The sequence below is a fragment of the Bacteroides sp. MSK.20.82 genome (assembly GCF_019052485.1).
Lineage (GTDB): Bacteria > Bacteroidota > Bacteroidia > Bacteroidales > Bacteroidaceae > Bacteroides > Bacteroides thetaiotaomicron.
The window spans coordinates 1-57,671 of record NZ_JAHQUN010000017.1 but is presented as its reverse complement, the minus strand read 5'-3'; the positions used below and the strand labels follow the sequence as shown (position 1 = coordinate 57,671).

At 42.0% G+C, this 57,671-nt stretch carries 36 protein-coding genes (1 of these 36 running past the window's edge); 4 read left to right on the top strand and 32 right to left on the bottom strand.

What is annotated here, in order from left to right:
* The 3 genes from KTR07_RS15175 to KTR07_RS15165 form a co-directional block, all read right to left on the bottom strand.
* On the bottom strand, positions 1–1,435 hold the start of the coding sequence (locus tag KTR07_RS15175) for a TonB-dependent receptor (protein ID WP_117978542.1). Its footprint begins 1,754 nt before the window's first position; the window shows 1,435 of its 3,189 coding nt (coding positions 1–1,435); the start codon lies at positions 1,433–1,435; the stop codon falls past the left edge of the window.
* A gap of 312 nt (positions 1,436–1,747) precedes the next feature.
* Positions 1,748–3,352 carry an OmpP1/FadL family transporter gene (locus KTR07_RS15170; RefSeq protein WP_008760612.1) on the bottom strand — a complete coding sequence of 535 codons (1,605 nt, stop codon included), beginning with the start codon at positions 3,350–3,352 and terminating at the stop codon, positions 1,748–1,750.
* Positions 3,353–3,385: 33 nt separating this feature from the next.
* Positions 3,386–4,729, bottom strand: coding sequence for a hypothetical protein (locus KTR07_RS15165; protein ID WP_008766149.1), 1,344 nt, complete (start codon positions 4,727–4,729; stop codon positions 3,386–3,388).
* A gap of 151 nt (positions 4,730–4,880) precedes the next feature.
* On the opposite strand from KTR07_RS15165, the gene prmA reads away from it, so the two are divergent.
* Complete coding sequence (gene prmA / locus KTR07_RS15160) at positions 4,881–5,723, top strand: 50S ribosomal protein L11 methyltransferase (RefSeq protein ID WP_008766150.1); 843 nt, start codon at positions 4,881–4,883, stop codon at positions 5,721–5,723.
* Between the two features lie 250 nt (positions 5,724–5,973).
* On the opposite strand, the gene KTR07_RS15155 is transcribed toward prmA, so the two are convergent.
* From KTR07_RS15155 to KTR07_RS15110, 10 genes are all read right to left on the bottom strand, one after another.
* The gene (locus tag KTR07_RS15155; protein WP_008766151.1) at positions 5,974–6,489 is read right to left on the bottom strand and encodes a flavodoxin; all 516 of its coding nucleotides are present in this window, start codon (positions 6,487–6,489) and stop codon (positions 5,974–5,976) included.
* Between the two features lie 24 nt (positions 6,490–6,513).
* Complete coding sequence (locus tag KTR07_RS15150) at positions 6,514–8,550, bottom strand: thiamine pyrophosphate-dependent enzyme (RefSeq protein WP_008766152.1); 2,037 nt, start codon at positions 8,548–8,550, stop codon at positions 6,514–6,516.
* Between the two features lie 37 nt (positions 8,551–8,587).
* Positions 8,588–9,958 carry a dihydrolipoamide acetyltransferase family protein gene (locus KTR07_RS15145; protein WP_008766153.1) on the bottom strand — a complete coding sequence of 457 codons (1,371 nt, stop codon included), beginning with the start codon at positions 9,956–9,958 and terminating at the stop codon, positions 8,588–8,590.
* An 86-nt stretch (positions 9,959–10,044) separates the two neighbouring features.
* Positions 10,045–10,764 carry a lipoate--protein ligase family protein gene (locus KTR07_RS15140; RefSeq protein WP_008766154.1) on the bottom strand — a complete coding sequence of 240 codons (720 nt, stop codon included), beginning with the start codon at positions 10,762–10,764 and terminating at the stop codon, positions 10,045–10,047.
* Positions 10,748–12,091, bottom strand: coding sequence for a dihydrolipoyl dehydrogenase (lpdA, locus tag KTR07_RS15135; RefSeq protein ID WP_008766155.1), 1,344 nt, complete (start codon positions 12,089–12,091; stop codon positions 10,748–10,750). The genes KTR07_RS15140 and lpdA overlap by 17 nt, the downstream gene beginning before the upstream one ends.
* A gap of 74 nt (positions 12,092–12,165) precedes the next feature.
* Positions 12,166–13,059: a glycoside hydrolase family 25 protein gene (locus KTR07_RS15130; RefSeq protein WP_008766156.1), complete on the bottom strand. Its 894-nt coding sequence runs from the start codon at positions 13,057–13,059 to the stop codon at positions 12,166–12,168.
* Between the two features lie 157 nt (positions 13,060–13,216).
* Positions 13,217–14,863, bottom strand: coding sequence for a diphosphate--fructose-6-phosphate 1-phosphotransferase (locus KTR07_RS15125; RefSeq protein WP_008760603.1), 1,647 nt, complete (start codon positions 14,861–14,863; stop codon positions 13,217–13,219).
* A 128-nt stretch (positions 14,864–14,991) separates the two neighbouring features.
* Positions 14,992–16,365, bottom strand: a complete 1,374-nt coding sequence (locus KTR07_RS15120) for an efflux transporter outer membrane subunit (protein WP_008766157.1) — start codon at positions 16,363–16,365, stop codon at positions 14,992–14,994.
* Positions 16,365–19,469 carry an efflux RND transporter permease subunit gene (locus tag KTR07_RS15115; RefSeq protein WP_008766158.1) on the bottom strand — a complete coding sequence of 1,035 codons (3,105 nt, stop codon included), beginning with the start codon at positions 19,467–19,469 and terminating at the stop codon, positions 16,365–16,367. Before KTR07_RS15115 ends, KTR07_RS15120 begins: the two co-directional genes overlap by 1 nt.
* 3 nt (positions 19,470–19,472) lie before the next feature.
* Positions 19,473–20,708: an efflux RND transporter periplasmic adaptor subunit gene (locus tag KTR07_RS15110; RefSeq protein WP_008766159.1), complete on the bottom strand. Its 1,236-nt coding sequence runs from the start codon at positions 20,706–20,708 to the stop codon at positions 19,473–19,475.
* A 271-nt stretch (positions 20,709–20,979) separates the two neighbouring features.
* On the opposite strand from KTR07_RS15110, the gene KTR07_RS15105 reads away from it, so the two are divergent.
* Positions 20,980–23,196, top strand: coding sequence for a patatin-like phospholipase family protein (locus KTR07_RS15105; protein WP_008766160.1), 2,217 nt, complete (start codon positions 20,980–20,982; stop codon positions 23,194–23,196).
* Positions 23,197–23,345: 149 nt separating this feature from the next.
* On the opposite strand, the gene KTR07_RS15100 is transcribed toward KTR07_RS15105, so the two are convergent.
* The 12 genes from KTR07_RS15100 to KTR07_RS15045 form a co-directional block, all read right to left on the bottom strand.
* Positions 23,346–24,047, bottom strand: a complete 702-nt coding sequence (locus KTR07_RS15100; RefSeq protein ID WP_008766161.1) for a hypothetical protein — start codon at positions 24,045–24,047, stop codon at positions 23,346–23,348.
* A 15-nt stretch (positions 24,048–24,062) separates the two neighbouring features.
* Entirely contained in the window at positions 24,063–28,772 is a 4,710-nt protein-coding gene (locus KTR07_RS15095) for an efflux RND transporter permease subunit (protein ID WP_008766162.1), read from the bottom strand.
* A 2-nt stretch (positions 28,773–28,774) separates the two neighbouring features.
* Positions 28,775–31,891, bottom strand: a complete 3,117-nt coding sequence (locus KTR07_RS15090; RefSeq protein ID WP_008766163.1) for an efflux RND transporter permease subunit — start codon at positions 31,889–31,891, stop codon at positions 28,775–28,777.
* Positions 31,892–31,939: 48 nt separating this feature from the next.
* On the bottom strand, positions 31,940–33,001 hold the full coding sequence (locus tag KTR07_RS15085; protein WP_008760595.1) for an efflux RND transporter periplasmic adaptor subunit: 1,062 nt from the start codon (positions 32,999–33,001) through the stop codon (positions 31,940–31,942).
* A gap of 7 nt (positions 33,002–33,008) precedes the next feature.
* The gene (locus KTR07_RS15080) at positions 33,009–34,505 is read right to left on the bottom strand and encodes a TolC family protein (protein ID WP_008760594.1); all 1,497 of its coding nucleotides are present in this window, start codon (positions 34,503–34,505) and stop codon (positions 33,009–33,011) included.
* A 20-nt stretch (positions 34,506–34,525) separates the two neighbouring features.
* Positions 34,526–37,831: a xanthan lyase gene (locus tag KTR07_RS15075; RefSeq protein ID WP_008766164.1), complete on the bottom strand. Its 3,306-nt coding sequence runs from the start codon at positions 37,829–37,831 to the stop codon at positions 34,526–34,528.
* A gap of 15 nt (positions 37,832–37,846) precedes the next feature.
* Positions 37,847–38,740 (bottom strand): ABC transporter ATP-binding protein, encoded by an 894-nt coding sequence (locus KTR07_RS15070; protein WP_008766165.1) that lies wholly within the window; start codon positions 38,738–38,740, stop codon positions 37,847–37,849.
* Between the two features lie 268 nt (positions 38,741–39,008).
* The gene (locus KTR07_RS15065; protein WP_008766166.1) at positions 39,009–40,439 is read right to left on the bottom strand and encodes a carboxypeptidase-like regulatory domain-containing protein; all 1,431 of its coding nucleotides are present in this window, start codon (positions 40,437–40,439) and stop codon (positions 39,009–39,011) included.
* A 38-nt stretch (positions 40,440–40,477) separates the two neighbouring features.
* Positions 40,478–41,710: a YjbH domain-containing protein gene (locus KTR07_RS15060; RefSeq protein WP_008766167.1), complete on the bottom strand. Its 1,233-nt coding sequence runs from the start codon at positions 41,708–41,710 to the stop codon at positions 40,478–40,480.
* 4 nt (positions 41,711–41,714) lie between these two features.
* A complete protein-coding gene (locus KTR07_RS15055; RefSeq protein WP_008760589.1) occupies positions 41,715–42,464 on the bottom strand; it encodes a YjbH domain-containing protein in 750 nt (249 codons plus the stop codon).
* Between the two features lie 391 nt (positions 42,465–42,855).
* Positions 42,856–43,821 (bottom strand): tyrosine-type DNA invertase cluster 3b, encoded by a 966-nt coding sequence (locus KTR07_RS15050; protein WP_008766168.1) that lies wholly within the window; start codon positions 43,819–43,821, stop codon positions 42,856–42,858.
* Positions 43,822–44,023: 202 nt separating this feature from the next.
* Positions 44,024–46,363, bottom strand: a complete 2,340-nt coding sequence (locus KTR07_RS15045) for a beta-galactosidase (protein ID WP_008766169.1) — start codon at positions 46,361–46,363, stop codon at positions 44,024–44,026.
* A gap of 317 nt (positions 46,364–46,680) precedes the next feature.
* Here KTR07_RS15045 and KTR07_RS15040 point away from each other — a divergent pair, with 317 nt between their 5' ends.
* Entirely contained in the window at positions 46,681–49,371 is a 2,691-nt protein-coding gene (locus KTR07_RS15040; RefSeq protein WP_217315454.1) for an outer membrane beta-barrel protein, read from the top strand.
* 34 nt (positions 49,372–49,405) lie between these two features.
* On the opposite strand, the gene KTR07_RS28440 is transcribed toward KTR07_RS15040, so the two are convergent.
* From KTR07_RS28440 to KTR07_RS15010, 7 genes are all read right to left on the bottom strand, one after another.
* Positions 49,406–49,627 carry a hypothetical protein gene (locus KTR07_RS28440; RefSeq protein ID WP_074858583.1) on the bottom strand — a complete coding sequence of 74 codons (222 nt, stop codon included), beginning with the start codon at positions 49,625–49,627 and terminating at the stop codon, positions 49,406–49,408.
* Between the two features lies 1 nt (position 49,628).
* Complete coding sequence (locus KTR07_RS15035; protein WP_048698973.1) at positions 49,629–51,152, bottom strand: hypothetical protein; 1,524 nt, start codon at positions 51,150–51,152, stop codon at positions 49,629–49,631.
* Positions 51,127–51,552: a biopolymer transporter ExbD gene (locus tag KTR07_RS15030; RefSeq protein WP_008760582.1), complete on the bottom strand. Its 426-nt coding sequence runs from the start codon at positions 51,550–51,552 to the stop codon at positions 51,127–51,129. Before KTR07_RS15030 ends, KTR07_RS15035 begins: the two co-directional genes overlap by 26 nt.
* 4 nt (positions 51,553–51,556) lie before the next feature.
* Entirely contained in the window at positions 51,557–52,003 is a 447-nt protein-coding gene (locus tag KTR07_RS15025) for a biopolymer transporter ExbD (RefSeq protein WP_008760581.1), read from the bottom strand.
* On the bottom strand, positions 51,987–53,405 hold the full coding sequence (locus KTR07_RS15020; RefSeq protein ID WP_048698969.1) for a MotA/TolQ/ExbB proton channel family protein: 1,419 nt from the start codon (positions 53,403–53,405) through the stop codon (positions 51,987–51,989). Before KTR07_RS15020 ends, KTR07_RS15025 begins: the two co-directional genes overlap by 17 nt.
* A gap of 229 nt (positions 53,406–53,634) precedes the next feature.
* A complete protein-coding gene (locus KTR07_RS15015; protein WP_048698966.1) occupies positions 53,635–55,086 on the bottom strand; it encodes a peptidoglycan-binding protein in 1,452 nt (483 codons plus the stop codon).
* 246 nt (positions 55,087–55,332) lie between these two features.
* Positions 55,333–56,628 carry a DUF3874 domain-containing protein gene (locus tag KTR07_RS15010; protein WP_016267923.1) on the bottom strand — a complete coding sequence of 432 codons (1,296 nt, stop codon included), beginning with the start codon at positions 56,626–56,628 and terminating at the stop codon, positions 55,333–55,335.
* Positions 56,629–56,929: 301 nt separating this feature from the next.
* Here KTR07_RS15010 and KTR07_RS15005 point away from each other — a divergent pair, with 301 nt between their 5' ends.
* A complete protein-coding gene (locus KTR07_RS15005; protein WP_008766175.1) occupies positions 56,930–57,571 on the top strand; it encodes an HU family DNA-binding protein in 642 nt (213 codons plus the stop codon).
* Positions 57,572–57,671: the final 100 nt, after the last annotated feature.

Here is a 57,671-nt window from a genome sequence, read left to right as displayed (position 1 = left end):
TGGTAACCCTGTACTGCAACCAATACGGATTATTAAAATAACCGTTCGTACCACCTAACAACTCTTTCCCGTCAGCACCGGTACCCCAGTCACAATCCGGATTTTCACGTTCCATCCAACGGATATCAAATGAATTGGCATGATAAAGAAGTGCGGCATTCGTGTTACTGTTACCATCGGACAAGTTAGAACGACCTTTATTCTTGTCGAATACGTAGTTGGCATTCACCATTAAATGAACTTTTGAAGAAATGTCATAAGTCGTATTCATATTGATACCTTGCTGACTGATGCTGGAATTGGGAAGTATCCCCTTTACCGCCATATTGGAAACACCAAAACGATAGGATATCTTATCGGAAGCACCACTTACTGCCAAAGTTGTTGTATTGTTAATCCCAGTACGATAGAAGTTCTTCCAGTTATCTACAGGAGAATAGGCATATTCGTTCCCCAAGAAGTTTACTGCTTTTTTTCCATCCATTACTTCACCCCAGCTGGATGTTTCCGTTGCTTTTGCCACATCTGCAGAAAGCGGACGGTTACCCTGAGTTCCTTGCCCGTAGACATTCTGGAAATCGCGGTAATCATAAATCACATCAAAAGCCAAGTTATTGTTAAATTCAACGGAGACCGGTTTTCCTTTCTGACCGGATTTAGTAGTAATCAAGATAGCACCGTTACCACCACGATATCCATAAAGAGCAGATGCAGCAGCACCTTTCAACACTTGAATATCTGCAATATCATCCGGATTGATACTTGACAAACCATCGCCCATATCTTTACCTCCCCATTGACCTGCACTACCAATATTAGTATTATCAAACGGAACACCGTCGATAACATAAAGCGGCTGGTTGTTTCCCGTCAAAGAAGCATTACCACGAATTACGACACGGCTACTACCACCCGGACCTGTTGCATTTCCGGAAACGGAAACACCGGCAATCTTACCGGAAAGTGCGTTACCAATGTTCGTTGTACGAGCTTCCGTGAAATCTTTTCCTCCTACTGTCGTTGTAGAATAGCCGAGGGACCTTTTCTGACGCTTAATCCCCAAAGCTGTCACTACAACTTCATCGAGTGTCTGCGTATCTTCCTGTAAGGTAATGTCTAAAGGTTTACCCGTGAACTTCACTTCCTGTGGGGTATAACCTACATAAGAGATTTGAATCGTTGCTCCATCAGGAACATTGGAAAGAACAAAATTACCGTCCAAGTCGGTAATTACACCATTTGTAGTACCCTTGACTACAACTGAAGCTCCAATAACCGCTTCACCTGCCTTGTCTTTTACTACACCTTTACACGTACCGTTTTGCTGTGTGACACTCACACTTGTTGCTCCATTCTCAGAGGCTGCATAGGAAATTGCTGCCGGCATGGCAAACAAGAGCAACAGCACACTTACTGATTTGAGTGGTTTAAACATAATACTGCTCTTTTAAGGTTAATAAAAATTGTCTGTGTGTAGAGAGGACGTCAATATTTCATAGTTTGGTTCTGACTACGATTACAAAAATATGAATTTATTTTAAATAACAAGAAAATAAGTAGTTTTTTTTCTTTAAACAAAAAGAATAATTATATCGGCTAACAAAATTACAATATTCAAAACAGAATGAACCTTCTTTGGCATTAAATGAAAAGATAATAAAGAAATCCCTGGAACTGCTGTAGACACTCAGCATTCCAGGGACTCTAACACACAAAAGTTATTATTGAAATTGAAAACAGTTTCTAATTAAAAGCGTAAACCTAAAGTCATCATCACTTTACTACGGCTATTTGTCACATCAGTCTTTTTTAAAGCTCCATCATCAAATGGATAGAAATCTTCCTTATAAGTACTATACATGTAAGCCAAGTCTGCGTAAAAAGTCGATCCTCTATAACCGATACCTAATGTATAATTATTATTTGCTTTTGCATTCGCAAAATCCGTATCCGTATTAATTGAATTGTAGCTCAAATCTTTAAAAGCTGTTTTTTTGAATGCTGCTGACATATAATTATAGCCTAAACGAAAAGCAAATTGAGGAATAACTTTCCACTCAGCACCGATACGGAAAGTATTCACACCTTTCAACATTTCTTTTGCTGTAGGATTCTGCCATCCCATTGCTTCTCCATCCGAATAACTAAAATGCATAGCGGAGTAATCCTGATATTCATATTCTGCTCCAATAGCGAAAGATGATCCATAAGTATACCCAAGACTTAAATTATATTTCCATGGTGTACGGAAACGGAAGTCATATCCATAATCAACACCATTCGTAAAATCATAAGAATCTACAACAGCCTCACTTAATTTTTTAGAGTCAAAATCAGGGGTATATGTCACTGCTCTAACATTCGTTTTAATTTTCAAATTATAAAATGTAGGAGTATGAACAGAAACACCAATACGGAATGGAGAGTCTTCAAATGGACGCACGATAGCTCCAAACTTAAAATCCACACCTGAACCATCTATTTTATTCTCAGTAGTCATTTCATAACTTGGAGTACCATAATTCACATTTTCTACAATATATTCCCCATACTCCTCTCCATAAGTAGAAATCTTTGAGTAATTAACATCGTAAGCACCAATGGTCAATCCTAAATAAACACGATCACTTATATTAAAAGCAACATTAAAATCATACTGATTGATTCCTCCTTTTTCATGTCCATCATACCATGAATATGGTTGAGGTAAATAACCTATATAGCCATTTTTATCTTCATTTTCATTATATAAATATCCATTCCAGCCGATAGCAGCCAGCCAGCCAGTCTGACTATCAGTAAACAGATTAATCTTATCATCAGCTAACTTACTGATAAAGTCACCATTCGCTTTAATCATAGTGTTCGCTTGATTCGTCATTTGATTAGTCTGAGAAAGAATTGTTCCTCCAGGCCCCAGATTAATCAAACCTTCCATTGTCATATACTTATCAAATGACTTGGAACGAGTGTAACTGAATCCAAAATTCACATAACGCAAAGCGGTCTGATTTCCAATTTTAGAAGAAAACACAAATCCTATATTATCAAATGATCCACGAGTCTTATCAACATTAAACTTTGATCCTTCATATTTACTCTCCGAACCAAAAGAAGAAAAGCCGAAAGTTCCCATTATATCATTACTACGATATATACCAATACCAGCCGGATTTGTCCCCATAGTAGAAATATCTCCTCCTAGTGCACCCATTGCTCCTCCCATTCCTACAAAACGGGCAGTTCCATTCAAATCCTTCTGCGTAAACTTAGCACCATCGTATATTGTCTGGGCGCTTGCACTTGCCACCATAATAAGAGCAAGTGCAGCTATATTTATTTTCTTTTTCATACGTTTCCTTAAATATTATTATATGCTATAGTTTTATCTCCTGCTACCGCCTCTAGCTGAACCTCCACCACCGGAAGAACTTCCACGACTACTGCTACTACTTCCGCCTCCATACGAAGAACCACTAGAACGAGAAGAACTGCTACTAGGAGAATAAGAACTGGAACTACTAGAACGACTACTGCTACTAGGAGTATATGTTCGAGAACTACTACTAGAACGGTTACTACTGCTAGGAGTATATGTTCGAGAGCTACTAGAGCGACTAGGTGTATAACTACTACTTCCTCTTGAATAAGTTCCGCTACTTCTAGAAGAAGATCCCCTATTATAAGTACCTTCACTTCTTGAAGAAGAAGTACGAGTGCTACTACTACGATTCATACCCGAAGATGTGCTGGTACGAGTACTGCTCGGACGAGTATAGGTATCTCTGCGAGAAGAACTAGTTCTTGTACTTACTCCTGTCCGTGTACTATTCTCTCTGGTTCCTACTACACGTCCCGAAGTTGTTCTATTCGAAGATGTACGAACTGATGAAGGACGAGAAGACTGATAACGGTTAGAGGTATATCTGGTACCATTGGTAGTACGGTTAACACTCCTGTTAGGAGAACGACGATTGGTGTATAGCATGTCTCTATGACCACCGCCCCAGCCCCAGCTAGGACCACCACCCCAGTGGTGATGATGTCCCCAATAACCGCCGCCATAGAAGCCACCCCAGTAGCCACCATACCAGCCGCCCCATGAACCCGGGTAATATCCCCAACCATAGTAAGGACGATTCCATCCCCAGCCATAGTTCCATCCCCAACCGTAGGAGTTGTAACGCCAATCCCACCAAAGCGGATTACTAAATGTCGGGAAAGCATAAGCGTACATACCATCAGTATATACATTCCAGTTCCATGAATTAGGTCCGTAAACAACGTCCCAATAGAGTGGACTGCTAATGCTGATAGCAAAACGTGGATTACGGAAACGGATAATACGTTCAGCATATTCATAGTCCTCTTGCGAACCATCAAATTCACCGGTTACCCATTCTCCTTCCAAGTCTGGCTGAGCTTTCTCTTTTATATATAAGGTATCGTTTTCCATTACGAATTCATTCTCACGAGCGTCATAACGGCGGTTATATTCATCCACATCCCGTGTTTTTCCCTTGCGGTCCTGAACTACAACGGTAGTGCCCGGTGATGTATAGATGTTGGTCGTGACTTGCTTTCTCGGTTCCTTCTTTTCCGGAGTCGTTTCTTTCTTCTCCTTTTTGTCTTTAGAAGGTACGAAATAAAGGTCGTCATCAACGCTTTGTGCCATCAAGCCTATAGGGAGGCATAAAGCAATTAGCAAGAAATAAACAATCTTTTTCATATCATCTCGGTTTATGTAATTACTTAAACTTATTCACATTACAAAGATAAGGAAGAGATTCGCCACTCTAGGGAGATTTTCCCCAAAGGATAATAGGGAAATCCCTATTTCTAACTATCTTTGCAAAAGATTCACCAAATTAAAAACAACTATGAAGTATTTTGAGTTCACATTCCATACAAGTCCATGCACAGAAACAGTAAATGACGTACTGGCTGCCGTATTAGGTGAAGCCGGATTTGAAAGTTTTGTTGAAAGCGAAGGCGGACTGACTGCATACATACAACAGGCATTATGCGATGAAAATACAATAAAAAATGCAATAACCGAATTTCCTCTGCCCGATACGGAGATCACTTATACATACGTTGAAGCGGAAGACAAAGACTGGAACGAAGAATGGGAAAAAAATTTCTTTCAGCCGATTGTGATCGATAACCGATGTGTTATCCATAGTACCTTCCATAAAGATGTACCCCAGGCAACTTATGATATCGTTATCAATCCGCAAATGGCTTTCGGCACGGGACATCATGAAACGACAAGCCTCATCATCGGGGAGTTACTGGACAATGAGTTGAAAGATAAATCACTTCTGGATATGGGCTGTGGAACTTCGATCTTAGCTATTCTCGCCCGCATGCGGGGAGCACGCCCATGTATCGCTATTGACATTGACGAATGGTGTGTACGAAACTCTATTGAGAACATTGAATTAAACCACGTAGACGACATCGCCGTTTCACAAGGAGATGCCTCATCGCTTGTTGGCAAAGGGCCCTTTGATATCATCATCGCTAATATAAACCGGAATATTCTATTGAACGACATGAAGCAATACGTTGCCTGCATGCACCCGGGATCGGAACTTTATATGAGTGGATTTTATGTGGACGACATTCCTTTCATCCGCCGGGAAGCAGAAAAGAACGGACTGACCTTCGTACATCATAAGGAGAAAAACCGCTGGGCAGCAGTGAAGTTCACATATTAAGCATTAATCTTCCTTATCTGTTTCAAGAAGACACAGACCACGTATCTTTAAAAGACAGCATATATTTGTAGTAGAGATAAGATGTACGAGATGCTCATCTCGTGCTGTACGGCATGCTCATCTTGTTATACACCAGATGCTCATCCAGTAGTGTACGAGATGAGCATCTGGTACATACCATCCTTTAATGAAAAGAATGGTATGATATAATATTCCTTCTGTTATGTTACCGGGAAACAGATATAAAGTATTAAGGTTTTGAATCAAACTCATTCTTTACCTGTTCGCACCATTCCCTGATTCTCTTTTCCGCTTGCTCGGATTGATTATCCAAATCGACGACCAAACCGCACCACCGATCACCACGCAACGCTCTGGAACGTTCGAAAGTGTATCTTTCGGAAGAAGTAAAACCGACCAGTGTGGCCCCGTCTCCTTCAAATACCTCGGCAAGCAGTCCGATTCCGTCAGCAAAGTTTTCGGGATAACGTATCTGATCTCCTAACCCGAAGACAGCTACTTTTTTCCCTTTCAAGTCCAATGTACGAAGTTCCGGCAATAACTCATCCCAATAGGTAGGAAGTTCTCCGTCAAACCAGGTCGAAGCACCTACTATTAAACAATCGTAAGCTGCAAAATCATTTTGCCATGCCTGCTCAATAGGCACCACTTCTATCCTATCTTTTCCAAATTCTTTCTGAATTTTCTCTGCCACCCAAGTAGTCTTATCAGCTTTGGTGGCATAAAACAAACCAATCTTCTTCATATACTATACCTCCATTTTATTCCATTAATATTCCAATAGCTTTTTAGCTGCCTCATAGATCTTCGCCTCATCCGGCAATATCTCTTTTTCCAGAATCGGATTGAAACCGACAGGAGTAAATGTAGATCCGACACGCTGCACCGGACCATCCAGATAACGGAACATATCCGTTCCGATCATAGCCGCAAGTTCCGCACCGAAACCGGAGAATACCTTGTCTTCGTGAACAACCAATGCTTTACTAGTCTTTTTCACTGATTCGAAAATCGCCTCCTTATCTAATGGTATCAATGAGCGAATATCGATCACTTCGACTTTCCAGCCACTTTCTTTTTCCAGTTGCTCTGCTACGTGCAGGCAGAAATGGGTCGTATTGCCATAAGTAATAATGCTCAAATCCGTTCCTTCACGACGAATACGTGCCTTTCCAAAAGGAACCTCAAAATCTTCCGGAACAACAGCTGCCGCTTCTACCGAATTATATAGAGCTTTCGGTTCCAAAAACAAGGTAAATCCCTTTGAACGCATACTGGTTCGTAACAATCCGGCTGCATCATCTGCAAAAGAAGGACAGACAATACGTGCACCCGGCAACGTTGTCAGAGCACCCTCTATATTTTGGGAATGATATAATCCACCACCGATATATCCTCCGGAAGCAAGCCGTAAAGTGATATTCGGAGCAAACTTACCGTTACTGCGCCAATATTCATGAGTACACTCCACATACTGTTCTACGGCAGGCCAGAAGTAGTCTGCAAACTCAGCTCCTTCTATCACTACATGGATTTTAGGGTCAAATCGGCTCATACCATTGGCTGTACCTACAATATAATCTTCGGCAATCGGTGCGCTGAATACACGCGCCTCGCCAAATTCCTGCTGCATGCCTTTGGTCACATTAAAGACCCCGCCTTTTTCTCTGTTTGCCACATCTTGTCCCCAGATAAAGGTATCCGGATTATGGCGGAATTCCGCTTTCAATGTTTCATTAATTGCATTGACCAGGAAAGTCTTCTCTCCTTCTTCCTGATGAGTACCTTCTTTGTATTTTTGCGGCTGATAAGGTTCGGGCATCACAAAATCGTAAATGCTTTTAGGATCAGGTTCAGGGGCAGCCAGCGCCTTGCGGTTGGCAGCAGATAGTTCCTTCTTTGATTCAGCTTCAATTTGCAGCAGTTCCTCTTCCGTCAAGCGCTTATAGCGCAATAACATCCGGCGGAACTTCATTAGCGGATCGGCTTCTTTCACATATTCCAGTTCGTTTTCATCCCGATAAAGTGTATGTTTATCCGAATTGGAATGAGAGCCGATACGAACGCAGTTAGCCTGTACAATCACAGGATTACGGGTACTGATCGCATATTCGCGTGCCTCAGTCATGGCATTCATGGAATCGAACACATCTTTTCCATTGCAGTAGATAATCTTCAGATTCTTGAAACCGGAGAAGTTCTCGGCTACTTTACGATTGGCAGTCTGCTCGGATTTAGGAACAGAGATGCCATATCCGTTATCCTGTATAACGAAAATCACTGGAAGACGTTCCAGACTAGCTCCATTGATAGCCTCGTAAACAAAGCCTTCGGAAGTAGCAGATTCTCCGTGCGAAGTGATTGCTACTCCTTTATGCCCATAATATACCATTGCTCTTGCTACACCCGCCGCATGCAGGTCATGCGTTCCGGTAGCAGAAGATATATTTTCAATATGCCATTCCGGTTTGGCGAAGTGATTCGACATATGACGTCCGCCGCTACCGGGATCGGTTGCTTTCGAAATGCCGTTCAATATAATCTCTTCCGCAGTCATTCCTGCAGAAAGCACAGTCAGCATATCTCTGTAATAAGGGAACAGGAAATCTTCTCCCAATGTGAAAACCTGACCGACAGCCAGTTGGATACCATCATGCCCCGCATAAGGAGCATGGTATGACCAACCCAAGGATTGCAGCTGGTAAGACGGCGCCTTCTCGTCCAAAGCACGCCCTAATGTCATCAGATGGTACCACTTTTTCAGTGTTTCAACATCCGTAGTCTTTATATCATATTTCTTTTTCATAGTTAATGAAGTTCTTAATGAATGAAACAATCTGTTATCAGCCCTTCCAGTTTTCCAGGTAATCGGCTATGAAGTGCAGGAAGTTGCCTCCCAGCATACCGTCAACTACACGATGGTCATAAGACAGGGACAGATACATCTTATGACGGATAGCAATCGTATCACCTTCCGGTGTCTCTATTACGGCAGGCTTCTTCTCAATATATCCCACTCCCAAAATGGCAACCTGGGGCTGATTGATCACCGGCGTACCGAACAAACTCTTGAATGTACCGAAATTAGTAATGGTAAACGTACCTCCGTCAATATCATCTGGCATCAATTTGTTATCACGAGCCTTCAATGCCAGCGAGTCTATAGCTACAGCCAATCCATTCAAGTTCAGATGATCGGCATCGTGTACCACAGGAACTATCAGATTGCCATCATTCAAAGAAACAGCAATACCGATATTGATATGTTTCTTGAAAAGAATATTATATCCGTCAACAGATACATTGACCTGAGGATATGCTGCCAATGCTTTTGCAACAGCTTCTGTTATGACAGGCATATAGGTCAGTTTCACTCCCTCACGGCGGAAGAAAGCGTCTTTATTCTTTTCACGCCAGCGTACCAGTTTGGTTACGTCTACCTCTACTACATTGGTTACGTGTGGTGAAACCTTCTTGGACATCACCATATGATCCGCAATAATCCGGCGGACACGATCCATTTCTTTCACTTCTACTCCCGGAATATTAGCAGCTGCAGGTGCTTGTTTAGATGGAGCAGACGGTGCAGCAACAGGAGTTTGCACGGAAGCCGCCACAGGAGAAGTTGTCATAGAGCCAGCCCCTCCAGTCGAAGAAGGCATAGAAGCCGTAAGTGCATCACCGGTAGGTATCGCCGCCTTCGAGACTTCGGAAATTCCCCTTTTCTTCTTCTCAATATAATCCTTTATATCTTTCTTGCTTAACCGGCCTTCGTATCCTGTGCCTTGTATCGAATCAAGTTCTTCTTTCGGAATATTTGCACCTCGTGCCAATTGAATCACCACAGGAGAATACCAGCGTTCCTCAGCCTTTGCTACCTGAGAAGATACTTTTTCTGCATCAGAAGAAGCATTCTCCTTACTTTCTGGAGTTTCTTTTCCACTTGCAGTTTCTTCATCGGATGCCTCTTCACCTCCCATATCTACAACAGCAACCACTGTACCTACAGCGACTGTATCTCCTTCCTTAAACAGAATTTCCACTACCTTACCGGCTACCGGTGAAGGTATTTCCGCACTGACTTTCGCCGTATTTACCTCGAAGAGAACATCGTCTTCCTGAATGACATCCCCCACTTTCACAGACCAAGAGACAATCGTCCCTTCGGTTATACTCTCGCCCAACTTAGGCATTTTTATTTCGAATCTTGACATAGACAGTAAATTTATTATTCAACCTTGAACTATTAGAACAACCCGCTGAAAAAGAAAGTTTTAAGTTAAAGTATTTTTAACCGGACTCAACGACTGAAGATCCAGTCTTCGCAAATATATTTCTCAGTCCGAAGTTTATGGATTGCTTCCAATTCTTTCTCACTGAAAGTATCAGCACATCCCTTCTGACTAAAATATTCGAAAAGTATCGCTTTGAAATGATCAACCGTTTCCATAGGTAAGTAACGACTGATATTTGTGACTTCACTACGGACAGACGGAACAGCATACACAGGCAATGCCACGCCCGTCTCAATGTCCCTCTCCGGATTCAATACCTTATTTAAAGCAGCAAGATTCGTATCATACAGCAAAGTACAATGATAAAGCACCCTGTTCTTGTGTACGCACTGGGCACTCCCCGATATTTTCAGACCATCAAGATAGATACCCAGACGTTCATCTCCTTTTGCCGGCAATCCTATCAGTTTTAAGAAATCCAATATCCGATGAAGATAAAGACTGAAATCAGGCAAGCGGGACACTGTTTCGATAAAAGTTAAATTGACATTACCCAAATCATGATATACAGCTCCCCCACCCGAAAACCGACGGGCTATTTGAATCTGTTGTTCTTCCGCCCATTCCCGGTTCACTTCCAACTGTACAGATTGGTGTTTTCCCATCACTACAGAAGGAGTGTCCTGCCAAAGCATGAAAACAGAATCTGTTTCCTGCTTCAGCAAATACTCTTCTGCCGCCAGATGAAAATAAATATCTGTAAAAGTGTTATGAAAGCACCTCATGATAAATCTCTCCAACCGTAGGATGGGGAAATACATTCTTCTGAAATTCCTCAACCGTATAGCCCTTCTGAATAGCTATTCCGGCAATCACAATCAATTCCGACGCAGGATTTCCAAGCATATGACAACCGATAATATGATCAGCTTCATCAAGTATCAGCTTACATATTCCATTTACTTGTTCGTTTTCCGCAACAAAACGTCCGGAATAAGCCATCGGCAACTTCGTAACACGATAAGGAATGCCCTGTTTGGTCAGCTCTTCTTCTGTCTTACCTACGCCGGCCACTTCCGGATTGGTGTAGACAACTCCCGGCACACTGTTATAATTCATCCGGTCTTCCACTCCTAAAATATGATTGATTGCCACTTCCGCCTCCCGAATTGCCGTATGCGCCAATAAAGAATAGCCTGTAATATCACCGCACGCATATACTCCGGGATGAGAAGTCTGAAGATATTCGTCTACTTTAACCCCATTCCGATGAAGTTCTATATTCAGCTTATCCAATCCGACATTGGTAATATTTGCTTTACGCCCCACACTGAGCAAGATCTTTTCCGTTTTGATAGTAGAAGCCTTCCCATCTTTCTCTATGACGACTCCGTCAGGTTTCACTTCTATTACTTTTGTATTCAAGTAGAAAGTGACTCCACGTTTTGCATATTCCATACGAAGCATACTGCTGGTTTCCTTATCCATGACTCCCAGTATCTCCGGCATCATCTCGACAACATGCACTTTCACTCCCATACTGTTGAAGAAAGAAGCAAACTCCATTCCTATGACTCCACCACCTATAACAACCAACGTTTCAGGAAGCTCTTTGATCTCCAAAGCCTCTTTTGACGTCCAGTAACTAACTTCCGACAGTCCCGGTATCGGAGGAATAACCGTGTCGGAACCGGTACATACCAGCAGATATTTCACTTCATATCTTTCTCCGTCACAGATGATACGGATCAGCCCGTTTTCTTCTCCTTCTATAAAGGCTTCTTTTTCCACGATCGTCACTCCGTAAGAGTTCACAGTCATCTTTACCCCACCAGTCAGCATTTTCACCGTTTTCTCTTTACGGCTCATTATTTTAGTTAAATCAAACGAAGGAGATTCGGCAGAAATGCCATATTTGGAAGCACTCTTGATGCTATCCAGAATTTTAGCAGAATATAACAACGTTTTAGTAGGAATACATCCTTCATTCAGACACACCCCACCTATTGCCTTTTTTTCAAACAAAACGGCTCTCAGTCCGTTTGCCCCTGCCCTTTCGGCAGCTGTGTAACCAGCAGGGCCACCACCAATAATAGCTATATCAAAGTTCATAATCGTATCTTTTTAGTAATAATACGATTATAACAAATGAGAGAAGAGATTAGTTGTATGACAGATCAATCATCCTACTTGATCGTCAGCTTTTTGAGTTCTTCTAATGTACCGTTGAATACATTGAGGTCTACATCTTCTTTAATACCGGGTACATTTCCGACATCAGTATGTTGCCAGAAATCCCACTTACCCTGATATTTCACCGAATCGACATAATAGTGAGCGATCCAATAAGGATAAGCATTGAAAATAGAATCGTCCAGATAACGGGTCTTGAACTTATAAGAGGTATAAAGAATGGGCTTCACCCCATAATGGGATTCTATACGGTCCAACCAGCGCTTAATGCCTTGCTGCAATTCTTTTTTCTCTTTTCGTCCGGTCACTTCCACATCGAGAACCGGAGGCAGGTCGCCGGAATCCAGTTTGACCGTACGTATAAAAAAGTCCGCCTGTTTCAAAGCATCCGTACCGGGAATATAGAAATGATAAGCGCCACGAATAAAGCCATGATTACGCGCATTAGCAAAATTAGTTTGAAAGGTAGTATCGTTATGATCTCCCCCTTCCGTCGCTTTCATAAAAATGAAGTGCAAAGGAGTTGCCGTCTGTTTATTCTGTAAAAGTCTCCCCCAGTCTATTTTTCCTTGATAATGGGAAATATCAATCCCATGAATATCATATCCGGAAGGAATACAAACTCCATATTCCTTTAAACCATTACAAGGTTTCCACCGATAAGCATAAGGACGTATAAAGAAATAATAGAAAACCATAGAGAAACAACCGACAATTGCCACAGCCAATATATTTCGAAGCCAACCGGGCATCGAATAATGCTGCTTCACCGGTGCCTTTTTCGGAGCACGGGAAGGCCTGGAAGAAGAAACCGTCCTCTTTTTTGGGGTAGTGGAAGCAGTTCTTTTCTTTTGGACAGCAGAAATCGGATTATTACGTGACGACATTTACTTTGAGTGATGAATGTAATATAGATAGGCACGGATTACACGGAATACACGGTTTTAAGAAATAGTATAACTAAAACCGCGTCAATCCGCGTAATCCGTGCCTGAAAGAGCTCTTCATTGCAACTGTTTCTTACTACAGTCCGGTGAAGTTTTCTTATTTAGCTTGTTCCAATTGCAAAGTCTTAGTTGCCTGGTCGCAAACTTCTGTAGGACCAAAGTACTGAATCGGACCTGGATATACATAATCCGTTTCAACAGCCCAACGGTCACGCTGTGCAGCGAATGCTTTGAAAGGAGCACCATCCAATTTCACTAATGCTTTCTGGATCACCGGTTTCATTTCACCGTGGCGGCGTTCCATATTCATCATCATGGTGATAGGCACACCACCTGCAATCCATTCGGCAGCAGGAGCAGTTGTGTTGCGTACAGAAGACATATAACCGGTCTTACCGTCAGCAATCAGCATAGAAGCTGTGTATCCCAAAGAATAGCAGTAGTCAGCATCAAAGTTTGACGGAGCAGCGCAACGACCTTCGTAACCGAAGAAGTGGTGCTGTGCAGCAAACTTACCCACATATTTGCCATCTTCTTTCCAAGCAGCCAATTTGGTAGCTACCATTTCAGACAACAGTTTTTCTGTTTCGATCAGTGATACCTGAACGTTTCCGTGCGGGTCACGATCCAGTGTCAGCTGGCGAGCTACACCTTCCGGCAGACTTGCATAGATAGCAGAGTTTTCCGGAGACAGCTTACGGATGATGTAATCACGTTGATGAGACTTCTTGATCTGAGAGAACTCTTCTGCATTTGCAGCCAGGAAGTCGTTCAATTCAGCGATCAGACGCTTCATAGCCGGAATAAATTCCACCAATCCTTCCGGGATCAATACTGTACCGAAGTTATTTCCCTGTGCAGCACGGTCAGCTACCACTTTAGCGATAGATGTTACTACATCATCCAGAGACATATCTTTTTCTTCCACTTCTTCAGAAACGATACATACGTTAGGCTGTACCTGCAAAGCACATTCCAGTGCGATGTGAGAAGCCGAACGACCCATCAATTTGATAAAGTGCCAGTATTTACGGGCTGAGTTACAGTCACGCTGGATGTTACCGATTACTTCTGCATAAGTCTTACAAGCTGTATCGAAACCGAAAGAAGTTTCAATCATATCGTTCTTCAAGTCACCGTCAATCGTCTTCGGGCAACCGATCACCTGTACACCGTACTTCTTGGCAGCATAGTATTCAGCCAATACACAAGCGTTTGTATTAGAGTCATCACCACCGATGATAACCAGTGCTTTGATGCCCAATTCTTTGATGATCTCAAATCCCTTTTCAAACTGAGCTTCAGTTTCCAGCTTCGTACGTCCCGAACCGATGATATCGAAACCACCTGTGTTACGGTATTCGTCAATGATGTCAGCAGTCAGTTCCATATAGTTGTGGTCTACCAGACCGCCAGGACCCAAGATAAAGCCGTACAGCTTACTTTCAGGATTCAGCTTTTTGATACCGTCGAACAAACCAGAGATTACATTGTGTCCGCCCGGAGCTTGTCCGCCGGAAAGGATTACACCTACGTTCATAGCAGGAAGTTGAACAGCTTCACCCGCTTCGAATGTAATCAACGGCATTCCGTACGTGTTAGGGAATAATGCTTTGATAGCTTCCTGATCGGCTACAGATTGAGTAGCAGCACCTGCTACAGCTTTAACGGCTCCTGTTGCCAATGCTTTCGGAAGTTTGGGCTGATAAGCAGCCCTTGCGATTTGCAATGCACTTTTAGTCATTTTCTTTATTTTTATTTAAAGGTGTTAGTAAGTTTCTTGTCAAACTTGAAAAGCGTTGCAAATTTCGCATTTTTCCTCGAATTATGAAAGAGAAGCCCTCATTTTATTTCGCTGCATAGTTACAGAGGCTATTGCTTCCAGCCACCGCCAAGTGCTTTATACAGTTGTACTACGGTGATCAGTTCATCACGAATAGCGTTACTCAGACCAATTTGTGCGTCAAAATAACCACGCTGGGCATCGAGAACATCCAAATAATTGATCACTCCATTGATATATTGCAACTGCGCCAAATCCATATAACTCTTAGCCGAACGTTCCAGATTGGCACGAAGTGCGTACACCTCTTTTATCTTATTAAAGTTGACAATCGCATTACGTGTCTCTTTGAAAGCCGTCAGGACTGTTTTCTCATAACTATGTATTTCTGCTTCATAGGCCGCTTTTTTGCCTTTCAACGCAGCACGGTTCTTTCCCCAGCCAAATATAGGAGTCAATAAAGCACCTTCCATAACGGCATAAGGCGATTTTAGAAGTTCTGACAAAGACGTGCTTTCACTACCGAAACCACCCGTCAGTGCCAGACGAGGAAACATATTCGTATAAGCCACACCTACTTTTGCATTGGCAGCGATCAGCTTCTGCTCTGCCTGACGTATATCGGGACGGCGTTCCAGCAAAGTGGAAGGCATCCCTATCGGAAGAGTTTCCGGGAAATTAAACTCCTGAAGCAAACGGGAACGGGCTATGCGATTCGGGTATTCTCCGGCCAGAAAAGCAATATCATTCTCTTTCAGCGATATTTTGCGTTCCAGATCAGGAACCAGAGTAGCTGTACGTGCCAACTCTACCTGCGCCTGACGATAAGAAGTCTCCGAAGTAAGTCCTCCTTCAAAACGGATACGTGCCAGACGAACCCCTTCTTCACGAGCTTTTAAAGTCTGCTTGACGATATCCAGTTCCGTATCCAAGGCAACCAGCTCATAATATGCCTGTGCCACTTCCGCCACAATCGTCATCTGAAGCGCACGTTGCGCTTCTACTGACTGCAGATATTCGGCGATGCTGGCAGAACGTGCCCATCGCAGATTTCCCCAAAGATCGAGTTCCCATGAAACAAGGAACTGCGCTTCAAAAGTATCCGATTTCTTAAAAGCATCTCCTCCATGATTTTCAAGTTCACGCTCGGCAGTCACTTTACCTTTAATATCGGGAAGCAGCGCGGCAGTGGATATCCGTTTCTGAGCTGCCATTTCCTTGATGCGGGCAGCCGCTATCAACATATCTTTATTATGATCCAACGCACGGTCTATAAGACTGCGGAGTGTGGAATCCGTGTAGATTTCCTCCCAATCCTGATCTCCAAAGCTGACCGTATCCTGATGCTGAGCCAGACTATCGGGTAAATGAAGATCAGGACGGACGTAGCTCTTGCCTACTTTGCAGGAAGTCAGTATTCCTGCAAAAAGTAGTATAGCAATATATAGTTTATTCAGTTTCATTATTTCTTATGTTTTAAGATTTTCGACTTTGTTTTATACACCATCACAAAGAAGAACGGCACGAGAATGATACCAAATACGATAGCGAATATCATTCCGAAGAATACGCCCGTACCAATCGCCTGTCGGCTCGCCGAACCCGGACCACTCGCCAGTACCATCGGAAGCATTCCCAGTACAAATGCAAGGGAGGTCATCAGAATAGGACGGAAACGTAATTTCGCTGCGTAGATTGCCGACTGAATCAAATCTTCACCTCTATCTACCTGCACTTTGGCAAACTCTACAATCAAAATGGCATTCTTGGCGGCAAGCCCGACAAGCATTACCAATCCGATCTGGAAATAAACATCATTCTCCAGTCCGCACACCCAGACTCCCAGATAGGCTCCCAAAGCTGCTACAGGCAAGGATAGCAATACAGCAATCGGCACTGTCCAACTTTCATATTGTGCGGCAAGGAAGAGGAAGACAAACAAGAACACCAGTGCCATGACCATCCCCGTCTGACCGCCTGCCTGTTTCTCCTGATAAGAAAGTCCGCTCCACTCCAGTCCGATATTATCCGGAAGATGGTCACGGGCGATCTGCTCCATAATCTCCATTGCCTGACCGGAACTGTATCCCTGCGCGGCAGCACCCCGGATAACGGCAGTAGTAAACATATTGAAACGCTTGATACTTCCCGGCCCTGTCGTATAAGAAGCATTACCCAAAGATGTCAGCGGTACCATAGCTCCATTGGAAGCTTTCACAAAGAACAGGTTGATATTGTCTTTATGTTCCCGATAAGGAGCTTCCGCCTGAATATATACCTTATATATACGGTTGAACATATTAAAGTCATTCACATACACCGAACCTGTATACGCTTTCATCGTAGAAAACACATCTGCCAAGGGTACTCCCAGCATTTTCACCTTGTCTCTGTCCACATCAAAGTAAAGTTGGGGAATCTCCGACTGCAAGGAAGAAGACAAACCTGTAAGCTCCTTACGTTTGGAAGCATAATACATCAACGTATCTGCCGCATCTACCAAATTATCGAAAGTAGCCTCTCCACGAGCTTCCAACTGCATTTCAAAACCACCGGAGCTGCCCAGTCCCGGTATGACCGGAGGAGTAGACAGGTAGACTTTACATTCGGGGTATTCTCTCAAATGTTTTTCTACCGTATCCATAATTTTTTCAATACTGGTGCTCTTTCTCTCTTCCCAGGGTTTCAGAATAACGGTCAACTCGGCACGTCCCTGATTACTGCCTACACGCGGACTGCTTCCGGTCACGTTCTGCACATATTCTATATATGGATTCTTCTCCAGATAAGCAATCGCGCGTTCCGTTACTACACGGGTTCGCTCCAAGGTAGCTCCTTCCGGCAGTTCAAGTTCAATCTTAAAGTATCCCTGGTCTTCTACCGGCAAGAAACTGGTCGGAATAATCCGGTGAATCAACAGAATAGCAATCAATACCATACCAAAAGCACTCAAAACCCGACGAGGATGTTTGATAGTACGGGTGACGGCAGCTACATACTTATTGCTTCCGATACCCAGCCACTCATTGATCTTTCTGAATACTATATTTTTCTTCTTGCCACTATCCGGTTTCAAAATGAGCGAACACATCACAGGGCTCAGCGTTAAAGCAACCACAGTAGAAATCAGTACAGATACCACGATAGTTACCGTAAACTGACGATACAGCTGCCCGGTAATTCCACTCAGAAAACTTACCGGAACAAACACAGCCGCCAATACCAGTGAAGTAGCGATCAATGCGCTTGATAATCCGTTCATCGCTTTCTTTGTCGCCTCATAGGGACTCAGCTTCTCCGTTTCCATAATATGCTCTACTCCTTCCACCACTACAATCGCATCATCGACCACGATACCGATGGCGAGAATCAAACCGAGTAAGGTCAATATATTAATAGAGAAACCAAAAATCAGCATGAATCCGAAAGTACCAATCAGGGAGATAGGTACCGCTACCACCGGAATCAATGTAGCACGCCAGCTCTGCAAAGACAGATACACTACCAACACAACCAGCACCAATGCTTCGAACAACGTCTTATATACCTCATGAATAGACTCAGAGATATACGTTGTCATATCAAACGGAATCTCATAACTCAATCCTTCCGGAAAATTCTCGCTGATTTCTTCCATCGCCTTCTTTACATTCTCGGCTACTTCCATCGCATTGGCACCCGGCAACATGTAAATACCCAGTACCGCTGCATTCTCACCATTGATACCACTCTCGGTATTGTATGAAGAAGCCTCCAGAGATACACGTGCCACATCCTTCAGCCGGATGATGGAACCATTGGCATTGGCACGTACCACAATATCCTCAAATTGCCCTACTGTAGAAAGACGTCCCTGAGTAGTGATAGGAATCGTTATATCCAGTCCCTGTACCGGCTGCTGACCTAATACACCGGCTGCCGATTCACGGTTCTGGTCTTTCAAGGCATTCTGCAAGTCCTGCACAGTCAATCCGAAGTTAGCCAGCTTATCAGGCTCTGCCCATATCTGCATAGCATAGTAACGGCTACCAATATTGGATACACGTCCTACTCCCGGAATACGGCGAATCACATCGAGCACATTGATCGTAGCAAAGTTGCTCAGGTAAATTTCGTCAAACTTAGGATCGGTAGAAGTCAGACAGAGTGTCATTAACTGACTGGGTGCCTGTTTCTCTACGGAAATACCATTCTGAATCACTTCCGCCGGAAGACGGGATTCAGCCAGCTTCACACGGTTCTGAATTTCCACAGCAGCCAAATCCGGGTCAGCAGATACATCAAAGGTAACTGTTGCCGAGAAGCCACCGGAGTTAGAACTGTTTGATTCCATATAAAGCATACCGGGCGTACCATTGATTTCCTGTTCAATCGGAGTAGCCACCGCCTGCGACACGGTAAGTGCACTCGCACCCGGATAAGACGCACTGATCTTTACCACCGGAGGCGTGATCTGCGGATATTGATCCACCGGAAGCATGGTCAGCCCGATGATTCCGACAATCACAATCACGATGGAAATGACAGCCGAAAATACCGGCCTGTCTATAAAAAAACTAACTTTCATTGATTATTCTCCTTTTGCGTTATCCTTCATTCCTGTTGTAGAATCACCTGCCACCATAGTGGTATCCTTCACCTCCGCTTCCGGCTGACTGATCCGTACTTTCATGCCCGGGGTCAACTTATGGAAACCTTCTACAACAATTGTCTCTCCTACAGCAAGTCCTCTTTCCACTACGACGTTATTCCCCACTTCGGGTCCTAACTCAATAAAACGTTTCTCTACTGTATCATCTTTACGCATTGTATAAATATAAGCTCCGCCTTTTTCAATGGTAACAGCTTTCATCGGAACAAGGATAGCTCCTTCACGCACGTCCAAAAGTAGTTTTACTTTGGTAAACTGTCCCGGAAGCAATACCTGTTTCGGGTTAGGCATCTCTGCACGTACGGAGAAAGTACCTGTCTGGGGATCGACCTGCGGTTCTGCAAAATCGACATATCCTTTATAGGGGTAAACCGTATTATCCGCCAAAGTAATAGTTATGTTCGGTTGCCAGGAACGGGTAGAATCCTGTTGTCCGAGGTTAATATTACGTTCTTTACTTTTCAGATAATCAAGTGCCGTCATACTGAAATCGACCAATACGGTATCGCTTTTTACTACTGTAGCCAGCAGAGACTTTCCTCCGGGACCTACCAGCGTTCCCAAGTCTACATTTCTTTCACTGATATGTCCGGCAAGAGGTGAACGAACAATGGTATAGCCTAATTCGAGTTCAGCCTGCGCCAAGTCCGCCTCACTCATCGCTACTGTCGCAACAGCGCTTTCATAAGCTGCTTCCGCATTATCCAGATCCAGCTGGCTAGCAGCATTTTGTTCGTACAACGGACGGATACGTTTCAAGTCACGTTCAGCTTTCAATGCCTGTGCTTCGTCCTTTTTCAGCTGAGCCCGTGCCTTGTCGGCTTTCGCACGATATTGGTCCTGATTGATCACAAACAAGACCTGATTCTTATTTACATAAGTGCCTTCGGCAAAAAGCATGTTTTCCAGATAGCCTTCTACCCTGGCACGTACTTCGACAAATTGCTGGGCACGGATTCGCCCCACATATTCTCCGAATATCTCTACATCATCTTTTATAACCGGTTCAACAATCACTGTCGGCATTTCCGGCGCAGCCTTCTGAGGTCGAGTCAGTATCCAATATACTCCCAACACAATTACCACACATACTACAGCAGCAATGTTTCTCTTTCTCCTCAGTTTCAACTCATGTTTCGAAAAGAATAATCTCATATCGAATCTTATTATTTAATTTAACTTATGTTTGTTCTACACTCTATTATGCAATACACATACCAAAATATCCTGTTTTATCTTATCTGTTTATTATCAACATATTACATTTTTCCTCTTGAAGACGGAAGTGTGGAAAACATCCTTAAAGTGTAGAATTTATCCACATTTCCGACTTTTAGAACATTTTTTATAGTTCTTGTTTCATCAACTAAACAATTTATCCCCTACATTTGTAGTTATATTGTACATCAACACAATAACATGTCTAATGAAAAAACAAATCTTTTCAACATTAGTTTTTGCAATGTGCCTGATATTACCTTTTTCTGTTTATTCACAGGAACAACGGAAGAAGGTCGGCGTTGTCCTCAGTGGCGGCGGTGCCAAAGGAGTGGCACATATCAAAGCATTGAAAGTCATCGAGGAAGCAGGCATTCCGATCGATTATATAGTAGGCACCAGTATGGGATCTATAGTCGGTGGACTTTACGCCATCGGTTATACTCCGGAACAACTGGACAGTATGGTACGCAAACAGGACTGGACTTTCCTTTTGAGCGATCGTATCAAACGCAGTGCCATGTCGCTCACCGAACGCGAACGCTCTGCAAAATACATTGTTTCGCTTCCTTTCACAAAGAACCCGAAAGCTGCCATGTCCGGAGGAATTATCAAAGGACAGAATCTTGCCAATCTGTTCTCTGATCTGACAGTGGGCTACCATGACTCGATCAATTTTAATAAGTTACCGATCCCCTTCGCCTGTGTATCGGCCAATGTAGTCAATGGGGACCAGATCGTATTCCATGATGGCGTACTCTCTACTGCCATGCGTGCCAGTATGGCTATCCCCGGTGTATTCACACCGGTACGCAAAGACAGTATGGTATTGGTAGACGGTGGAATTGTCAATAATTATCCGGCAGATGTGGCCAAAGCAATGGGGGCCGATATTATTATCGGAGTCGATGTTCAGAATGCGCTGAAAAGTGCCGACAAGCTCAACAGCGCTCCGGACATATTGGGGCAGATTGTTGATCTCACTTGCCAGACCAATCATGAAAAGAATGTAGAACTCACTGATACCTATATCAAGGTAAATGTAGACGGATTTTCTTCCGCCAGCTTCACTCCGGCAGCCATCGATTCCCTGATGCGTCGGGGCGAAGAAGCCGCACGTGCACAGTGGAATTCCCTGATTGCCTTAAAAAAAGAAATCGGTATACCGGACAATTATGTCCCCAAACAACATGGACCGTACTCTTCTCTTTCCAATTCACGGACAGTATACGTCACAGATATATCCTTCTCCGGCGTAGAGGCTGATGACAAAAAATGGCTGATGAAGAAGTGTAATCTCAAAGAGAACAGTAACATTACCACTCAGCAGATAGAACAAGCTGTGTATCAGTTGCGTGGCAGTCATTCTTACTCAAGCGCCAGCTACACACTTACCGACACTCCCGAAGGGTATCACCTTAATTTCTTGTTAGAAGAAAAATATGAGAAAAGAATCAATCTGGGCATCCGTTTCGACTCGGAAGAAATAGCATCCCTGCTGATTAATGCCACAGCAGATCTCAAAACTCATATTCCTTCCCGATTATCCCTGACCGGCCGATTAGGAAAGCGATATGCCGCCCGCATCGATTACACACTCGAACCGATGCAGCAACGCAATTTCAATTTCTCATATATGTTTCAATATAATGACATCAACATCTATGATGAAGGTGAACGTGCTTACAACACTACTTACAAGTATCATTTAGCTGAATTTGGTTTTTCGGATGTCTGGTACAAAAACCTCCGCTTCGGACTCGGACTTCGTTTCGAATATTATAAATACAAAGATTTTCTTTTCAAGAAACCGGAACTCACTGGGCTGGATGTAGAATCCGAACACTTCCTGAGTTATTTCGCTCAGGTACACTATAGTACATTCGACAAGGGATATTTCCCTTCCAAAGGAACCGAATTCAAAGCTGCCTATTCGCTTTATACCGATAATATGGCGCAGTATAATGATCATGCCCCATTCTCTGCGTTGAGCGGCTCGTGGTCCAGTGTCATACCTGTTACCCGACGTTTTTCCATTATCCCATCCATCTATGGCCGTGTTCTGATTGGAAAAGACATCGCCTATCCCTTGCAAAATGCCATTGGCGGCGAAGTATACGGACTCTACATTCCACAGCAACTGCCGTTTGCCGGTGTGACCAATATGGAACTGATGGACAATTCAATCATGATTGCATCCGTGAAGCTCAGACAACGGATGGGAAGCATTCATTATCTCACTCTGACAGGTAATTATGGCTTGACGGACAGTCACTTCTTCGAAATACTGAAAGGGAAACAACTGTTTGGTATCAGTGCCGGATATGGTATGGACAGTATGTTCGGTCCGTTGGAGATTACGTTCGGGTATTCCAATCAGACTGACAAAGGAAGTTGTTATGTGAATCTGGGATACTACTTCTAAGTCACTATTTCGGTTCCTGCATACATAGGACTATACTTACCATGATGAGAAAAAGTTCTCACTGCGATGAGACTTTTTTCTCATCATAGTGAGAATTTTTTCTCATCGCAGCAAGAACCATTGAGAATATTCAGTATCCTAATCTGCTGTTATACAAAATTTTCCCTTTTCTGTAGATATAGTAATCCGATCATCATCCAGACTAAACTGGCGGATAAAAGGAAAATGCGGTTTTTGATAAGGATTCCCTCCCAAATAATCGGATGAACATTATCGGGAACACGAAAAGGATTCAGCAGAACGTTCCAAAAAGAATCCGGCTTACCTAAGAACATCAATGCAATGCCTATAATAATCATAAATACGGCAGTTCCGTTTCCACTCCGCGTAATGGTAGACAGCATAAAAGCCATGTTTCCGAAAAAGAGTATCGGGAACATCAACTGTAATGCCATCTCAAGCGGATTGACCGGATACAGCAATAAAATGGCTATGTATGAAAAGATAATCAGAATAACAAAAATTGCCACATAAATCATCAATAACCGCACGCCCCAAACCTTATACTTATAGTCGGGGATTCCAAAGAGAATCTCCAATATCCGGCTATCTTCATCATTCTGAATGCCGAATACAGCCGGATAGAAAATAAGCAGCATAGACGGAAACATCAGGATGCTATAGATGAGTCCCTCGTTAATCTCCTCCCGTTTCCACGCATTCTGAAACATAAAAAGAGCAAAAAAGCCAAATGCAGCCAACAGAAACCAGAAAAACTTCCCGGCAAATATAATCTTCAGGTTATACCTGACTACTTTAGGCAACAGTTGTATCAATTGTTTGAATGTCATATCCTTCTTTTCTTTTTAATTCATATTCTTCAGCAGACAGAGATAAGCGTCTTCCAAATTAGCTTCTACCTCTACAGCCCCTTCATAAGGCTGTCCGACAGAAAGATAGCGCACCCGAATCGTATCGCCTTCCTGAATATGATGTATTACCAACGATTTGTCCAGTACTTTTTCAAATTCTGTCTTATCTATATTAAACTGCCATACTTTTCCGTTAGCCATTTCCACCATATCCGAAGGATCACCGAAATATTTCAGTTCACCTTTATTGATTACCACTACCTGATTACAGGAACTGGATATATCCTCAATGATATGAGTGGAGAAAATAACGATGCGGTCTTTACTCAATTCCACCAGCAAATTACGGAAACGGATACGTTCGCGAGGGTCGAGTCCCGCTGTAGGCTCATCCACTACCAGGATACGTGGTAAATGAAGCAGAATAAGCGCAATGCCAATACGCTGTTTCATACCTCCTGAGAAAGAACCGATCTTTTCGTCTTTCCGCTCGTACATATGTACCGCTTTCAGCACATAGTCCAGACGCTCCCTGCGCAAATCTCCATCTACGATTCCTTTCAATATGGCCTGATAATCCAGAAACTCCCACGAAGTCATATTCTCATAAGTTCCGAATTCCTGCGGAAGGAAACCTATCAGACTCTGTAGTTCTTCTCTGTAGATACGGGTATCCAGACCATTGATCCAGATACTACCATAGCTCTGCTCAAAGATACCACAGATGACACGCATCAAGGTCGATTTACCTGCCCCATTGGGTCCCAGTAGTCCGAACATACCTGTCTGAATCTCGAATGACACCCCACGCAATGCTTTGAAAGGTTTGCGTCGTTTTCCAATCATAGGAACACTCTTCACCATGCGGAAATAGGAACGGCGAAGCCCTGCAAATCGTCCGGTGACACGCTCTATATTTACATCGTGATCATACAGATACTGAGAAGTGACATAGATGGCAATACCCACCAGCCATAACAATCCGATCATGATGACCAGCCCGTTATTATCCAGTTTCCGGAATAACTGAAACAGGATAAGGGGAGGAAGACTCCAGAATATCACCCGGTTTACGATCTTTGTTACCCGATTATCTCCGTATCGATAATATAAATAGGAACGTACCTTTCTCCACAAATACAGTACCGCTGCATAAATAGCGAACGAGAACAGGAATATCCAAAGCCTGTTATGAATGAAGAAATAGGTGAAATAAATGGCAAACAGTAAGATACCAAACTGCCATAGCACATTGATAAAGTCCTTCAGAGAATGGTATTCATTGCTCAATCCCAGACGTTTGCGTAATTGCAAACCACTGTTCCACTGACGGCTGATGTGTCCAGGCCAATCGTAGATCTTAACCAGATTGCGGACAGAAATACGTATTTCTTCATCCGGATTGATAACCTCCGCCTTAGCTCTACGGAGACTGGTTTGCGCAAAGTATGTCATCCCCGGTATGCCTGCAATCAGTGCTACCAGATAGATTGACTGCCAAAGCATTCCGTCAGTGTATAGCCAGATACAGATTACACCGGACACAAAAAGAATCAGGTGAATGGTCCATAGTTTACGGGATAACGAACGGTACCACTGAAGCACATTTTCCAGTCCCATACAAACTGTCGGAATTAAAATCAGCGTCAGCATGGCAGAAAAGAAAAGTCCGCCTATCACTGTAATGGCAAAAGGTGCACCGATAGCCCCTGCATACTCCGTATCTCCCATAGCCAACGGAAGCATGGCAGCAATCGTGGTGATGGAAGTAATCAGAATGGGACGAATACGTGACATACCGGCAGTCATCAACGCCCTGTTCCGGCGGTATCCCCGTTTACGCAAAATGTTGGCGTAATCTATCAGAATGATTCCGTTATTGACGACTACTCCCAACAGAATAAGGAACCCTGTCAGTGTATTCGCATTCATCAGACTGTTGCTCGAAAGCAATAATGCCAGCAAAGAACCGATAGCGGCCAACGGAATGGTAAAAAGCAACACAAAAGGCGTCACTACAGACTCGAAGACTGAAGCAAGGATCATAAATATCAAAAGAAAAGCTGCCAGAATAAGGAATTTGAAATCCCCGAATTCATCCTCCTCATGGAATACCTGCACAGCGACTCCGGACGGAAGATTATAACTGGCAATCAACTGGTCGATATCGGAACGATATCCTCCCAATAAATCTTTCGAAGACTGAACATCTCTCGGAAAAGCATAGTATACCTCAATCTGCTTATCTTGATTGACACGGATGATGCGCGAACGCCCACGTCCATAATTCAGAGACGATATATCTTCTAGATTGTGCATACCGCCATTGGCATTTTCTATCCGGATAGCACGCAAGTCATCCACAGTTTTCTCTTTCTGAGCTTTTTCCTGTGCCTCTTCTTCAGTTTCCTTTTCCGGTATTTCGTCACGGATAATAATATCATAAATATCCTCTCCCACCTTGAAAGTAGCTTCGGAAGAGTATTCATTATTAAGCGCAGTCAATCCGGTGGTAATATTGCCACGGTTAATATCATAAGCAGTCAGCAGAATAGGGTCAAAGTTCAGATTTATTTCTGCCTGACGGGGAGTATACGAAACATGAGTATGCTGTACAAAATCCTGTTCGTCCAACAAATAACGCACTTCCTCTGCCACCATCTGCATCATTTCGAAATCAGATCCCCTGATCACCACCCGTTCACTGTTGTCACCGATACCCAACAAACGCATGAATCCGCCCAGACTGCTCAGAGCCGAGTTATCTCCTCCGCCTCCCATAGCATCAGAGACATAGATTTCCGCACCATTGATATTGGCGACTTTAGTCTGCACATCCGCTTTTATATCGGCTATTTTCCGTTTGGCGATCTTTGTGTAATCTTCCTGCAAAACGAGTGTCAGAGTCGCCTCTTTTTCCCGAATACGGCAAATCAGATCTTTCTTTTCCGGAAAATCCTCCAGACGTTCTTCCAGTACCTTTACAATCTTATCCGTATTTTCAAGCGTACTCCCGGTAGGCATCACGACACTGATGTTGAACCGGTCTGAAGCAACTTCCTTCATCTGTTGCACATTCAAGGTCAATGACAAAATCAATGTTGCAAAAAGCAAGATTACAGCTCCAAAGACTGTCACTCCCGGATTACGCATACAAGTCTTCAATAAGACCAGATAGACCTGCATCGGACGCTGAACGATCGAGACTTTTTCATAAACGACGCTGTTCCCACTCTTACTCTTCAAAAGAAGGTAAGTAATCATCGGTATAAAAAGTAAAGCTACAAACAGCGAGATCGTCAAAGTTGATATAATGGATACTCCGATATGGTGCCCGATCAGTTTTATCAGGAAATTATCAGAAAAAACGAACGGCAGGAACACAGTAATGGTAGTCAGGGTAGCCGCCACAATGGAGCGCCACACTTCTTTTGTTCCCTGCGTTACCGAACGTTCGGGCGTATAGCCGTTTCCCGACAAACGATAAATATTCTCAAGCACCACGACACTATTATCCAGCAGCATTCCGATGGCCAACGCCATTCCTACCAAGGTAAGACTATTGATAGTGATACCAAAAGCGTAGAAGAAGTTGAAAGCCGTATAGACAGAAATCGGTATGGAAAGTGCGATAAAAAACACCAACCGCATATTCTTCAGGAAAAGCCAAAGAACGAACACAGCCAATAATCCCCCTACCAATGCCAGATTAATAATCTGGTTGATATTATTTTCCATGGTTTCAGCCTTGTTCTCCTGAATGACAATTTCCAGTTCGAGCGGAGCCAGCTTCTCATTCAGCTTTTCAATCACATCGGATACACGGTGTGAAAGTTCAATCAGATTAGCCTGTGAATCATTGATCAAAGCAACCGAAACGGCTTCTTTTCCATTCACACGACTATAGGTGGTTTCATCTTTCAAGTCAAAAAAGACGGTTGCCAGGTCTTTCAGCAGAATAGGACCAGGAGCGACAACTATATTCTCCAAATCAGAAACTTTGGTATACATCGCATTGACATGGACAAAATTCTTGCTGTCGGGTTCATCTGCGAAGCCTACAAATGTCTTTTCCTGGGTATTCTGCGAGAGCAAACCGCTTATTTTGGAAGCAGTGAGGTTCAAAGCCTTGCAAGCCTCCGGATTCAGACGCACTTCAATGGCTTTCTGCCGTCCTCCGTAGATATTGACGGAAGCTACCCCATCTATATTCTCCAGATCGGAACGAACATCCTCGTCTACCAGACTCCGGACACGGTCGGTTCCTCCCGTACCACGCACTTGAAGCACCATGAAGTTATTATTCATCTGAGCAATATCCACTTTCTGTACCTGTACGGTAAAACCGGTCGGCAGGGAGGCTGCGATTTCATTCACTTTCTCCTGCAGTTTAAGACTGGTCATCTTGAAGTTGATATTCTTTTTAAAGTCAATCTGTATGCTGGACTGCCTCCTGTCAATGTAGGATTGCAGTTTGTCTACTCCACCTATCGCACTGACCGCTCCTTCGAGTGGAATAATCACTTCCGACTCTACATACGAAGGGTCCATATCCTGCTGTGACGACACCTGGACAAACAGAACCGGAAGTTCTGCGTTGGGCAGCAACTCCACCGGAAGTTGTTTATACGACACATAGCCCAGCAGGCTGAGTGCAATAAACAGCATACAAATCGTTATTCTCCTATTTAGTAAAAAGTTCATCTTCAGCTGTTTTTAGTTCGGCGATTTATACGTCTTTTGATATTCTCCAAGACATAATAGACACAAGGAATAACCATCAAACTCATCAGAGTAGAAGTTATCAATCCTCCGATCACAGCTATAGCCATCGGTGAACGTAAAGATGCACCTTCACCAAAACTGAATGTCATCGGAAGCATGGCCAGAATCGTAGTCAAAGTAGTCATGATGATCGGACGGATACGCTGTTGCCCTGCTTCTACAATGGCATCAGTCAACTCCATTCCCGCCTGACTAAGCTGATTGATACGGTCTACCAGAATGATAGAGTTATTGACGGCAATACCTCCCAGCATGACAATACCGATAACTCCCATCATATTGATAGTGGTTCCGGTAATGAAGAAAAGTAAGATAGCACCTACTACAGCCAGAGGAATAGTCAGCAAGATCGTAAACGGATGCAGCAAGGATTCAAACTGGGAAGCCATCACCATATAGACAAGTACAACAGAAAGCATCAGAGCAAACAACAGACTGTTCATTGATTCTTGCCGTTTTTCTTCCTCTCCTGTCACTGTAATACTGTAGTTAGCAGGCAATTCAATACCTTTCACCGTTTCACGCACTTCGGCTGCTACTTTATCCAGTGATTTACTCGCATCCATATTAGCCATCACCTTACCGATACGGCTTTGATTGCGGCGCAGAATCTCCTTGGGCGCTTGTCCGTGAGTAATGGTAACAATCTCTTGTAATACAAATTCCTGTGTTCCACTTTTGATGACAAGAGCACCAAGAGAACTCAACGGGATATCCGGCACCTTTATGACGATATCACGCATCTCACCGCGATATTCCATCTTACCGACTTCCTTACCGCTTAGTTGCTGCTTCAATTGTTCGATTACCATAGCCACACTCAAATTATTGATACCGGCTATTGTACGATCAATCGAGATCACAACTTCCGGAGCACCGTCTTCCACGGAGGTAATAACATCATAGATTCCATTTACGCCAATCATCCGTTCCTTCACCTCTTCAGTCAACTGAGCAATCTCATCCAACTCCTCTCCTTTGACCTCCACAACAATAGGAGCCCCTTCGCTTCCTAACAATGAACTCAGAGAATTCTCATCCTGCTGAATCGTCAGTTCCAGTCCGTCAGGATTCTTGGCCGATTCCACGAAAGACGCAATCACCTTTTCCGGTGAAAGTGTACATTCCGGTGAAAGGATCACTTTCATCATTGCTGTATTTTCTCCTTCAAATATCGCATTTTCCGAACCGCTCCCCTCTCCGATATGACTGTATACCGTACATAAAGAATCACCGCCAACGATAGCATATAACAATTCTTCCAGATTACCTACAGCAGCGGAAGTGCGTTCCATCTGTGTACCTTCGGGCATTTTGATTACAGCCGTAAACGTCTTGCTTTCCGCACGGGGCATAAACTCAGTTCCGATAAACGGAGTCAGCAATCCAGTCACGATAAGGAGTAACACTGCCATACCGATCACCAGCCAACGTCGCTGAATCAGCTTGCGAAGCACTCTGCTATATCCTGTAATACGAATGGACTTCACTTCTTCCAGCTTAACCTTCTTGCCGGAAAGCTGGATATATAACATCGGAATCACCAGGATAGCCACAAACAAAGAAGAAACCAGTGAGAAAGTAACCGTCCATGCCTGATCTTTAAACAGTTCGCCCGAAGCTCCGTGAAGATAAACAATCGGCAGGAAGACGACAATAGTCGTCAGAGTAGAAGCTATTACCGCATTGGCAACTTCTGCCGTCCCGTTAATAGCAGCCTCTTTGATACTCAATCCTTTCTCCTGATTTCGGAAGATACTTTCTATGACGACAATGGCATTATCGACGAGCATACCCGCCCCGAGCGCCAGTCCTCCCAATGTCATAATATTCAGTGACAGTCCGTTGAAGAACATCAGATTGAAAGTAGCCACAATCGAGATGGGAATAGCAAGACTGACAATCAGTGTTGTCCCCATCCGGCGAAGGAATACAAACAAGACTACAATAGCGAGAATAACACCCAGAACAGCACTGCTCTTCACTTCTCCTATCGCACTTTTTATAAAAGTACCCTGATTGGAAATCACCTGAAAATGATAACCGGGCAATGCATTCTCTATCACTGCCAATTGGCGGGTTACCTCATCCACCACTTTTACAGTATTAAAGCGCATCTCCTTATAAATAGACAGTCCGATACTACGCTTCCCGTTAATCCGTACAATGTTCTCCGGACGAGCGTTCAAAAACTGCACAGTAGCCACTTCCTTCAAAAAAACAGGAGCTTTATTACTGTTGGCAGTCGCTGTTCCCGAAGCATTGTTTCCGGATGCTTCCTCTTGTTGTATCGCTTTGTATCCGACAATCAGATTCTCAAAATCATCTTCCGAAGCAAACAAGCTCGAACTTTTCACCAGATATTGTAATCCCAGTTCACTGACCCGTCCACCGGATATACTCTGATTATTCGATTCGATGCGCGAAGCGATATCTTCTATTTTCAGTTGAAAAGCATCCAGTTTATAAGGATCAGTCTGAATGGTAAGAGTACTGACTTCTTCTCCCGAAAGCGTCACTTCAGCCACGCCTTCCAGACGAATCAACTCATTGCGGATATAGCTTTCGGCGATTTTCCTTAATTCCGCCATATCTGTAATACTCTGATGAGACATTCCCACCAAAACTACCGGAGACAAGTTCGCATCGTGTTGCGTAATCTTCAGTTCAGTAATATCCTTGTTCTGGGCAAACGGATTCATGGCTTTCTGCAAATCTAGAAAAGCCTCATCCATATCCTTTGTCCAGGTATATTCTACAGTAATTCGTGCCGTCCCGGCTTTAATCACGGAAGAGACCTGAGTAACATCACTCTGCCGGATCGCCATAGACTCCATATTTTTAACGAATTGCTTTTCGATCTCCTCGGGAGGGCGTTCACCCGCCTTTAATTCAATAAACAGGCGGGGATTATTCAGATCGGGCAATAAATCCACACTCAACTGATCGTATGATACTTTTCCCAACAATAAGAGGGCAAATACTACCATACAAATCGTAACCGGATTGCCTACTGCAAATTTGATTATATTCTTCATAAGTATTTCCTATTTTCAAAAGATGCGTTCATATATCGCATCCATGATTTACTTTTGGATTTTGACTTTGGCGTCTTCTTTCAGTGTTTCAAAACCCTTCACTACCAAATTGTCATTTACATTAAGTCCGGATAGAATTTCGATATTATATTCATCCTCCAGACCTGTTTGCAGATTGCGTATCTTTGCCGTATTCTTTTCGACGATATATACGTATTTCCGGCGACGATTGGACAAGATTACGTCTTTAGGTATAATGATAGAACTATCAGCTCTGTCAACGATAATATCTGCTTTGGCGAACATACCCGGACGCAACTTCAACTGGTCATTATCAATCAGAATCTTTCCTTTAAAAGTACGTGTCTCCGTACTGATTGCAGGAGACAGCTCACCGACTCTCGCTTTTAAAGTATCTCCAGGGATGGTATAATGAGTAATATATACCGGTTGCGCTTCCTTGACATAACGAATGCTGCTTTCCGGCAGATTGATATCCATATACATTTTATCATAAGCCATCAGACTCACCATAGCCTTTCCCTGCTCCACTCTTGTATCGGCCGTATAGTGAGGCAAATCAACAATCACACCATCAAACGGAGCTTTCACTTTCATCTTCTCCAGATTGAGTTTTGCGTTTTCATAATCGTAACGGGCATTCGTTACTTTTACTTCCGTATTCCGCATTTCACTCATCGTCACCCCTCCTTTTTCATAGAGAGCTTTCTGCTTTGACTGTTCCTGTTCAGCAATTTCAAGACTTAGTTTTTTAGCGTCAATAGCGATTCCGTTTTCATACTCCTTGTCTTCCAGACGGATTATCAGTTCCCCCTTACTTACCCTGTCTCCCATTTTGAAAGGTTTTCCGGTTCTCGGATTAGTCTGAAGTTTATAAAATCCGCTCATTTCCGCATTCTGAGATGCACCGTAAGTCGGCTGCACTGTTCCTGTTGTATTTATTAATTTACTGATAGAACCTTTCTTCAGCTCCACGACAGATACCGGAGTTGCAATATTATTGGGTGCGTTTTGTGGTTTGTTGCCACAGCCGGTTAACAATAAGGTTGTTAACAAAGAAGATGCAATAAAAATTTGATACTGTTTCATGGTCTGCTTATTTTTTATCAATAATGTCTTTCATAGGAACAAGAGGGATATTCTTGTCGAAATCATACAATGAAAGGATTTTAAGATTAAGTAATTCTATTCTGTAATTAATCAACGCCTGCGTATAAGTAATCTTCTTATTCGAAAGCTGAGTCTGGAACTGGCTCATTTCCATACCGGTTATGTCACCTTCCCGGTAACGAGTCTGATTCAGATCATAGGTCAACTGTGCATTCTGTACATTTTGCTCGGCGATCTTAATCTGAGTCCGGAGGTTTTCGAGGTTACGCCATACCTGACGAATATTCAGCTCGATATCCACTTTATCCTCTTGAAACTCGAGTTCATTAATCCGTTGAGCCATCTTTTGTGCTTTAATCCTTGCTTTCTTTTCACCCCAGTCGAAAATAGGGACAGCAAAGCTGATGGAAACCCTCGGATTCTGTGTCGGATTATTATAGACTTTATTCAGGTGGCTATTATCTCCTATCAATCCGAAAGAGATGGATACATCTCCTTTAAACTCGTTCAGCGCTTTTGTCTTAATCATATCGAACTCAAGTTCCTTGCTCTCTATTTCACGCTGACGAAGTTCCAGACGCGAACCCAATCCATGCGATATGGCCTGGTCCAGATTTACCTGAATCGGTTTAATCTCCACTTCCGCAAATACGAGAATATCTTCATCCAGCCTCATTCCGAGAGTCTGTTTGAGTTTGTCTTTCGCATTCTCCAGATTCACCTGACTTTCGTCTACAGACGAACGTGCCGTAGCCAGATTCAGTTCCGCTTGAAAGAGTTCGTCCTTCGCTGCTAAATCCGCTTCTACCTTATTCTTGATAATATCATAACTTTGCTGGGCATTAACCAGTTCTTCACGACTGATTTCCAGATTACTCTGTGCCATATAGACAGAATAGAACTGATCGGTTATACTTTTCTCCGTATTCAGTTGCTGCAAAGCATAACTGATATTGGCATTTTCATAATCATATTCTATTTGCTTCAGTTCCATTTTACGCTTGTTGTATGTAAAAATAGGCTGAGTCAATTGCAGATAGAGGTCATTGCTGAATGCCCGGTTACTAGTTTTATCGCCTTCTATAATGGAACTGTTGTCCTGCCAGCCGAAACGGTTGATTAAAGAAATAGTACCGTCTGTCCATAGAATGGGCTGATCGACCTGAAAGGTCCCGCTGGTATTGAATGTTTCATTCGTGTACCATTGTGACAGACGATTATCGAAACGCCTGTTCTTGTTATAGTCCACCGGGTTCAGATTTAATGAAAATCGAGACTTTAATGAAGCCTTCTGCGCCAGCAGATTCTGCTTATATCTCTCCAAATTCATGTAGGAACGGCGAAGAGAAGGACTGTTCTCCTGCGCAATCTCCATTGCCTTGTCAATCGTTAAAGGAATTTGTCCTTGTGATGTCAGGGCAATTCCCGTAAAAGTTACGATTGTCAGCAGCATTCTTTTTAATAGTAGTAAGTCACTTTGCATATAGTTTGCTGTTTTAATAATTATCGTTTCACTATTTTCACTGCGTCGGCTGTCACAGAGCGCAGCTTACATTCATCCGTCAGCACGACACGAACCGTATCGGCACTAAAATAGTAAGTACCGAGTTGTTCCCAACCCTCATTGGCTTTTCTCAGATTGATATAGGCATCTTCCATCTCACTGTCGTATGCCACCCTGAAATGATATTCACCCTGAAGGCGATCATTCCATCGCAGTTCATCATCCTTGAATACATGATAATAAAGCTCATATTGACCGGCTTCCGGCACAGGAATTTTCCATGTAGCCGTCTGACTGCCGTCTCCACTCTTAATCACATAGGCCGAACGGATATATTTGCCATAGTATTTAGCATTGGTGGTAGCTGTCCATTGTAAAGGCGCACGCCACCAGGATATGCCCGAATATTTAAAGGAAGTATCCTCCACTTTATCCAGCCATTTAGGCAGAAGTCCTACGACAGCAGGGGTAGAAAGTACAAAGAGAGTGGAATCTTCATTATCCACAATAACCTCTCCCGGCATTTCTAAGGATGATTCCGGCAAGGTATAGATAGTGTCCTTGACTATTTTATTCCGTTCTTGTTTTACATTACCAATGGATTGCCGTATCATATAAGGAAGATTGCCGGAAACCATCGTATTGATTTCCACATCACGTATCTGTTCTTCCCAGACAGAAACAAATTCTTTGCTTGTATGGGCAGCTATCTCTACCTTTTTTCTGGCTCTAGGATCTTCCATCGGTTGATACCACCAGCCATTTTGAAGAACGTTCATCTGAATGATTCCGTCATAATCCGAGTTATTGCTCACCAGTACTTTCAAGACAAAGAATTCTTCTCCTCCTTTATTGACAACTTTGGTCAGTTCGGGCTCTCCGATCGAATAAAAAGGAAGAGGCGTCAACTGTTCCCATTCTTTCAAATATGAATAAAGATCCGTCCGGCTCATTTCTCCCAGAGTATCCAGCATATTTTCGAACTTTATGTTCAGAAATGTATTACGCTTCAACATCGCATATAGTGAATCCCGGAAAGCATCTACGCCCATGTTTATTTCTGACCGGGCAAAAAGACGGCTTGCCTCCAGTCCTACGATATTATTTTGCAGATTACGCTGTTCCACATCAGCCAGCAACTCCTTGAACGTATGCTTTTCCAGCAGCAGGTTGGCCTTTTCATTGTTACTAAGCCCATTTATCTGACGTTCCCACCCTTCATTTTCCGACTTCTTTTGCAGATATAGCTCAATAGCACGATTGGCAACAGGCCATTCCGAAGAGTAAATATTGTACCGGAAATTATAAATCTGCGGGAAAAGGAAATAAGGATTTGCCGTAGACGAAAGATTTCCCCGTCCTCTACTACCCGACGAAAAGTTATAATCGCCTTCTGTCTGCAAAAACATCCAGGCAAAGTTACTAAAAGTCCGCATCTGGGCTTCCTGCAGACTGATTTCATTATTTCCCGACCACCGGATATGATTCTTCACCTGCCTCTTCACATCCAGTTCCCAGAATATAGCTCCTTTTTCGGGGAACAATACCATTTCAGGTTGTACTGTCTCCTGCGCTTGCGACCAGGCACGTTCATAGCTGGCAAATTGCACAGGAACTTCTACAATAGAAAATCGCTTAAAAGGATAATCCAGTTTATATTGCCGTGCCAGTTGCTCTTTCACATTACGTATCAGCCAGGGAATGGTATCGTGAATAGAATCAAACGAAGCAGTAAAATAGTCATGGTCCCTTAAATGCCAAACGCTATAAAGAATGCTGTCCGCATAAGCACTTTTTTGCTGATAGTCACCTATGACCAACGATAGTGTCTGAGACGGATAATCTCCTTTAAACGAATACACTCCTTCTTCATCACACTTTCCTTCCCCTTGAGAAAGAGGAACTAACCCCGGTAGAGGCTTGACCTTCAAGCGATAATTACTGAAATAAGTTTGCTGCCAGTCAGGATTTTTATCACTATAGCTTGTTCCTGCACGGGGATACCAATAAGTTTCAGGGGTAAGCATCAGATAATTTTTCGTCTGAAAACTATACTGCTTGTCTATGTTGAACAGAAACTTTTTATTGGAAGCTTGCAGCACTTCGGGAGGAATATCCAAATAACAAAATGAGTTATCTATCTGTCCGTCATACCTGAATGTTGCAGAGATTGTATCGCCTTTGGCATGCTTCGTGCCGAAATCCACCAATACTATTTGCTTGTCACGTTTAAACTTGAGTTGCTGTCCGGCCGAATGAACGGAATGAATGGTTAATCCCGGATTCAAACAGAAGGTGAATACGGCAGATGAGTCCAATGCCACTCCTTTCACAGTTACTTCCGACAGAAAATCTTCAAGATGCTGCTCTACAGAAAGATCATATTCATGAATGAACATCTTCGGAGTAGAAACATATTGGTTGTTGATCTTCGTATAGGTAGCGCGTATATCACTTTGATATAAAATCGAATGTATATGCCAATAACCGCATACGAAAGCTAACATGAGAGTACAAAAAGAAATAACCAGCCACGGATAATTACTGTGCGATGAATTCGGCAGACGCCTGAACAGGGAAATCGTGAAAAAGACAAACGCCAGTCCGGCAAGAAAATAGATGCCACGATGATTTAAAATCACCTCCCAGTTGGAAAAACCGACAATGCTGGACTTCACCAAAGGAAGACTATAAGCCATATAATCGAAAAGATAATAAAACTTATCTTCAATATAGAAAACGGTAAGTCCGATATATCCTAACAATAAAACGAATGTCAGTGCCTGATTTTTCAATACCAGCATCAGAAAGATAGCCAGGCCAATAATGAAAATCAGCGTAGGGACACTGATCAACAGAAAATAAAGCAAGTAAGCCATCCAGTCCACTTCTCCCAATGTCAGGTTGAATGCAGCCGTAATAGCCATAATAATGAGATTCAGCAACAAAAAGACGCGCAGATTTCCCCAAATCTTACCGATGACGTATTCAGCATTACTTAATGGACGGACATAAAAGACTTCTGATGTATCCAGCTTTTTATCTCTTTTCAGGAAGTCGGATGCCAGAAAGATAGCAATAACAGCCTGCCCTGTATTTAGCAACAGTAAAATTAGATAAGGAATGTTCGATGGAATGGCTGTAGCAATCCAGAAGCCTCCGCTATCTTCCGATACGAACAACTGGAAATTGAAAAAAGTAATGATAGTTACAGCGAGTACCGTGAATACTCTGAAGAACCAGCTTCTGATTAATAATTTACTTTCATATTTTGCTACCGATTGTATATTAGATATAAAGGTCATATCAGCATATCGTGTTTAGTCGTTTGTCCAAAGGTTTAATTGATTCTCCATATAATATACATAGGCGTGTTCCAGATTAGGGGGAAATGGTTCCGCTTCGTATCCTTCTACTTCATCGGCAACCACCTGTACTTCCCAGATTGTCCCCGATGGAATCGTGGAGATTACCGGATATTTTTTATCGATCTCATGCAACTGATCTCCCGCAGCCCTAATTCTCCACACTTTGCCCTCGGCTAATTTCAGCATATCTTGCGGAGAACCGTTGAAGGAAACTTGTCCCCGGTTCATTAACGCCATATTATTACAAGTACTGGAAATATCACCGACAATGTGAGTAGACAAAATAATAGTCACATCATTCTCGCTGACCTCTGAAAGAAGGTTACGGAAACGGATACGTTCTTCCGGGTCAAGTCCGGTAGTAGGTTCATCAACAATGATTACCTTAGGATGATGTATCAGCGCTTGTGCAATTCCTAACCGCCGCTTCATACCTCCCGATAATTTATTGGCATATCGTTCGCGAACATCGAACAACCCAACGTTTTCGAGCATTTCATCCACAGCCTGTTTTCTCTGCCTGCTATGGGTCATACCGGACAAACGCGCCGCGTAATCAAGAAACTCATACGTTTTGTATTTGGCAAAAAAACGAAAGTCCTGAGGAAGATACCCCAGAATACCGCGTATTTCTTTCCGCTGTTTCATCAAATCATAACCGCAAATTTCTACTTGCCCGGAAGTTGGTTCCATAAGGGCTACAAGAATACGCATTAAAGTAGATTTGCCGGCGCCATTGGGTCCTAATAAGCCAAACATCCCTGCAGGTATTTCCAGATTGACATCTTTCAAGGCATGATTTCCGTTTGGATAGATCTTATTAAGGTTCTTAATAATTATGCTCATGACATTTTATTTGTCCTATGTTGTATTGGGTGATAAAGATAGGCTTTATTTACAGGATACAAATCATAATTATAAACATTAACTTATATTAGTAGAATTCTGTCTAAAATGAACATTCAACAAACATCCATATATCTCATAAACGAAAAGGAAGAAACCACTTCACAGTGACCTCTTCCTCCTCATATCCCATATGATTATTGCCCAACAGGGTTTATAAAAAAGGGGGTTATTAAAAAAGGGTTATTTTTATGATCTTAATTATTTATTAGTTACTTCCACCCTTACCACCACTATGAGTAGGATTAGTAGTCACTGTCTTATACTGATGGTCAGTTCCGGTATAGCGTGTTGCAGTTACTGAAATCTTCACATCCTTATTATTATACTTCACTGTGGTCGACAATGTAGTAGTACGAGTCTTGGCATAGCAAGTATAAGTCATTGTTGTATAACCGTTCACATTTACAGTATTATAGGTACGAGTTGTTTCTGTAATACCTGATGCCGATCCCATCAATGAGTATAAACGAGTTTTGAAGAAAGCTACCATAGCATTAACTGTTTCTGGTTTTGCACCTGACAAAGCTTTTTCTACAGCCGCTTTAATATCCGCATCTTTACATTCCCAACCCGACTTTTCTTTATAAGTCAATGCAATTCCTGTTACAGCTTTAGGATTTTCACTGTTATCACAACTTGCCTGTCCTAAAATCTCACTCTTCACTACATTTTCAGTACTAACTTTACTAGTGACTTTATTTTCCATAGCATAGGAAGAGAAATGCTTAACTTTAGTTGTGTAGCTACCTGATTTCTCATCATAAACAACTTTATTAATGTCCTCTGTTTGTGGAACCCACTTTCCATTCTCCAAATAAGTAAGTACCATATCATCAGCGAAAGTCAAGCCAGGAATAGGATTAGGAATTGAAATAGTTGGATAGTGGTCTTTTGCAAATGTCAAACCACTAGGTTCAAAGTGTGCTGCCGCCAAAGGTATGGTCTTTTCTACTTCTTTATTCTCTTCTTCTTTCTTCACTTCTGTAGTCACAGTTTCTGGGGCTGGTACATACGTAGTTACACTGACTTCAGCATTACCACCTTCCAGAACGTCTTCATTACCTTCTGTCTGAATTGCCCCAGCTGGGATTTCTAATTCAGGAGTTACAAGAGGAAGATCTTCTTTCACATCCTCCGGTTCAACAGTACCCGGTTCTTTAACTTCCTCATTCGAAGCACTCTTATCTTCTACCTTAACCTCTTCTGTATTACCAGTCTCTCCAACTTCTACAGTCGTAGGTTCACTTTGCTTAGTCAAAGCCACAGCAACAGTCACCACACTACGATTTTCCGCATTAGCAGCAATTTCTACAGAAGTACTTTGAGCAAGATAACCTTTAGGAGCAACTTCTACAGAATACTTACCTACATTCTTCTCTGTTACAGAGAACTTACCATCTTTGTCAGTCTTAATTGTCTCAGTACCAATTTTTACATCAACACCAGACACACCTTTCCCGGCATCCGTCACAGTACCCATAATATAATACTCAACAACCGGAGCGGGAGTTTCAATCACTTCACCTGGTTCTTGCTTTGGTTCATCGTCATCATCATGACAGGAAACTGTTACAAAAGACAACACACCGAAGGCTATCGCCAAAGAGCATGCATACAACCATTTTAAATTTCTCATAATTGTTCAATTTTTGTTTAAATTACTAATATCAACTCTTATTTAAGTTTTGTCTTTTCATTGGTACGAATCAAACAATAACGGATATAATCCGGCTGCCAGAAACGGCTGTTTTCAGCAGATTTCGGTTCGGTTCTATAGCTTACCCCCAAAGCACGGCGAGCAAATTCATTCCCACTACGCATGTCATATTGAAAAGCGAAATAATCCGGAAGCATCACACGTACCGCGTGACGACTACGCTTCTTACCCGGCAATGGAATCGAAAAATGAAATCCGGCATTTGTTTCTCCATCTGTATACATGCCATAAAGTCCCACGACATATTCACCGAAGTAACGTGAAAGAATTCCGCATACCCCATAATCTCCATATATAAAACGTCCACCGCTAACTTTCAATTGAGTATTCACTTGTGGAATGAAATAACCTACGCTGAGCTGCCCATTCACTCTTTTCCATTTACTCATTCCCCAGTCGTTGCCATATAAATGAGACGAACCGGTTATACCACCTTCTCCTTCTACTGTCCAACGGCCGTCAGAAGAAAAATAACCAATACCGGCTGCGAGTCCCTGACGATCATCCGAGAAATTTCCACCAGTCAGGTATCCCTTCCAATGATTATCCAGACGAAATTCCTGACGCAATGTCAAATACCCCAGTCGGATACAATCCCATTTGCCCGGCTCATTATTGACGATAGGTAAGCAAACCTGCAGCCTCAATGAAGCACCTTTCCAAAGTTGCATTTCTACAGCCGGTTGCAATTCAAAAGCTGCTTTATATAATTTGTAAGTAACATTATTAACTAACATTACCCCCGGATAAACCACTACGTCCACTTTCCCAAAAGTAGTAGACTCTCGTTTGGTTCCTTTTAAGGCCTCCATTGCAGTTTTGGTGGAAGTAGTCATCTGCATACTACAGTAAACTCCATCCAAATCACATTTTCCCGATTGATAATCCTCAATCAGCTTCGCAGGCAAAGTGATACAAAGTTGCGGCAAAGCATTATCCAATATGACCAACTGCAATGTAGAGACTTCCGGAAGAGTGATCAGGCGACGTATTGCAATGCCTATACCATTATAAGATCCCCTATATACGGAAGTCTCAAATGCTGCCGTAATCGTATCCTGCTTCTGTGCCACAGATATATTTTCCATTTGCAATTCTTTCAGGACTTCAGATATCCCAGCAGATTGCGCGTCCACACTTTCCAAAGTGCAGCAACATATTATATATAGTATACTAAATACTCTTTTCATCTTCTTAATGTATTAATGTACATTCATAACGCAAACCGGCAGAAACACAGGTAAATTCGCGCGTAAACACATGGACGGACAAACGTTTCCAAAAACGTATTGCTCCACCCAAATTCCATCCATTGGTATCATACTCTGCCATCAGCTTTAACTCACGGCAAAAAGCGGGAGTATAACGAATACCACCAAAAGGGCCTTTCTTGAAAGCCGGTTGATTGCCCTGATGAAAATACCAGCCTGCTGTAACAGCCAACTGATGCCCCTTGCAGAAACCAAACGTCTTAGTTAAGACACCATAATAATCTCCCCAATACTGAGTAGCCTTTTCTGTAAAAAGATCATCAGCACCAATTACCACAGCAGGGAAATAACGGCTTTCTTTCAATGGACGGATACGGATAGTATTGGAACGATCTTGGTTGTGATAACCGACTCTGCCATTATACGTTCGCATTTTGAGTAACGTCATACGGTAAGTCAGTTCAACAAAAGAGAACAAAGACATATCTACCGAGTAGTTCATGGTAGGATAGTTAAACTTATTAGGCGTAACCTCTTCAGGAAGAAAGTTTGCGCTTCCCATAAAGGTTCCTGTTTCCTGCATCTCGGCTGTAGGTATCATCATCTGCCCAGTTGCCCCAAGAGCATATTGTGCATGAACCCGGCTTGTTGTCAAGATGAGAATCAGAATTAATACAACACCCTTTAATGGAATAAATCGCATATCCCCCAAAATAGCTTCAGTTTGTTTCATTTTTTATCTATGTATATTCCTAAATAGAGACCTTACCCCAATTTGATTCATAAATCCTCTATTTTTACCATTCTTTTTTCTGTTACTTCTTAGGTAACGGAAAACACAGGGGAAGGGAGAAATCTCTTAAAACACGAAAAATAGGACATACCAAGTTGCTAAAGGAGGCTCAGTCTAAGCGTAGGGTGAAATTCCTTTGATTATGGGACGTAAAAATCTTAGAATATGAAGAAAAGGGTTCTTTCATGTTCTAGGCTATTTTTATCTTATTTTTAAATCAAAAAAGAAAAAAAGGATAGTTTATTTGCTTGTTATTTATTTTTTTGTCTATCTTTGCGCCATTATTATTTCCGTTACCTAAGAAGTAACACACACATATATATACTGATTACTAATACTTTATATTATTTACACTTTTCTCCAAGCAATTCTTCACGTAAGATAAATTCATTCTATTTACTTCAGTACGTTCTTTCAAAGCAAAGCCTTTAAGATAGATTTGTGTTGTTTTGATTGATTTGTGTCCCAACGATTCGCTGATCATTTCAATAGGAACTCCGCGATATTTCGCAGTGGTAGCCCACGAATGGCGAATGGTATAAGAAGTGACAGGAGAAGTCAGATGCAAAGCCTTTGCCAGTCCTCTCAAATGGTTATTGAAATTCCGGAGGGCAGACTGGTATTCCCGATAAGCACTTTCATCTTTCCGTTTTTTATTACCATTCAGAATACTAAATAGATAATCAGGGCAATCTTGCAGAGCAGGTTTTCTGTTCTGAAGCTGATAAATCATATCCTTAGCAGTATCCAGTATTTCCACACTCATCGGAGTCTTCGTTTTAACACGATTATAATGAAGAACATTCCTGTCTAAAGACGACTTCTCCAAATGTGCCAAATCAGCGAAAGACATACCACAGAATTGAAACATCAAAGCAGCAATCGCCTGTGTACGCCGTAAAATATCCGATTTAGGATCTCCATATAAAAGCTTATGCAACTCAGTTGCCGGCAAAGCTTTCTTTTGACGGACATCCACTCCTGTATACACCCCGTGAAACAACCGGTGAACATAAGGAGCCCTCCCCGATTCTACTCCACGATTATAAATACTACGTAGCATACGCATATACGTCGAAACCGTATTAAGCTTCAAGCCACGTTCATAAAGATACTGCCCGTAACACCGTAAGTGTTCGCGGGTTACTTGTCCGAATGACACGGTAGGTGTGCCACAAAACCCTCTAAAAGAAAGAAGTGCATTTTCATACACATGCGCAGTAGAATAGCGCCCCTCTTTTCGTAAACGACCGATGTACATCTCAGCGCATCGGCTAAACCCATTTTTTTTCATCATTTATACACTAGTTAATTATATAAATCATCTCAGATGAGAGAACAAATATACTTCCTCTTAGGGTTTTAACCATCACAAGAATTATTTTATTTCGAACGAAAATCAGAAAGCGACCCTCACTCACGTGAAAGTCGCTTTCTGATTTTCATAACTTAATGAACAAACTAATAAATAATTAACCTTTTCTTAAAAATCTCAAACATTATATCTTAAACGGTTGCATCTTCAAATATACCTTATAGTCTTTAATCATCCCCGTTTTACCGGCTTCAGCCCTGGGTAGATAAGAGAATCCCGTAATAACTTTATCTTCACCAAGATCTATCACAATCTGATGAGGGAATGCAGGTTTGGAAGAGGAATAATTGGTATGCCAGAATGTTGATTCCTGCAAATCAAAAACATTTGTTGCAATATTGTTCGCGGCATCCGTTTCCTCACTATCGGCATAAATCACTTTCCAATGCTGACGGGATACCGGTTTGCCATCTTCGCCCAACAACTCCAATTCTGCAATAGCCGCGAAATCTTTCCCATCATGGGCGTTCAAAGCCTCCAGACAGAAGAAACGAGTCTCCACCTTCTTACCGAATTTCACATGTTGCCAACCATTGCCTGACTTAAATATCCCTTGATAAACAGGAGTTTCATTTGTTAAGTCCAAGTTCTCACCCATCTTACGATGAGCATAAGCTCCGTTACCACGTTGTACATCCAGAATTGGTTGACGCAGACCTTCAGTTTCAGCTTTTGAAGGACCAGCCATATCCAATATAATGATTTCATTCTCTCCTTTCTTCAACCAGCAGCCCGGTACATATAAGGTCTGTTGAGGTCCGATTTCCCAATAACGACCAATCGCATGGCCATTCACCCATACCATACCTTTACTCCAGTTCATCATATTCAAGAATGTATCCCCTAACTCATTGAGGTTAAACGTCGACCGATAATAAGCCGGTTGATTTTCAGCATTCTCCTGTTGTTTATACTGCTTATCACGGGCAAAACTATAATCTACCGGAATAGTATATACCTGCCAGTCCTTCACCAGTTCAACTCCTTTATCAGATTGCAGTTCTACTTTCTCGGTAATACCTTTCCAGTCATAAATACCTTTGCCGAAATTCATTCTTCCCATTGCTTCCACCAGGATATCCAGTCTGTCACCTTCTTTCAATGGTGGTAACTTTACTACACCTTCCCCCTTCAAACGGCTCAGAGTAGCCAGTTTCTTACCATTCAGAAAGACTTGTGCCCAGTCATGAGCTTCTGTGATCAGTAATGTCTGTTCTTTATCAGAAGCGGATAATGAAGTCCGATACAGAATACTACCCCATCCCTGATCAAAAGCTTCCATTGTCCGGATATCCTCACTCTCTTTGGGGTGAGGCAGATTATCAAATAAGACTGCCATTTCAGTCATTTTAATAGTAGGAATAGCTATAGTCGGTATCGAATCCGGAATTTCCGGCAAGGTTTCACCTTCCGGCAGGTAGTTACCAAGCAGATTCCGTACTTCCAGATATTTAGGAGTCACCTTACCGGATTCATTGATAGGAGCATCATAATCATACGATGTGCAAGTCGGTGAAAAGTTCGGGAAATTCGCGCCTCCCCAATGCCCGAAACTAGTCCCCCCGTGAGTCATATACAAGCTGAAAGAAATATTGCGGTCCAGCATTTCTTTCATACCTTTTACCAATTCTTCGGCACTTCTTGTTTCATGCTTGGCTCCCCAATGGTCAAACCATCCGGACCAAAATTCACTGCACATCAATGGAGTGTCCGGCCGTAGTTCTTTCAACCGTTTAAATTGCTCGTCGATGTTAGCACCCGTACCGAAATTAATAGTCCAGAGCAAATCATCCAGTGCATTATTCTCAAAATTCGAGTTCCAGTCACACTGGAATAAAGGAACACCTGTAAAACCGGCTTGTTTTACCATGTCACGGATTTCGGATATATACGGCTTATCGATTCCAAATGCTCCATACTCATTCTCCACCTGTACCATAATGATATTCCCTCCTTTACTAATCTGAAGATCAGCCAGCTGTTTGCCCACTTCGTTCAAAAAGAGTTTCACACGTTCCATGTAGTATGGGTCTTGCTCGCGAAGTTTGATATCCTTCTTCTTCAGCAGCCACCAAGGCAAGCCGCCCATTTCCCATTCCGCACAGACATAAGGTCCGGGACGCACTATGACATACATTCCATTCTCTTGAGCCAAACGGCAAAACGCAGCTATATCTTTCTGTCCGGCAAAATCATACCTTCCTTCTTCCGGTTCATGAAAATTCCAGAACACATACAAGCAAATCGTATTCATACCCAGTGCCTTGCACATTTTAATACGATGTTCCCAATATTCTTTCGGGATACGCGGATAATGAATCTCTGCCGCTTTTACAACAAACGGTTCTCCATTCAGCAAGAAAGTATTCTTCCCCACTTCAAATGTGCCCTCCGAAGATTGAGAGCATGAGCTGCCAAGAACAGCCACTACTAAAATAAGTAAATACAATAAAGGTTTCTTCATTTTCTATCTATTGTTTTCATGATATATCTCATACTTAATAAAGAGAATTCACTATCGGCTAATGTTTCCATTAAACCGACAGCGAATTTGAAAATAATCCAAGTGTTCCTAAAAACTAAAATAATACCTATTGAAAACTGAGTACGGTGCAAAGATGAGGTATTATGCGTAAACAAAGGTCCTCAAATAAGTCAAAAGGGTATGAATATCGTTCAAATGAACTTTATTTATCATTTTATGAACTCTTTTTTTCTAAAAAATCAAGATATTTGCAAGAAATACCATAAACACTAAAACACCTCATAACGGGAGACCTTATGAATAAAACGACTTTTATACTACTAATAACATTAATTATATCATACATAAATACTGCTTATATTCAAGCACAGACTCAACGTGTCACAGTACAGGGGAGTATTCTGGAAAAAGACACACAGTTCCCTGTTGAGCAAGCTACCATACAACTGTTATCCTTGCCCGACAGTAATTATGTAAAAGGCATTTCCAGCTTGGAACAGGGAAAATTTTCACTCACAACTCTCCCGGGACGTTTTTTAGGAAAAATTTCTTTCATAGGCCTCGCTACCGAATATAAGCCCCTGCAAATAAACACAACCCAGACTATTGTTCAACTAGGCAAAATAGAGTTGAAACCTGATGCTGTACTTCTTAACGAAACCGTCATTGTAGCCCAAGCCCCGCCTGTTGTCGTCACAGGTGATACAACCGCATATAATACTTCCGCTTACCGCGTCAGTGAAGGTGCTGCATTGGAAGAACTAGTCAAAAAGCTACCCGGAGCCGAAATAAACGAAGAAGGGAAATTAATCATTAATGGTCAGGAAGTCAAAAAAATCATGATGAACGGAGAAGAATTCTTCCTTAACGACCCCAATACGGTTTTAAAAGAACTGCCAGCCGATATGATAGATCAACTAAAAACTTACCAAAAGAAATCAGACATGGCACGTATTACCGGAGTAGATGACGGTAAAGAAGAAATGGTACTCGACTTACGCGTAAAACCAAGTATGAGAAAAGGATGGAATGGTAACTTTGAAGCAGGATATGGAAATGACGACCATTATAGGGCAAAAGGAATGGCCAATCGTTTCAAAAACAAAATGAACTTATCAATCAATGGTACCGCCAACGACAATGGAATTAATTCCAATCAAAGAATAGGTGCCAACTATTCTCAGAATACTCAGAAACTCAAATATGGAGGTAGTATTGAAGTCCGGGAAAATAAACGCGATTCATGGAGCAAGCGTCATACAGAATCTTTTTTGTCAGACAACACTTCTCAGTTTTCCCTGCAGAACAACCAATCCGATGGAAAGACAAGTGCTATTTCCGCTAATTTTCGTTTCGAATGGAAATTAGACAGCCTCACCACTATTATGTATCGACCGACATTTAATTTTTCCAAAGGAAACTCCAATTCAGGCAACTTCTCAGAAACGCTCAACAACGAGTCAACTCCTATCAACCGGAAAGAAGCCACAAACCACCAAACGAATGACAGATTCTCCACCAATGGCTCTTTGCAGTTGAACCGCAAATTAAACAGCAAAGGAAGAAACATCGCCTTACGTCTTTATTACGATCTGGATGACGGCAATTCCGATCGGTATAGTCTTTCGAATACTTATTACTTGAAGTATGGTGATAGTATAAAAACTTTGAACCAATGGATTGAAAAACTTGACAAAAACAATAAATATCAAGTTCAGATAACATATATGGAACCTGTATTTACCAATCGGTTTATCGAAATTAATTATAGCTATCAACACCGTTCCTCACTCTCTGAAAAATATGCCTATGACTGGGATAAACAAGAAGATACATACAGTCAATATCCTGACACAGCGCACAGTGATTGCTACAAAAATAAATATTCCACCCACCAAACCGGCATATTTTTCCGTACTATCCGCACCAACTATTTTTATAATATAGGTATAGAAGTTGAGGCACAAAAAACGACAAATAAAAGCTATATGCGGGACACGACCTTTGAGTATTTATCCAGAAATGCAATAAACTACTCCCCCACCATAAACTTTAAGTATACCTTCTCTAAACAAACAACCTTAAAAATAAACTATCGTGGGAGAACGGCACAACCCGGTATGACCGACTTATATAGAAAAAAAGATATTTCTGATCCTTTAAACATACGGCTAGCTAACCCCGAACTTAAACCATCATTCAATAACAACATATCAGCTACATTTAATACTTACTTTACTGAAACATCCCGCAGTTTCAATGCTAACCTCTCCTATAATAATACAATGAATAGTACAACACGTATTGTCACATATGACGAAAATACCGGAGGACAGACTACCCAACCGACTAATGTGAACGGGAACTGGCGAATAAACGGTTCGCTTACCTTCAGTACTCCATTATCCAACAAAAAATTCACAGTAAATACACACACCAATACAAATTACGGCAACTCTGTCGGTTTCACTGTGCTCAACAAAGAGTCAGATGCAGTTAAAAGTAATACGACTAACCTCTTTTTATCAGAACGCTTAAAAGGGAGCTACCGTAGCGATCTGATTGACTTTGAGTTATCTGCAGAAGTCAGATATCGAAAATCAGAACATTCTATCAAAAAAGAGAACCGACGGGAAACATTTGATTATACATTCGGAACTGAAGCAAACTTAAACTTACCTTGGGATATAAAAATCTCATCCAATATCAATTGTAGATTAAAAAGAGGATATGGCGGTAAAAATGATACTAACCGCACCCTATGGAACGCACAAATATCGAAAAGCTTCCTCAAGAAGAAAAAGGCAACCGTCCGATTTCACCTATATGATATCCTCCGTGAGAATGAAAGTTCGGAACGTTCCATTTCCGAGAATTCTATCACCGACAGAGAATCCAGTACATCTAACGTATATTTTATGGCATATATTGCCTATCGGTTCAATACCTTCGGACAAAAAAGAAAACGACAATCGGTACAAAACTAAAATTATAAAAGAGGAGGAAATGATGTATCCACAACTACATCATTTCCTTTTTGTTCTTTAAACATGCTGAGTAACATTGAAAAAAGTCATATTGCAAGATATCAGAGATTCTCAAAAGGAGTTCGGTATCAATACTTGACTTCCCGAAGATTTTATACACATTGGTCCGCGCACAACAAAGCTGTTCTGCAAACCAAGTGACAGACAATCCTTGTCGATGTAGTTCAATTTCTATAAGCCGGCCAACGTGTATCATATTACTCTTGTGGAATAATTAAGAAACTGAAACCACACGCTCCTCCTCCGCCATTTTCCAATCGCACAAGAATACGGTTCCACCCTTGACGGAACTGGAAAGGAGCAATATGTTCGTCAATATTATACCAACTGGTACCATAATCGCGCCATACATCCTTACCATTTATCCATACCCGACCACTATCATCCGTACCGATGGCAACCAGCATGGTAGTAGCCTCATCAAAATAAAGTTCCGTATAAGCATAATAAGTAGAATGTCCGGTAGTGACAGGAACCGTATTATGCATTGATTCACTTTGCATAAACTTCCATCGCAGCGTACCATCCAAATACACTTCTTCCCCTATGACCTTTATCGGATGAGAATCCGTTTCCATCACCCCTGTACCTACTTGTCCGTCAGTATATACCGCATCAAAGTCCACAGATATCTCAGGCGGATGGACAATCGAAAAGTCCTCTCGCCCAAAGCTTTCCCACGGTCCTATCATATACCATGTGTTAATATATAACCACCCTTTACGATCCGCGCTTTTTGAGAAACGCCGTCCGGGCAATGCCTGAGCTTTTACCATTTCCTGATTAAGCCGGGGACCTGCATAAGCATTCATCGGACGTCTGTTTCCACTGCCCTGAGCTGCCTCCCCCATGCCACCGAAACCGTTCCCATTGCCACTGCCTTCACCTCCGCCCGGCTGACCATTGCCAATTCCAAAGCCGCCACCGGGCTTTCCGACCTGCTTCACTACTCCAAAGAGATTTTCCAACCGAGATTGAGCAAGTCCGGCTTGTCGGGTCGCTTGTCCCAACAGACCACGGTAGTTGTTCAAGTCTGCCGTACTTTTTATTTCCAGACCTGCGCTGGCATTACTTCCCGTTGAAGTAGCCCATTCCCCTCCTTTAGTCTGCATTCGAATCAGTTCATCAAAACTTGGCATACGGGAAGAACCTGTCTTCAGAGAACTATAAACCTCGGGAAACGAAAGTCCCTTGGAAAGCGCCTGTTTAGCTGCATTGGCAGCCAAATGGTTCTGCTGTATTTCAGCCTCATATTCTCTTAAAAGAGCATACATATCTTCTACCGACGGATTCGCAGATAACTTGCCCGCCTGCGGAATATTCCTTGCTTTCGAAGTATCATTAGCATCATCCGGTGCCGTACGTGGTAACTTTCTTTGCTCTACTTTAGTCAACAATTCATTTTTCCGCTGCCTCATCTTCTTAGCCATTTCCTGAAATTTACGAAGCTGATCTTCCAAATTTTTCTTGACCAATACTTCCGACTGCTTCACTAATTGCTCAGAATAATTAGCGGGAAGCTCCCGCTGAGCCTGCTCCTGCTTTATTTTATCACTGATACTTTTCGGAGATTTCTGTTTTTTCGCTTGCAAGTCAACAGCTCCCTGTCCTGGTGATGGCATCAGCCAGATAAACAACGCTCCTCCTACCAGACAGACCAGTGCAATAACCCATGATAGGATAACCGTCAGACGGCTACTCCCTGTTGTAGTTTTCGTCATATGTTCGTATTCCTATATTCGTTAAATTATAAAACTGACAAGCATCCATTACTTCCACAAAACGTCCGAATGGAGTGTTTTTATCCATATCAATGCGGATACGCCGACCCGGATCAGAGATACAGGTCTCCCGCAATTGTTCCATCATGAAATTGGTCGAACAAGGTTGTCCGTCCCAATAGAAGTTACCTTCAGCATCCAGTCCTACAATAGCCTGTTTATCATCCGGTTTCAGTTTTATGGCTGATTCCGAAGTCGGCAGATCCACTGAAATATCCCTGTTTTTCACCTTCGTCATTGTAGAGACAAGAAAGAAGATCAATAGCAGAAACACACAGTCGATCAAGGGCGACATAGACACTTCCGGTTCATCTTCATTATTAAATAGTGATAATCTCATAAGCTTAATAAGGTTTACTACCCAAACGGACACGCGTACGCGTGAATCCTTGTATTTGACATTGATCGAATATCTCTATTACCGTATTTACGGGTACAGTCCGGTAAGCCGCCACATCAATAGCAATTTCCGTACCTTCACTGTTGCGGAGTTCTGTAAGGAAAGTATTCAGATCAGAAATCGGCACATAGTGGTTCTCACCAGTGTACGCATCATGTCCTACTACCTGATACACATTTTTCTCCTCATCCACTGCTATGATAACAGCTTCCTCTCCGGCGCGGGTGGTAGACAAACTGGAAGTCATTGAAGGAAGTGATAAAGGTATTTGCATTTCCCACTTCTTCATCATAGTAGTCACAAGGAAGAAGATCAGTAGCAGAAAGACGCAGTCTATCAAGGGCGACATCTGCACCTCTACTTTGTCTTCTTCATCATAGTTTAGTCTCATGCTTCTCCTCCTTACTCCCCGGTGTGTTCATATCCGTCGAATCTCCTTCCAGATAGAGCGTAGTAATTACATTTTCAACTTCTACTTCCACCAAAGAAGCCAATTTCATAATACGATTTTTAATAATGAAATACAAAGCAATGGCAGGAGCTGCGATGATCAAACCGGCAGCAGTCGTAATCAAAGCTTTTGAAATAGAATCGGACAATATAGAAGCGCCGCCTTCGTCACCATACAATGCTACCAGACCAAACGCTTCGATCATACCGACAACTGTTCCCAGCAAACCGATAAGGGGCGACAGGGAAGCTATGACTGACAAAGGATATATGCGTGACAAATGTGTACGGATATCACGTGCGGCCATATCACCAGCTGTCTGGCTGACAACTTCTCTTCCGGCTTTCACATGCTCGAAAATAAAACGCAGCGAATTTCCTAATGTGGAAGGGTATTTATCACAGGCTGCAATCGCACCTTTCAAATCTCCTTGTGCAAGGCATTCGCTGACTGTTTTACGCAGTCCTTTTGGTGCCAGTCTTCCTTCTCTTGAAGTTAGCAAGCGTTGCAAAGCTATTACTAAGGCAAGCAATCCAAGCAAATACAACGGATACATCATGAATCCTCCCGCTTTAATCTGTGCAGCCCAGTCAATCTGTACCCCTTGCGGTTGTTCATCCTCATTAGTTGTTCCCTCTTCATATACCAGCCCTTCCTCTTCTCCATCAACGGGTACCGGAGTTGCAATTTCGCTCGGAAGTACTTTCGGAGCATTCTTTATATCATCCTGTGTCTTAGCGAGAAAGATTTCATCAAATCCCGCATCACGTCTCTCCGGGCAGATAAAAGAAATACCAGTCAACGTAATATTACCAAAATCTTTCCATAAGTCCCTGGTCATCACCATCCAGTGTCCCGGTAGTTCACCGAGATTAAGACCCTCCATCGGATTTATCAAATCCTTGGACTTGCCGGCTATATAAGTAAAATCATATTTCTTGCCTTTTTGATTTGCAGACTTTTCGGAAACATGAAATTTCATTCCAATTTGATCACCTCCCCATTTTACCCAGGCAAAAGTGATATAGCGAAACTCACCCGGTCCCGGATTCTCGCGAATAGGAATGGATAGCCCGGTCAACTCTGCCGGACTTTTAGAGGCTCCTACATATATATAATTTTCTGATTTTTTAGAGTATCCCCCATCACGGACAAATTTATTATCCTGAGCTTTCCACTGCGCCCCGTCCGGTATTTTAGTACTAAAGATTTCATATAATCCTTTACCGGATCTACTATTTGTTTGGGCTGAGAGCGGATAAGTGAAAAACGTTATTACTCCTAAAAGAAGTATACTCAACGTACCTTTTCTAAAAAGTTTTTTCATCTTTGTGCAATTCATGTCTATTCTATTATTTATTAAAATTTAAAAGCCACCGCAAATCATCGAATGATTCACAGTGGCAAAGTTGATAAAAATAGAAAAGAAATGAGTACTCAAATCATTCAAAATACTCCAATTCCTTAAAATGATACAAAATAAAGAGTTCAAAAATCACTCAATAGGTTTAAAAATAATCCATTACCAGAAATTTCCAGCTGTTTTTTATCTGCTATATCAGGTTTTGTATCTATTTTCCTGACACTACCATCCTGACATATTGTGGAGGTAAATAATTATATATAGAGCCATTTTCAAAAGAGGCAGTTTCTAAGGTGGGGGTTCTAAAGTTTATAGTTTCAGCATGGTATCCTTTAGGAACAATCAATTTTAAATACAAACCAGATATGTATCCATTTTTCACACCCTTCTCTCTTCTATCATAGAAATCACACATAATTAGCTTCACTTTTGTCTGGGACAAGTCCAATACTTGCAATGGACAATTTAAAATATTCAATGAATACAAGTTGACATTAGAATGCAAATCAAGCTGGGAAATAGCATTACTACTACAATCCAAAACCTCCAAATATATATTTGCACTAAGATCAATTGTTTTTAGTCTGTTATCAGCACAATTTAATTCTTTTAAATAAGGGTAGTCACTAAAAACCGGAATTGCTTCTTCTGATATTTCTTTAATAGAAAGTTTACGCAGCGAACCTCCTTCCACATTCTCTTTTTGCTCAGGGAGTATCAATTTCTTCAATAAACGATAATCATTCCCTTCTTGGCGTATCCACTCATATCCCTGCAATCCGCAAGTTAAAAATTCCATCTTTAGGTTAGCACTAAAATCCAACTCTCCAATATAATTTGCTTCACATTTTAGTTCCCGCAATTCTTGATTATGTGATGTTTCAAGTGCTTTTAGCTTATTCCAACTACAATTTATTTTTCTAAGATGCGGTGATCGACTAATATCCAATTTCTCCAGATTATTATCCGAACATTCAAGTATACTTATTCCTTCTGTATTCGATCGGTTATCCGGAAGAATCAACTTAGATAATATCCCGGCACGACCTCCTTCCGAAAGTAATCCTTTATTTCTTTGAGATTTAACAATAACCGTTCGAAGTTGTTTATTATGACTAAGATCCAATTCTATCAGTCGGTTATAAGTACAATCTAAAGTTCTTAATTGAATATTCTTTTTCAAGTCTATCGTATTCAAATCACAACTTCTACAACTTAAATTCGTGAGATTTTTACAACCACTTATATCCAGTTTCGGAAGGTAGATTTGTATAATTTCCAACTCACGAAGTTCTTTAAATCTAGAAAAATCAGGAATACACTCCAATGTATCAGTCCGATTTCCCACCAACTTTAACCGACGTAGAGAAGAAAAATACTCAAGGCCTTTTAATGAGGTAATTTCATGTCTCGTAGTTTTCGCTCTATTCACGTCATTATTAATCCATAAACTGGTTTTCAGCTCCAAATCCTCCACGTAATCAATATCCGATAATAAAATAGAGCTGGTATCAGCTATAATCTTCATTTGGAACAACGCTGCTTTAAGCATCGGATCAAATTTATCTGCCACATTCTTATTATCAGAAGAGTTCAATATGTCTGCCCGACTACTCACACCCATCAATAATAAACTTACTATTAAAATAATGTTTTTCATTTTCTATTAAATTTTATGTTGTCCATAATCAAACATCTCTCTACTTCACCTTTTTACATGAGATGAATTATCATTCGCAAGATAAGAAGAAAAAACGAAAAAGAGAAGGAAAGAGTGTCCCCAAAAAGGATACAATTTTTCATCCCAAATAAGCAAATCTCCTTTCCTCCCTTCACCCTTCACAACTCCCTCTGGCACGACGATTGCGGGTGAAGGTCTCCTGTTCACCATCCGCTTCACCTCCCATCAGACGGAGACTACCCGATACACATTCCCAAACTTGGTATGCTTACGTTCTATCCCCACTGCTATCAGTATTTGTGCCAAACTCGCCGGATTTGCCCCACGCATAGCTGCCGGATTTATCTTCTTCAATCGCTGAAAGATATCAGCAGACGAAAGAAGTTCACACCCTTCTCCTTTTTCTGCCGCCCGATAACAGGAACGCAATACGTCTTCCACAGGTCCCTGACGATAGAACGTCATGTTACTTTGCTGCAATTCCGTCTCTTCCTCTTTTGTAAACCAATAATGTTCACCCGTCAAAATCTCCGCTTTCAATTGAGCATAAAGTTGTGCATAGTCAATCCCCTCACAATCGATAGGATACTCTACCAGCACACAAATAAACCTGCGGCTACCAGTCGGGTCAGTCAATAAATCTTTTCGATTCGATGTCCCGATAAAAGAAGCTATACGAGGTAGCGAGCGATAATTTTTCTGATAAGCTTTGCACAGGCTTAATGAAGCCATCTGCATCAGATTCTTCAATAACGGCATTTTCGTCGGAGCATATTTATCAAACTCATCCAGATTGAGAAGTCCCATCTCCGCCAATCTCCGTTCTATATGCCCTTGACTGGTTAAATCCACCTTATCCATATAATAACGCTGAAGCGCAGGAGGAAGTAGCGATTTGCAAAAGGTAGACTTTAAATATCCTTGCTCCGTACTGATAAGCAAAGGCGCCACACTATTGGCATGACTTCCCGTAACCCCCATCCATTGTGCTGTCATACCCCGCATCCATATATGGAATTCTTTCACCCACAATTGGTCTCTCGAAACTCTGCGTGCCAAAGCCGCCAAGCGATCCACTCCATCCCATACCGGCAATTCTTCCAAATAAAGTTTGAAAGGATGATACTCTGCAATACGGGTGGAGAAAATACAGCGTGAAAGATCACGATCCCAACAAGAAATACCTGATTCGTGAGCTTCCAGGCAGAATGTATTTAAGACACGCTGATTCACAGGTGCAAATCCTTCCTCCATTCGTTCCAACAAACGATATTCCGTTTCTTCTGTCAGCACATTGTAGCGGAAATCATAGCGGGATTTTAAAAAAGTATCTACGCTCTCAGTTAGTGACTTCACTTTCGATGAGTCTTTTTCTTTAGACGATGATACCCCCTTAATCGACTGAATAATAGTATTGACAGGTGCTACACTTTTTGTATCCCCTACTCCCGTTTCATCTTGTTTTGAAAGACACTTCATCAATTTTTGCCAAAAGGCAAACCAACCATTTTTTTGTTCCATTTTCTTCTTTTTTTTATGATTAATGGATGCGAATATAATATCAAAAAAAAGCCATTTGCAACTTTTCATCCTATTCATTTTTTGAAAACCAGACTTATCATTAATATCCTATCATTTCTTGTTTATCATACTATTAAACCTTATCTTTGTCACCGACAAATTATATTTATCACCAATGTGATAAGATATTATCACTACTATGATAAAATAACATCATTATTGTGATAAGATCTTATCATAGTAATGATAAGTATAAAATATCAGCACTAAAAACAAGAAATCATTTAAAGATAAAGCAGAAATGGCAGTACAATTTGAATTATATAAGACTCCGATGCCAAAGGAGAAAAAGAACAAGACGCGTTATCATGCCCGTCCGGTAAGTTTTGAGACCGTCAATACCGAGAAACTGGCTTATCGCATCCATGATCGCTCCACATTAAGAGTATCGGACATTATTTCAACCTTGGAAGAACTGAAAAATGAAGTAGCTCAGTGCCTCCTGGAAGGTAAAAAGGTGCATGTCGATGGATTAGGATTCTTTCAGGTCACTCTTTCCTGCGAAGAAGAAATACGTAACCCGAAAGACAAACGTGTGCACCGGGTAAAATTGAAAGCTATAAAGTTTAAAGCTGATAAAGAATTGAAAGGGGAATTGTGTCACATGAAATTCCAGCGTTCTAAAATCAGACCGCACTCCGCCAATTTATCAGAAGTAGAAATAGACATGAAACTAACTGAATATTTTGCTGAAAATCAGATTATCACCCGGAAAGATTTTCAATATCTCTGCGGAATGACACAAATCACTGCATATCGCCATATCAAGAGGTTAATGGCAGAAAAGAAATTGCAAAATAAAGGGACGATCTATCAACCGATATATACTCCGGTTCCGGGTAATTACAGGGTATCGGTGGATTTAAAATATAAAGAACAATGAAAGAGCCATGAAACAGGAAGCCCTTCACCCGCTCTTCCCCATTTGGGGAGTGTAATTTAAACTCTGTCTGGTTTCTATTTCTTTTAAATCACAACAAATA

Coding starts and splice junctions, on each gene's coding strand:
- KTR07_RS15105 (WP_008766160.1), top strand. CDS start 20,980: ATGAAAAAACAAATCTTTTCAACATTAGTTTTTGCAATGTGCCTGATA.
- KTR07_RS15040 (WP_217315454.1), top strand. CDS start 46,681: ATGAATAAAACGACTTTTATACTACTAATAACATTAATTATATCATAC.
- KTR07_RS15155 (WP_008766151.1), bottom strand. CDS start 6,489: ATGAAGAAGATTGGTTTGTTTTATGCCACCAAAGCTGATAAGACTACT.
- KTR07_RS15100 (WP_008766161.1), bottom strand. CDS start 24,047: ATGACATTCAAACAATTGATACAACTGTTGCCTAAAGTAGTCAGGTAT.
- KTR07_RS15145 (WP_008766153.1), bottom strand. CDS start 9,958: ATGTCAAGATTCGAAATAAAAATGCCTAAGTTGGGCGAGAGTATAACC.
- KTR07_RS15130 (WP_008766156.1), bottom strand. CDS start 13,059: ATGTCGTCACGTAATAATCCGATTTCTGCTGTCCAAAAGAAAAGAACT.
- KTR07_RS15060 (WP_008766167.1), bottom strand. CDS start 41,710: ATGAAAAGAGTATTTAGTATACTATATATAATATGTTGCTGCACTTTG.
- KTR07_RS15010 (WP_016267923.1), bottom strand. CDS start 56,628: ATGGAACAAAAAAATGGTTGGTTTGCCTTTTGGCAAAAATTGATGAAG.
- KTR07_RS15140 (WP_008766154.1), bottom strand. CDS start 10,764: ATGAGGTGCTTTCATAACACTTTTACAGATATTTATTTTCATCTGGCG.
- KTR07_RS15050 (WP_008766168.1), bottom strand. CDS start 43,821: ATGATGAAAAAAAATGGGTTTAGCCGATGCGCTGAGATGTACATCGGT.
- KTR07_RS15110 (WP_008766159.1), bottom strand. CDS start 20,708: ATGAGATTATTCTTTTCGAAACATGAGTTGAAACTGAGGAGAAAGAGA.
- KTR07_RS15045 (WP_008766169.1), bottom strand. CDS start 46,363: ATGAAGAAACCTTTATTGTATTTACTTATTTTAGTAGTGGCTGTTCTT.
- KTR07_RS15165 (WP_008766149.1), bottom strand. CDS start 4,729: ATGAAAAAGATTGTTTATTTCTTGCTAATTGCTTTATGCCTCCCTATA.
- KTR07_RS15030 (WP_008760582.1), bottom strand. CDS start 51,552: ATGAGATTATCACTATTTAATAATGAAGATGAACCGGAAGTGTCTATG.
- KTR07_RS15125 (WP_008760603.1), bottom strand. CDS start 14,863: ATGACTAAAAGTGCATTGCAAATCGCAAGGGCTGCTTATCAGCCCAAA.
- KTR07_RS15115 (WP_008766158.1), bottom strand. CDS start 19,469: ATGAAAGTTAGTTTTTTTATAGACAGGCCGGTATTTTCGGCTGTCATT.
- KTR07_RS15005 (WP_008766175.1), top strand. CDS start 56,930: ATGGCAGTACAATTTGAATTATATAAGACTCCGATGCCAAAGGAGAAA.
- KTR07_RS15090 (WP_008766163.1), bottom strand. CDS start 31,891: ATGAAGAATATAATCAAATTTGCAGTAGGCAATCCGGTTACGATTTGT.
- KTR07_RS15085 (WP_008760595.1), bottom strand. CDS start 33,001: ATGAAACAGTATCAAATTTTTATTGCATCTTCTTTGTTAACAACCTTA.
- KTR07_RS15035 (WP_048698973.1), bottom strand. CDS start 51,152: ATGACGAAAACTACAACAGGGAGTAGCCGTCTGACGGTTATCCTATCA.
- KTR07_RS15015 (WP_048698966.1), bottom strand. CDS start 55,086: ATGAAAAACATTATTTTAATAGTAAGTTTATTATTGATGGGTGTGAGT.
- KTR07_RS15075 (WP_008766164.1), bottom strand. CDS start 37,831: ATGACCTTTATATCTAATATACAATCGGTAGCAAAATATGAAAGTAAA.
- lpdA (WP_008766155.1), bottom strand. CDS start 12,091: ATGAACTTTGATATAGCTATTATTGGTGGTGGCCCTGCTGGTTACACA.
- prmA (WP_008766150.1), top strand. CDS start 4,881: ATGAAGTATTTTGAGTTCACATTCCATACAAGTCCATGCACAGAAACA.
- KTR07_RS15120 (WP_008766157.1), bottom strand. CDS start 16,365: ATGAAACTGAATAAACTATATATTGCTATACTACTTTTTGCAGGAATA.
- KTR07_RS15170 (WP_008760612.1), bottom strand. CDS start 3,352: ATGAAAAAGAAAATAAATATAGCTGCACTTGCTCTTATTATGGTGGCA.
- KTR07_RS15065 (WP_008766166.1), bottom strand. CDS start 40,439: ATGAGAAATTTAAAATGGTTGTATGCATGCTCTTTGGCGATAGCCTTC.
- KTR07_RS15150 (WP_008766152.1), bottom strand. CDS start 8,550: ATGAAAAAGAAATATGATATAAAGACTACGGATGTTGAAACACTGAAA.
- KTR07_RS15020 (WP_048698969.1), bottom strand. CDS start 53,405: ATGAATTGCACAAAGATGAAAAAACTTTTTAGAAAAGGTACGTTGAGT.
- KTR07_RS15080 (WP_008760594.1), bottom strand. CDS start 34,505: ATGCAAAGTGACTTACTACTATTAAAAAGAATGCTGCTGACAATCGTA.
- KTR07_RS28440 (WP_074858583.1), bottom strand. CDS start 49,627: ATGATACACGTTGGCCGGCTTATAGAAATTGAACTACATCGACAAGGA.
- KTR07_RS15025 (WP_008760581.1), bottom strand. CDS start 52,003: ATGAGACTAAACTATGATGAAGAAGACAAAGTAGAGGTGCAGATGTCG.
- KTR07_RS15095 (WP_008766162.1), bottom strand. CDS start 28,772: ATGAACTTTTTACTAAATAGGAGAATAACGATTTGTATGCTGTTTATT.
- KTR07_RS15055 (WP_008760589.1), bottom strand. CDS start 42,464: ATGAAACAAACTGAAGCTATTTTGGGGGATATGCGATTTATTCCATTA.
- KTR07_RS15070 (WP_008766165.1), bottom strand. CDS start 38,740: ATGAGCATAATTATTAAGAACCTTAATAAGATCTATCCAAACGGAAAT.